The following is a 57,019-nucleotide window of genomic DNA, read 5'->3' as shown; positions in this document are numbered from 1 at the left end:
AGCCCCGACTACCGGCCGGGCTGGATGCACCCGGCCCGCCGGTCGTACCTGTCGGCGTTCCGGGCCGCTCATCCGGGCAAGGGCCCGATTGCGGTGCCGCGGCGGTTGCTCGGCGAGACCGGGGCCCGGGCGTACGACGTGGTGCTCGCGGGCGACTGGACCCCGGCCGGCGGCGCGGGGGTCGCCGGCATCGGCCAGTTGCGGGCCCTGGCCGCGCGCGGCCTGCGGGCGGCCCTGCTGCACCTCGACGTGCTGACCCACCTGCGGGAGGGCCCGCGCGACCTCGACCGCTGCGTGCAGGAGCTGGTCAACACCGGCGAGCTGACCCAGGTCGAGCTCACCGACGACGTGCGGGCCCGGCTCGTGGTGGCCCGGTCGGCCCGGGTCCTGCAGCACGCTCCCGACCTGCCCAGCGGCGTGCGGGCCCAGCGGGTCGTGATCGAGGACGCGGCCGTGACGGAATCGGCCGCGACCGCCGCCGTGCGCCTGTTCGGGCGGCGGCCGTTGTGGGCGCCGGCCGGGGCCGACGGGCGCCGGCTGCTCGCCGACGGGGACGCCGCGCTGGCCCGGCTCGACCTGCCCAGCACCCTCGACGCCGCGCAGTGGCGGCTCGACCGGCGCGGCCCGCGGGCCGACCGGCCGGTGATCGGGCGGCACTGCCGGGGCGGACGGGCCGAGTGGCGGCGCCTGCGCGACGAACTGCCCGACAGCGCCCGCCTCGACGTCCGGCTGCTCGACGCGGCCGGTTCCGCGCCCCGATCGTTCGGCCGGTTCGGCCCGCCGCGCAGCTGGCTGGTCTACGGCCCGGGCGACGTCAGCCTGCGCTCGTTCCTTTATCAGATCGACTTCTACCTGCACCTGCCACCGGACTCCGAGCCGGCCGACCCGGACGCGGACGTGCTGGCCGCGCTCGCCGCCGGGTGCGTGGCCGTGCTGCCCTACCGGTACGCCCCGACGTTCGGCGAGGCGGCGGTCTACTGCTCGCCCGACGAGGTGCCGGAGACCGTGGGCCGGCTGCACGCGAACCGGCGGGCGCTGCGCGACCAGGGCGAGCGCGGGGCCGACTTCGTACGCCGGCACCACGCGCACGAGCTGTACGCCGAGCGGATCGCCTGGCTGGCCTCGCAGGGCTGAGAAATTGGCAACCGTCCGGCAACCGGGCGGATCGTCAACCCGGCCGCCGGGCAACCGATTCGTAAGGGCACAAGACCACAGGAATTCGGAGCGGCCCCCGCCGCTCCGGTGCGGGAACCCCCCTGAATCCCGCGTACCGCTGCCCCGCCGTCCCCCGCGGCGGGGCAGCGGTATTTATACGGCGGCTCCGACGTTCTCGGGATGGGTGAGCACGGTCCACCGGCCCGGCAACCGCCGCCGCACGGTCAGGCCGAAGCCGCCGCCCTGCCGTGGCGCCACCCGCTCCGGCTCGTCGTCGACGACCACCCCGGCCCCGGGCGCCAGCCTGCGCCCGAGCACGTGCAACGCCGGCGCCAGCGGATCCGCCCCGGCCGGCGCGAGCGCCCCGTCCACCAGCAGCAGGTCGATGTCGGCCAGGCCGTCCAGCGCGTCCACGTCGTACCACTCGCCGGTCCGCCCGTCCACGGCGAGCTCGCCCAGCCCCACCAGGCGCACCGACACCGAGGCCAGACCGTGCTCGGCCACCAGGGCCCGCAGAGCCGTGACCCGGGACGTGTCGTGGTCGACCACCTCGAGCCGCCCGCCGGCGCCGGCCAGCGCGTAGCCCAGCCAGACCGCCGACGGCCCACCGCCCAGCGCGACCACCAGAGCGGGCCGGCGTTCCCGGACGACGTGCACCAGCCCGAGCAGGTCGGTCGGGTGCAGCCCGGCGCCCGACGGCATCGGCGCCCGCGGCGTCACCAGCTGGAAGAGCTGCAGCAGGGCCTCGATCTCCAGGCTCTGTTCGCGCAGCAGCAGTTCGGCCCCGCGGCCGGTGAGCCGCTCGGTGCGGGCCATCGCCTCGGTCAGCTCCCGGTGCCGGTCCCCGGCCGCGAGCCGTTCCTTCTCGACCGCGGCGATCACCCGGCGTTGCAGCTGCTCGACGGTGGCGCGCAGGTCACGCACGGTCTCCTGGGTCGCGCGGTGGACGCCGCCGATCCGCCGGGACAGGTGGATCACCCCGGCCAGCACGGCGGTCAGCAGCAACGCGAGCAGGCCGGTGGCGACCGCGGCCTGACCGATCATCGACGCGACCGCGACGCCGAGGGCCACGGGCACGATGACGACCACGCCCACGACCTGCCGCCGGGACAGGCCGCGGAGCCGCCGTACGAGGGCGCGGGCGAGCCGGAGCAGCCGGGTCATGGGGATGCGCACACCGAGGTCAACGCGCACCCGACCCGGCCCGTTACGGGATCGTCAGCAACGCCGGCAACAGCGACATGATCCGCTCGACGAACCGGGCCGGGTCGCCGGTGACCGACACGGTCTGCCGGGCGCGGCGGCTCTGCGCGGCGAACAGGCCGGGGTCGGCCCGGTAGCGGGCGATCAGCGGTTCCACCTCGGAGCGGGTGCAATAGACGGCCGCGTCGCCGTAGAGGCCCCGGTAGCGCGCGGGCGTCGCCACCACACATCCCGCGGCGGCGGCCTCGAACGCCGGACGGGAGAACCACTCGGCCTGCTCGCGGGGCGGGAAGTGCAGATAGAAGTCGAGCTGGTGCAGGAACGGGCGGGGTGCCAGGTCGGCCGCCTGATAGCCGAGCCACGTCGGTTCCAGCGGCACCGAGAGGGAGTCGGCGGGGCGGTCGGGCAGCCGTACGCGGACGTCCGCCTCGGGCAGGCGGCGGCACACGGCGAGGCTGTCGGCGGCGTCGGGCGGCCAGTTCGCCGCGTCGCAGAGGTCGGTTCCGGCGATCGGGGCTCCGGCCGAGGCGCCCGTACGGTCGGCCACCCACCCGGCCGGGGCGAGCGCGACGGGCAGGTCCTCCGGGTCGAGGTTCCCCACTTCCCGCAGGGCGGCCCGCACGCCCGGGTCCTGCGGCACCCAGAGCGGGTCGGCCCCGAAGAGCCGCCGCACCGCGTCCGTGCACGTCGGCGGGTCGTAGCGGTGGTCGCTGCCGTCGGAGCGTACGGGCGCCCGGTCGGCCACGATCAGGGCGCGGGCCGCTCGGCAGCGGGAAGTGTCGCCCGAAGTGAACTGGAGAACCGCCGCCTGGCGCACCACCAGCAGCGCCGCCTCGACCGGGTCGTCCGGCGCGATCCGGTCGGCCACGCCGTCGTTGACCAGGTCCTGCACCGGCGCCGCGAGCGGGACCCGGCGCAGCTGCATCGCCCGGTAGGAGTCGAGCTGCAGCAACGCCACCCGCAGCCCGGCCGTGTGCAGGGCCCGGATCTCGTCCAGGGCCGCCCGCTGCGCGCTCTCCAGGAACCGCCAGTCGGCCACCATCACCACGTCGTACGCCCGCCCCCGCACCTGGCCGAGCAGGTGGTCCGGCGCCGGGAAGGGCCGGTCCGACCCGTCCGCGGGCCGGAACGCGCTGGCCCGCCGGGCCGCGATCAGGTGGTGGTGCCGCTGGTAGGCCGACATGTAGGCGGTCCGGGCCGGGTGCATCCAGTGCGCCCGGATCTCGGACCGCGACAGCGAGCCGGACGAGAGCCGGATCAGGGCGAGCGGCGGCGAGTCCACGTGCCGCACCCGTCCGGCCCCGAACGCGGCCTGGATCCGTCCGATGTATTCGGAGTCGGCCGCCTTGCGCAGCCGGTCGAAGTAACCGACCGTACGCAGCACCGCGCTGCGCCGCAGCAGCAGCGACGACGGGTTGAACCGGCCGCTGCGCACCCCGGGCCGCGTGCACATCAGCTGGTCGGTGACGGCCAGCCCGTCCGAGGTGGTGGCGACCAGCTTGCGGTCGTCGATCAGCGGCCGCACCTGCCGCTCGACGCGCAGCGGGTGCGACCAGTCGTCGGAGTCCTGGAACGTGGCGAACTCACCGCCGGCCGCGTCCAGACCGGCGTTGCGGGCCGCGTACGTCCCCGAGTTCTCCGGCATCCGGATCAGGGTGATCCGCTCGCCCAGCGCCACCGCCTCGCGCAGCACCGGCTCGAACTCCGGCGGCGAGGCGTCGTCCACGATGATCACCTCGATGTTGGCCCAGCTCTGCGCGAGGATCGAACGCACCGCGGTGATCAGCCCGCGGTCGGGGCGGTAGGCGGTCACGATCACCGAGACGCGGTGGGTGCCCTCCACCCGCCCGGGTGCGGCGCAGATGATCCGGTCGAACGGCACGCCGTTGCCGTCGGCCACCACGGGTCCGGGGGCCGGCATCAGCGACTGGAAGGCGGCGGGCCAGGTCCGCTTGCCCGCCTGCAGGTCGGCGTGCAGGCCGGCCCGGGCCGCCTCCCCGATCCGCAGATAGCGCCGCATCAGCTTGCGGGCCCGCTCCGGGCCCTCGTGCGCGAGCGCCAGCTGGGCGTGCAGGGCCTGGTTGGCCGGCGAGAGCGCCCGGGCCCCGCAGGCCCGCCGGATCAGCTCGAACAGCGCGAGCGCGTCGGCCCGGTCGGTCTCGGTCAGCTCCTGCAGCCCGAGGGTGTGCGCGAGCGCGGCCACCAGGCCCGGGTCGATCCGCCGCCGGATCCGGCGCAGCCACCGCCGGTCGCCGCCCCGCGCGGCGGTGAGCAGCTGGTCGAGCGTGCCGTGCTCACCCAGTGCGGCCCGGGCCAGCAGCTCGCGGGCGTCCAGCGAGCGGTTGCGGGAGGCGGTGGCGGTCAGGGCGAGGCGGAACCGGGGCCCGGCCGCCGTCACATGATCATCGAGCAGCCCGGATGGGTTTGACGGCATGCACCGGTCAACGCCCCGACGAACCGGTTGGTTACACCGCGGCCAGCACGGCGGCGGTCACCCGATCGCGCTCGGCCGCCTCGGCCCACGACCCGACCAGGTAGAACGCGTCGACCACGTCACCGCCGAGGGTGGAGATGCGGGCCGCGCGCACCTCGGCGCCGGCCTCGTCGAGCGCGCTCGCCACCCGGTAGAGCAGACCGGGCGAGTCGGCCGCCCGCAGCTCCATCACGGCGGCGTCGGTCGCTACGTCGCGCTGCCAGACGACCCGCGGCGAGGCCGTGCCGCCCCGCGCGCTCATCGCCCGGGCCCGCACCCGCTGGGTCACCGACACGTCCCCCGCGGCCACCCGGCGCAGATCGGCCGCGAGCGCCACCGGGTCGTACGGGCTGCCGTAGCGGGGCTGGGTGAAAAACTCGACGATGGCCCGCCCGTCGACCGTGCTCGCGTTCGCCCCGACCACGTCGAGCCGGTGCATGGCCAGGCAGGCGGCGACCGCGCCGAGCAGCCCGCGCCGGTCGGCGGCGGCCACGGCCAGGCGGTCCCCGTCGAGGTGGACGGCGGGCAGGTCACCCTCGAGCAGCTCGGGGTCGGGGGCCGGGGGCTCGGGCAGCTCACCCGTGTCGAGCGCGGTGTGCACCCGGCTGACCAGCTCGGCCATCAGGCGGCCCTTCCAGTCCGACCAGGCGGCCGGGCCGGTGGCCTGCGAGTCGGCCCGGGCCAGCGCGTGCAGCAGGTCGAGCGTGGCCGGGTCGCCGACCTGCTCGGCCACGGCCGAAATGGTCATCGGGTCGCTCAGGTCGCGGCGGGTCGCCACGTCGGGCAGCAGCAGGTGCAGCCGGACCAGCTTCTCGATCGTCGCCACGTCGGCCGGCGCCAGCCCGATCCGGGTCGCGATCTCGCCCGCGATCGGCGCGCCGACCAGGCTGTGGTCGCCGGGCAGGCCCTTGCCCACGTCGTGCAGGAAGGCGCCGATCAGCAGCAGGTCGGGGCGGTCGACCTCGCGCGCGTGGGCGGTGGCCTCGTACGCGGCCTGCACGAGGTGCCGGTCGAGGGTGAACCGGTGGATCGGGTGGTGCTGGGGCAGGCTGCGCATCCGCGCCCACTCCGGCAGCCAGGCGTCGATCAGCCCGTAGCGGTCGCACGCCTCCCAGGTGGGCAGCAGGCCCGGCCCCGAGCCGAGCAGCGAGACCAGGGCGGCGCGGGCGGCGGGCGGCCACGGGGTGGGCAACGGCGGGCAGAACGCGGCCAGCCACTCGCAGGTGGCCCGGGCGATCGGCAGTTGCACGGTGGCGGCCGCGGCGGCGACGCGCAGCGACAGGCTGGGGTCGGGGACCGGGCCGATCGCGGTGCGGGCGAGGACCAGTTCGCCGTCCTGCTCGACCACGTCACGCGCGACCGGGCGACGCGAAGGTGTTCCGGCCGGCATTCCCCGGCGACGGCCGCTGCGGAGCCGGTCGGTGGCGCGCCAGGCGTCGTCCAGGGCGTGGGCCACCGTACGGGCGTCCCCCGCGACCCGGCGCAGCAGCGCGTCCCCGTCGTCGAGGTCGAGCAGGTCGGCCACCGCCGCACGTTCCTGGGCGACGAGCCGGTCGACCCGGCGCCCGACCGCGAGGTGCAGGGCGTCGCGGGTGTCGAGAAGTCGCAGGTTGGCCGCGCGCACCGCGGGACGCATGGTGTCGGCCACCCCGGCCCGGCCGATCGCGCGCAGCAGGGTGACGTCGCGCAGCCCGCCCGCCGCCTCCTTGAGGTCGCCCTCGAGCAGGAACGCGAGCTCGCCGTGGCTCGCCCACCGGGCCACGGTCAGCTCCTTGAGCGCGGGCAGCAGCCGGACGGCGGTGCGCCGCCACTGGTCGCCCGCGGCGGCCACGAGTTCGGCGGTCAGGGCCGCGTCGCCGGCCACGTGGCGGGCGTCGAGCAGGCCGAGGGAGACCTTGACGTCGTCGTGCGCGACCGACAGCGCCTCCGGCAGCGTGCGCACGGAGTGGTCGAGGCCGAGCCGGGCGTCCCAGATCGGGTACCAGAGCGAGGCGGCGATCCGGTCGATGCCGGCCGCGCCGTTGTGCAGCAGCACGAGGTCGAGGTCGCTGTAGGGCGCGCAGTCGCGCCGCCCCAGCCCGCCGACCGCCACCAGGCTGACGCCGGGCAGATGGCTGGGGAACAACTCCTGCAACCACGCGTCGAGCGCCGCCGCCCGATCCTGCCGGGCCGCGGCGCCGATGTGTTCGCGAAGTTTGTCCAGCGAGCCGCCGGCCGGCACCTGCGGTGGGGTCGGCGGCTCGCTGGGCATGTGTGTCAACGTGGCGATCGATCAGAGCGCGTCGAGGCCGCGCTCGCCGGTGCGGACCCGGATCACGTCGTCGACCGACGTGACCCAGACCTTCCCGTCACCGATCTTGCCGGTCTTGGCGGCCGTGACGACGGCGTCGACGATCTTCTCGACGTCGATCTCGTCGGTCACCACCTCAACCTTGATCTTGGGCAGGAACTCCACCGTGTATTCCGCTCCGCGGTACACCTCGGTGTGGCCCTTCTGCCGGCCGTAGCCCTGTACCTCGCTCACGGTCAGGCCGGTCACGCCGAGCGCGTGCAGAGCCTCCTTCACCGCGTCGAGCTGGTACGGCTTGATGACCGCGGTCACCAGCTTCATGCTCAGTCCTTCCATCGGTGCAGTCATAGGAGAATCTAACCGGCGACCTTCTGGCTGACGTCCGCCTTGCCGTCGGCGTCCACCGCGGTGCCCGGCTTGAGGCCGGCCATGGCGAACGCGCCGCCCCCGCCGGAGCCACCGGCCGGGGTGAGGTCGTAGCCCGACTCACCGTGGGCCGCGATGTCGATGCCGCCGACCTCGTCCTCCTCGCTGACCCGGCCGAGCTTGACGGCCTTGAGGATGTAGGCGAGAACGGCCGCGATCACGAACGAGTAGACCGTGACGGCCAGGCTGCCGACGAACTGGCGGCCGAGCTGGGTCGCGCCGCCGCCGTAGAACAGACCCTCGGAGGCGCCCAGAACGTCGGTGATCGCACCGTTGACCTGGGTGGTGGCGAACAGACCGATGAACAGCGAGCCGATCCAGCCACCGACGAAGTGCACGCCGACGACGTCGAGCGAGTCGTCGTAGCCGAAGCGGTACTTCAGGCCCACGGCCAGGGCGCAGACCGCACCGGCGATGATGCCGAGTAGCACGGCCGGCAGCGGGGCGATGAAGCCACAGGCCGGGGTGATGGCGACCAGACCGGCCACCGCACCCGAGGAGGCGCCGACCAGGGTGGGCTTGCGGTCGCGGAACCACTCGACGACGAGCCAGCCGACAACCGCGGCGGCCGTGGCGAGCTGGGTGTTGACGAAGGCGACGGCGGTGGTGCTGTCGACGGTCAGCTCGGAACCGGCGTTGAAGCCGAACCAGCCGAACCACAGCAGGCCGGCGCCGAGGGCGACGAACGGCACGTTGTGCGGGCGCATGTTCTCGCGCGGCCAGCCGATGCGCTTGCCGAGCACGATCGCGACGGCCAGGGCCGCGGCACCGGCGTTGATGTGAACCGCGGTACCACCCGCGAAGTCGAGCGCCTTGACGCCGGCGCCGATCCAGCCGCCGCCCCAGACCCAGTGGGCCACGGGAACGTAGACCAGGGTGAACCAGCCGAACGCGAACAGGACCCAGCCGGCGAACTTGAACCGGTCGGACAGGGCACCGCTGATCAGGGCGACCGTGATGATGGCGAACATCATCTGGAAGGCCATGAAGACGTACGTGGGAATGCCGGTCTCGCCCCACATCTCGGAGACCCAGCCGGTGCTGGTGCCGGCGTAACCCCAGTTGCCGATGATGTTGTTGACGCCCTCGGAGCCGTTCGCGCTGAACGCGAGCGAGAAGCCGTAGAGAGCCCAGAGAATGGAGATGAGCCCGATACTCGAGAAGCTCATCATCATCATGTTCAGAACGCCCTTGGACCGGTTGAGGCCACCGTAGAACAGCGCCAGACCCGGAGTCATGAGCAAAACGAGCGCAGACGACAGGAGCAACCAGGCGGTATTGCCGGTGTCGATCTCCACGCTGCCTCCTCTCGGAATTTAAGGTGTCCCCTCACACAGCCACGGGCGGCGTCGCCGGTCGGCCGGTTTCGTGACGAGAGACTTCCGGTCGGAGGTTTCACGCACGGTCTACGCGCGATTTCCGGCGCGTGACGGACTGTTTCGTACGTGTGAAGAAAGCCTCACACCCTAGTCAGAAAAAGGGCGTGAACTGGGACAATCAGCGCATCAGTCGGCGCGGCCGATTGTCACCGGCCGATCACCGAAGCGCATATTCGAGGGTGTGACGCTCGTAATCGAGCAGCCGCAGGTCGCGCATCGGGCGTCGGAGATGCCCTTTGTGAACAATGCGAACGAACGCCGGGTCGCCGGCCGCGGCCATGCGGCGGATGCCCTCGACGTGGTCGACGATCCGCTTGCGGATGGTGCGCACCAGGCGGTGCCGGTCACGTGGGATCAGCCCGTAGGCGTCGGCGAACAGCCGCAGGCGGCGTGGCCGGTTGGGCCGCTTCCACCCCAGCGTGTACGAATCCCGGTCGCTGAACAGCGGCACCCAGGTCCAGGCGGCGTAGGCCACGTCATAGATGCGGGCGCCGGGCGAGGCCAGGTCGAAGTCGATCAGGGAGAGCGTGCCGTCGGGGCGCCAGACCACGTTGTGGGGGGCGGCGTCGTGGTGGCAGATCACCTCGGTGTCGGGCGGCGGCGGGCCGAACGAGCGCCACACCGCGCCCGGCGGGGGCACAAATCCGTATTGCGCGTCGTGGAACATCCGGAGCATCGTGGCCACCGTGACCAGCGCCTCCTCGGTCACCCAGTGGGGCGCCAAGGGGTATTCGCCGCACTCGCCGTCGAGGTAGGACAAGACCTCGCGGCCCTTGTCGTCCATGCCCAGCGCGCGGGGCGAGCCGGTGAAGCCCACCCGCTCGAGGTGGTTGAGGAGGCCGTGCACGGCCGGCGTCCACGGGCCGGCGTTGCGCCGCACGGTGTCGCCGACCTTGGAGACGGTGCTGACGTTCCCGCCGTGCAGCGGGATCTCCCGCTCCTGCGTCACCAACACCCTCCCCTGCTCCGCTGCCAACGCTGACCTCCGAGACTACGCGGCGCTGCCAAGCAGAGCCTCGACGAAGGCGGCCGGCTCGAACGGGGCCAGGTCGTCCGGCCCCTCACCCAGGCCCACCAGCTTGACCGGAATGCCCAGCTTGCGCTGGACAGCGATGACAATTCCACCCTTCGCGGTGCCGTCGAGCTTGGTGAGCACCACACCTGTCACGTCCACCACTTCGGTGAACACGCGGGCCTGCTCGAGACCGTTCTGCCCGGTCGTGGCGTCGAGCACGAGCAGGGTCTCGTCGACCGGGCCGTGCTTCTCGACGACCCGCTTGACCTTGCCCAGCTCGTCCATCAGGCCGACCTTGTTCTGCAGCCGGCCCGCGGTGTCGATGACCACGGTGTCCACGCCCGTGTCGATACCCCGCTTCACGGCGTCGAAAGCCACGCTGGCCGGATCTCCCCCTTCCGGGCCCCGGACGGTCTCGGCGCCGACCCGCTCACCCCAGGTCTGGATCTGGTCGGCGGCGGCGGCGCGGAACGTGTCGGCCGCGCCGAACAGCACCGTACGGCCGTCGGCGATCAGCACCCGGCCGATCTTTCCGCAGGTGGTGGTTTTGCCGGCGCCGTTCACGCCGACCACCAGCATCACCGCGGGCCGGCCGTCGTGCGGGGTGGTCCGCAGGCTGCGGTCCATCTCGGGGTCGAGCGCGGCCACCAGTTCCTCGGCCAGCTGCTCGCGGACCTCGGCCACCGTCCGCGTGCCGAGCACCCGGACCCGCTCCCGCAGCCGCTCGACGATCACCTGGGTGGCCTCGACGCCGACGTCGGCGCTGATCAGGCTGTCCTCGATCTCCTCCCAGGCGTCCTCGTCGAGGTGGTCGCGGGAGAGCACGCTGAGCAGGCCGCGACCGAAGACGCTCTGCGAACGCGAAAGGCGGGCCCGCAGGCGCACGAGGCGGCCGGCCGTGGGCTCCGGCCTCTCGATCTCCGGCGCCTTCTCCTCGACCGGCGCCTCGATCAGCGGGGGCAGACCTTCGTCGACCTCGGCCGGAACCACCAGCGGGGGCGTCTCGACCCCCGGCTCGGCGGCGGACGGGCGCTCCAGCGTCGTCGTGTCGCCGCCGGTCTCCGACGGGGGGAGCTCGCGGCGGCGCATGCGGGGCACGACCAGGCCGATCGCGCCCGCCAGCAGGACGACGAGCAGGATGACTGCGGCGACGACGTATTCCATAGCCGAAATCCTGACAGATGTCCGCGGCCTGCGTGGCGTCGCCTGCCCAGTGGCATCCTCCGTCACATGTAGTCGCCCGTCCGGCGGCGTCCCGCATCACATGTGGTCGCCCGCCCGGTGGCAACTTGCATGACATGTGCAGGAGGATGTAGTCCCCTCGACCCCTCGCGACAAGGCTCTCTCACGTGACCGCTCACCTGCTCATAGGCCCGCTGCTGCGCCGCGTCGTCGGCGACCGCGCCACCATCTGGGTCGAGACCACGGAACCCGCGTTCGTGCGTGTCGAGGCCGAGGGCGGCGGCGCCGGGTCCACCCCCACCTTCACCGCGTACGGGCATCACTACGCGATCGTGGTCGTCGACGGGCTCCGCCTCGACGCCGCCAGCGCCTACCGGGTGTTCCTCGACGACCGCCAGGTCTGGCCGTCGCAGGAGTCGACCTACCCGCCGTCGGTGATCCGCACCCGCCCGGCCGACGACGCCGAGGCCCCCGTACGCCTGATCTTCGGCTCCTGCCGTGAGGCGACCCCCAGCTCCAACAGCCGCAAACTGCCGCCCGACGCCCTCGACGCCTACAGCCGGCGCCTGATGGCCGACCCGCAGAACCCGGAACTGCGCCCCGACCTGATCGTCCTGCTCGGCGACCAGGTCTACGCCGACAACACCTCGGCCAAGGTCAAGCGGTTCCTGAAGCGGCGCCGGCCGGCCCACCACGACGGCCCGGACGACCAGGTCATCACGTTCGACGAATACACCAAGCTCTACCTCGAGTCGTGGCGCGACCCCGAGGTGCGCTGGCTGTTCGCGACCGTGCCGAGCGTCATGATCTTCGACGACCACGAGCTGATCGACGACTGGAACACCTCCGAGTCGTGGCACAAGGAGATGCTCGAGAAGCCCTGGTGGCTCGAGCGCATCACCGGTGGCCTGGCGTCCTACTGGGTCTATCAGCACCTGGGCAACATGAGCCCCGACGAGTTGGCCGTCGACCCTCTCTTCCAGAAGGTCACCACGGTCGACGACGCCACCGACCTGCTGCACGACTTCGGCCGGGTGGTCGACAGCGGGGAGCAGCCGTACCAGTGGAGCTACGCCCTCGACGTCGGCCGCACCCGCGTGGTGATGCTCGACAACCGCTGCAGCCGCGTGCTGACCCCCGACCGCCGCGAGATGCTGCCCGCCGGCGAGTGGAACTGGTTCGTCGACCAGGCCCACGGCGAGTACGACCACCTGGTCGTCGGCTCGTCCCTGCCGTGGCTGATGCCGCCCGCGATCCACTACCTGGAGGCGTGGAACGAGAGCACGGCCGCGTCGCACCGCCCCCGGGTGGCGGCCGCCGCCGAGAAGCTGCGCCGCGCGGTCGACCTCGAGCACTGGGCCGCGTTCAGCCGCTCGTTCAACGCCCTGGGCGAGCTGTTCCGCCGGCTGGGCGAGGGCGGCACGGGATCACCCGGCCACCGGGTCGGGGCCGGCGGCGCCTACGCGGCCCCCGCGTCGATCAGCGTGCTGTCCGGTGACGTCCACCACTCGTACGTGGCCGAGGTCGACTTCGGCACCCGCATGGCCACGCCGGTCATGCAGCTGACCTGCTCGCCGGTGCACAACCAGGTGCCCGCGTTCATGCGCCCGCTGATGCGTTTCAGCTGGTCGCGGGCCGCCGCCCACGCCGTCCGCGGTGTCGCCCGCTCGGCCGGTGTGCGCCGCCCCGCCTGGACGTGGAAGCGCCTGGCCGGCCCCTATTTCGGCAACGCCATCAGCACCCTGCTGCTCGACGGCCCGGCCGCCACGGCCAAGGTCGAGGGCACCGACAAGGACGGCAACCTGTTCGAGGTGGCCGAGGTGCCGTACCCCCGCTGACCCGGCTTCTGCGGCAGGATGGCGGTCGATGGATACCTGGATTGCGCCACCCGCGAACCGCGTGCCCGAACCCCGGACCGGCCCCGAGCGGGCCATGCTGCAGGGCTGGCTCGACTGGCACCGCCAGACCCTGCTGACCAAGTGCGCCGGCCTGACCGCCGAGCAGCTCAGGACGGCTTCCGCCCCGCCGTCCGACCTGACCCTGCTCGGCCTGGTCCGCCACATGTCCCAGGTCGAGCGTTCCTGGTTCCGCTTCCGGGCGGCCGGCGACCGCACGGCCTTGATGATCTACACGCTGAACGACAACGAGAACAGCGACTTCGACGACGTCGCCACCGCCGACCCCGCGGCTGACCTGGCCACCTTCACTGACGAGTGCGCGGCGGCCGACGCTGCCGTGGCTTCGCTGGCCCTGGATCACGAGTTCAGCACGGCCCGCGGCACCATCAGTGTCCGCTGGGTCTACCTGCACATGATCGAGGAATACGCCCGCCACAACGGCCACGCCGACCTGCTGCGCGAACGCGTCGACGGCGCCACCGGCGCCTGACGGCTCAGATGTCGAGGGCCTTGCGCAGGTAGTCGAGGTGTTCGGGGCCCGACCAGCGGTAGGCCGACAGACCGGCCGCGCGCGCCCCGCGTACGGCCCGGTCGTCGTCGTCGATGAACAGCACGAACTTGGGGGCCAGGCCGACCAGCTCGCACGCCTTCTCGAAGAACTCGGGCGCCGGCTTGTGGGCCTTGATCTCCCACGAGCTGATCACCACGTCGACCTCGCCGGCCAGGCCCAGGGCGTCGAGGTCGGCGCGCAGGCGGTCGGTGGCGTTGGTGGCCAGCCCGACCGTGCGGCCGGCGGCGCGCACCTCGCGGACGAACGCCAGCACCTCGGGGTCGGGCTCGCCGCGGTAGGTCTGCCACTGCGTGACCACCGCGCGGGCCACCTCGATGTCGAGCGGCAGCCGCTCGGCGACCAGCTCCATCCACTCGGCGTCGGTGATCTCGCCGGCCATCGCGGGGCGGTAGATGTCCCACGACATCGCCGTCTCCAGCAGGGCGGCCGGCTTCAGCCCGTTCTCCACCTCGGCGGCGATCATCGGGGCCGGATCCCAGCGGCGCAGAACGCCGTCCAGGTCGATGAGCAGGGCCTGGGCGCGTTCGCGCGTCATGTGGGTCTAATCCTCCGAGTCGTGCTTGAGCCTTTGGCTGATCACCTGGGTCACACCGGCGCGCATCGTGACGCCGTACAGGGCGTCGGCGACCTCCATCGTGCGCTTCTGGTGCGTGATGATCAGCAGCTGGCTCTTCTCCCGCAGCTGCTCGAAGAGCGTAATCAACCGGCCCAGGTTGACGTCGTCGAGGGCCGCCTCGACCTCGTCCATGATGTAGAAGGGCGAGGGCCGGGCCCGGAAGATCGCGCACAGCATCGCCACCGCGGTCAACGAGCGCTCACCACCCGAGAGCAGCGACAGCCGTTTGATCTTCTTGCCCGGCGGCCGCGCCTCGACCTCGACGCCGGTGGTCAGCATGTCTTCCGGGTCGGTCAGCACCAGCCGGCCCTCACCGCCCGGGAACAGCACCTGGAAGACCACCTGGAACTCGCGGGCGGTGTCTTCGAAAGCCGACGTGAAGACCTCGAGGATGCGGTCGTCGACGTCCTTGACCACGGTCAGCAGGTCCTTGCGGGTGGCCTTGAGGTCTTCGAGCTGGTCGGAGAGGAACTTGAACCGCTCCTCCAGCGCCGCGAACTCCTCCAGCGCCAGCGGGTTGACCTTGCCCAGCAGGGACAGGTCGCGCTCCGCCTTGTTGGCCCGCTTCTCCTGGGTGGGCCGGTGGAACGGCACCGGCTGCGGCTCCGGCTTGCCGTCCTTCTCGGCCTGGGCCACGTCGGCCTGGGTCGGCGGCACCGGCTGCTCGGGGCCGTACTCGGTGATCAGCGTGTCGACGTCGAGCGAGAAGTCCTCGGCCGCCTTGGCCTCGAGCTGCTCGATGCGCAGCCGCTGCTCGGCCCGGGCCACCTCGTCGCGGTGCACCTCGTTGGTGAGCCGCTCCAGCTCGGAGACCAGCCGCTTGGCCCCGGCCCGCACCTCCTGCAGCTCGGCCTCCCGCAGCGTACGGGCCTGGGCCAGCTCGTCGCGGACCTCGATGGCGGCGGCCAGAGACGTCCGTACGCGGGCCAGCGCCGCCCCGGCCCCCAGCGCGACCGCCTTGGCGATCTCGGCACCCCGGGCTCGCGCCTGCCGGCGGGCGGCGGCACGTTCGCGGGCCTGGCGTTCGGCGTTGGCCTGACGCAGCAGCGAGTCGGCGCGACCGGCGATCGAGGCCACGCGCTCCTCGGCCGTACGGACCGCTAGCCGCACCTCCATCTCGTTCTGCCGGGCCTGCGGCACCAGCGCACCCAGCCGGTCGCGCTCCTCGGTCGAGGGTTCCTCGTCGATCGGGGTCGCCTCGGCCAGCGCCAGCCGTTCCTCGAGCTCGGCCACGCGCATCAGGTCGGCCTCACGCGCCGACTCCGCCTTCTGCCGGGCGGCGCCGAGACGCTCGGTCTCGGCCTTGGCCGACCGGGCGGCGGCACCGAGCTCGGCCAACCGGCGGGCCGCCTGATTCCGTACGCCCTCGGCTGCCCGCTTGGCGGCGGCCGCGACGTTCACGGCCTCCTTGTGCCGGGCCACCTCGGCCCGGGCGTCGCCCAGCTGCTGCTTGAGCTCGACGATCGACTCCTCGGCGGTGACCCGCTGGGCTTTGGCCTCGTCGACGGCGGCCTGCACCTCGAGATAACTGGTCGCCTTCCCGGAGCCACCGGCGGCCGCGTACGCCCCCAGAACGTCCCCGTCCGGCGTGACCGCCCGGAGTTCGCTGTTGGCGGTGATCAGCGCGACGGCGGCGCCATGATCCGGCACCAGGACGACATCGCGCAGCGCCCGGTTGAGCGCGGGGCGCAGGTTGTCGGGGCAGCCGATCACGTCGGGCGCCCACACCGACCCCTCGGGCAGGGCCGGGCGCAGCGCGTCGAGCGAACCCTGCATGCCCGGACCGGCCGGCGACGCCACGACCAGCGCGGCCCGCCCGGCGTCGGCGATCTTGAGCGTGCGCATGGCCTCGACGGCCTCGTCCACTCCGGAGAGCGCGACCGCGTCGGCCAGTGAACCCAGCGCGGCGGCGAGGGCGGCCTCGTGTCCGGGCTGGACGGTGAGCACCGACGCCAGGCTGCCGAGCAGTCCGGGCACCTCGCCCGCCTTGGCCAGCAGCGCACCGGCGCCATCCTTGCGCTTGAGTCCGAGCGCCAGCGCCTCCTCGCGGGCCTTCCAGCTGGCGGCGTCCTTCTCGGCGGCCCGCTCGGCGTCGGAGAGCTCCTTGACGACCGCGGCCGCCCGGTCGTGGGCGTCGACCGCCTCGGCGTGCCGCTCGTCGAGTTCGACGTTGCCCCGGTCCGCTTCGGACGACTCGGCCGCGACCGCGTCCACCTCGGACTGGGCGGCTTCGGCACGCATCATCGCGTCGGTGTGGGCGGCGGCCAGGCGTTCGATCTCGTCGGTGGCACCCTCGGTGCGGGCGCGGGCCGCGTTCACGTTGCCGACCAGCTTGGCCAACCCCTCGCGGCGGTCGGCGATGGCTTTCGCGGCCGTACGGAGGGCACCCTCGGCCGCCGCGAGCTGACGCTCCAGGTCCTGGCGGTGTTCGATCGCCTCGGCCAGGCGCATCTGGTCCTCGGTGAGGGCCTCGCGCAGCTCCTCCTCCTGCTCCCGTACCCGCTCGGACTCGGCAACCAGCTGGTCGGGGTCGCGGCCCGGCCGTTCCTCGTCGGGGGTGGCGGCCAGGTGACGCAGCCGTTCCGTGGCGAGCTGCTCGGTCGAGCGGAACCGTTCCTGCAGGGCGGAAAGCTTGTACCAGACGTCCTGCGCGGCCTGCAGCAGCGGAGCGTCCTCGGCGTGGGCGAACTCGAGGTCGGCCAGGTGGCGCTGGACCTCGCGGTTCTCGTCCTCGACCTGGCCGCGGCGCTCCCGCATGGCCGACTCGTCGGCGATCTCCTTGTCGAGGGTGGTGCGCAGCGTGTGCAGGTCGTCGGCGAGCAGCCGGAGCCGGGCGTCGCGCAGGTCGGCCTGGATGCCGGCCGCGCGCCGGGCCACCTCGGCCTGCTTGCCGAGCGGCTTGAGCTGGCGCCGCAGCTCGGCCGTGAGGTCGGTGAGCCGGTTGAGGTTCACCTGCATGGCGTCCAGCTTGCGGATCGCCTTCTCTTTGCGCTTGCGGTGCTTGAGGACACCGGCCGCTTCCTCGATGAAGGAGCGGCGGTCCTCCGGCTTGGCGTGCAGCATCGCGTCGAGCCGGCCCTGACCGACGATGATGTGCATCTCCCGGCCGATGCCGGAGTCGCTCAGCAGTTCCTGGATGTCGAGCAGCCGGCACTGGTTGCCGTTGATCTCGTATTCGCTGGCGCCGTCGCGGAACATCCGCCGGGTGATCGACACCTCGGTGTACTCGATCGGCAGCGCGCCGTCGTTGTTGTCGATCGTGAGCGTCACCTCGGCGCGGCCCAGCGGCGCCCGGCCGGACGTGCCGGCGAAGATGACATCCTCCATCTTGCCGCCGCGCAGTGCCTTGGCGCCCTGCTCGCCGAGAACCCAGGCGATGGCGTCGACGACGTTGGACTTGCCGGAGCCGTTGGGGCCCACCACACAGGTGATGCCCGGCTCCAGCCGCAGCGTCGTAGCGGAGGCGAAGGACTTGAAGCCCTTGACCGTCAGGCTCTTGAGGTGCACGGATCTCCGGGGGTCAGTCGTTTCTGCTTCGGCGCAGAGTACCCCCGGCACGTGTCAACGACCCCACCCGCCGCTCCGCAACCCGCAGAAACCAGACAAAAAGCTACACACCACCACCGCCGGTAACCAACCCACCACCCAGCCAGCCCTGCTCAAAGCCGGGCACGCCCCCGTCAAGCCCCTCCCACACGAACGCAAAGTCCCTCCGCACGGATGCGACCCCTCCGCGCGGGCCCGACTTCCCCTCCACACGAGCGCGACACCTCTGCGCGTGCGACACTCTCCCGCTCCCTTCCGCAGGGCGCAGCTCCCTCCGTGCGGGTGCGACACTTCTCACTCAGCAGCAGCCCTACCGGGTACGGCTGCGCGACGGCCCCCATCAGCGGGCCGCGGCACTTCGCCTGCCAACCGGCCGGCGCTGCCACCGCGCGGGATATGGCGCCGTCAACCACCAGCACCGCGGGAGCCGTCAGCACGAAGCGAGCCATCACGCGAGCTGCCAGCGCGGAGCGAATTGTCGGATGGTGACCGCAATTGGTGGATCGGCAGCAGGCGAAGAGGCGACCAGGAGGCCGAAAAGGGCAAAAAGGTGCGCGCCGCCACGAGGTGGAGGCGCGCGATTTCGGGGTGTGCGTCTTTGGTTCTAAGGGGGATCTATGGCCGCCACGAGTGTCGGGAGCTCGGCTGCGGCGGCCGGGTGGAGCTCAGGTCAGCGCGGGCTCGGTCAGCCGCGCGAAATCGTCTGCCTCCGCGGCGGCTGCCGCCAGACGATCGTTTTCCGCCCGGAGGCGGGTGACCTCGAACTCCAGGGCCTGCACCCTGGAACGCAGACGGGTGACCTCGTCGAGCAGGCGCCGATCGGGCGCCGCACCTACGTGGCCAAAGAGGGCCTTCGCCATGGTGACTCCTTGAGAAGCACTGCTTCTTCTTGTGGATAGCGTTGCCGGAGAGGCCGACCAACGCGCGCACAGCGAGCACCCCACACTGAACCCAAGGGCACGCTTGAGCACAGAATCGTGCACCCTAGGAAAGTTTTCTCAAGGTGCAGATCGCTCATGTCCGACTGGAACCGGGCATGAGTGGGCGCGACTGGCGACACCTCCATAGTCCGCCGTAGCCCAGAATCCGTCAAGCGCTGCGGAGGCGTCCCGCCGTAGCGAAGCAGTGAATCATGCCACCCGATTGGCCGTCATCAGGCCAAACAGCTCCTTGACACTGCCTCGGCCCACTCCTCTCACGCATCACAAGATCCAAAACGGACGCCAAAGTTGGCATGCCCGGATCGGTCAGCCCCCAGATCTTGACTCCGGAACCCTCTCGAGCGCGACCCGCTTCCCCACAACCGCCCCATTCACACGCACCACAACCGACCAATCCCGCGCCGCGGACCCCGGAACCACCGCAAGCCATCACCGCCACAGAAGAAACAAGAACGACCGGCCGTCGCCGTATCAAGATCGCGAAAGCTCGCCGGCCGCGCGGCGCACGGGCTGGCGCAGCTCGGCGGCGCGGCGCGGCACAGCGCGCGGGCGGCTGCGGTGCGGCGCAGGTTCACGACGACGTCGACGAAGTGAGAGTTGCGGCAATGCGGGTGGGGCCGTGAGGGCTGAGCGAGGCATGATCTTGGAAGGCTAGAACGGACTTTTGTTACAAAAAGGGCGGCAAATCGGGTAAAAAGCGCGTAATTGTGTCGCCTAGTTGACACAGTGTCTGGCGAGTGGCGGCCTGTTTCGTTGCCTCCATCGTGAATCCGACCCCGTCGCGCGAGCGCATCTGTCTGCTTACCGGCGGCGGGTACCCGTACCGGAGGGACGCCCTCAGCGGATGGTGCCGCACGCTCGTCGAAGGGCTGCGCCGCTATCGGTTCGAGTTGCTCACCGTCACGGATCGGGAACCGCCGGCCGCGCCCGCCTATCCGCTTCCGCTCAACGTGGGCTCGGCGCGAGCCGTCGCCGTCGGGCGTGACTCCAAGCGACCTGACCAGAGACATGACCAGCGCCACGAACCGCGGCGCTACCCATGCCCCGATCAACGTCATGACCACGGGCACGACCAGTGCCACGACCAGGGACGCGAGAGCCGCCACGACAGTTGTCAGGTCGGCCATTTCGACGATCTTCTCAAGGGCCACCACCGCAGCTGGGTGGGGGAACAGGACCACGACAACGACCAGGCCGGCAACGCCCTCGAAAATCGGGACGACCACGCAAGTGGGAGTGAGGCGCGAGACAGCCGAGCAAACGGAAGCTGGGCCCTGGACGGGAGCGGGTCGCGGGACGGCCACGCGAACGAGAACAAGGCGCGGGACGGCCACGTCGACGGGGGCGGGGCGCCGGACGGCCAGGAGCTGGGTGCGGGCGAAGGCAAGGGGCGGAAGAACGGCCGTACGGGCTGGCGGGAAAACCGTCAGGAGAAGCGCGAAGCCGCCGAACGTGCCCGCTCCGCGGCGGCCATGCTGTGCGGCGGCCTGATCGGCGAGGCCGAGAACGCCGAGCTGATCTTCGCCGACGGGCTGCGCCGGATCGCCGAGAACACCGCTGTTCTGCCGGGTCTTCCGCTGGCCGACGCGCTGCTCGAGTCGTGGCGTACGGGACATGCCCGCGAGGGCGAACTCCCCCTGCCCCGCCTCAGCGTGCGCGACGCCCGGACGGCGGCCACCCTGCTGCGGCACGCGCTCGGCGCGCTCACCGTCGACCTGCCCGAGTCGGACCTAGTGCACTGCATCGGCGGCACCACCCCGCTGCTCACCGCGCTCGCCGGGCGCTGGCGTCAGGGCATCCCGCTGCTGCTCACCGAGGCCCGCGCCCCGGTCGCCCGGCACAAGCCGCACGAGGAGCGACTCTCGCCGGCCGTACGCACCGTGTTGCGCCGGTTCCGGGCGGCGGTCGCGCGCACCGGCTACGCCGAGGCCGAGCTCATCGCCCCGCTCAGCTCCTATCACCACAGTTGGGCCCTGCGGCACGGCGCCCGGGCCACCAAGCTCGTGCAGGTGCCCGCGGGTGTGGACCCGTCGGAGTATCCGGGGGCACCGGAGCCGGAGACCGACCCGGCCGTGGTCTGGGCCGGGTCCGGTGGGCCGGACAGCGGACTCTCCCCGTTGCTGGCCGCGTTCCAGCAGGTCGCCGCGGCTATCCCGGGGACCGTGCTGCACCTGGTCGGCGTCACTGCGGCACATGAGGACTACTGCGCCGAGCAGATCGAACGTACGGGGCTGGGCCGGGCCGTACGGCTGCACCCGTTGCCCGCCGATCCGCGCGACCGCTACACCGCCGGTCATGTCGTGGCCCATGTGCCGGGGCCGGCCGACCCGCCGTACCGGCTGATCGAGGCCATGATGTCGGGCCGCGCGGTGGTCGGGGTGGACGTGGGCCCGGCCGCCGAGACACTCGGTGACGCGGGTGTGCTGGTGCAGCCGGACGACCCGGCCGAGCTCGCGATCGCGGTGGTCGGCCTGCTGCGCGCGCCGGGCCGCCGACGGGCCCTGGGCGAGGCCGCGCGCCGGCGTGCGCTCATGCACTTCACCAACGACCGGGTGGTGCGGGTCTACGGCGCGCTCTACGCCGATCTTGCGGCCCGACCCGCGCCGCCCTCGTTCGAGCTGGCGCTGGCGGTGCCGGCGCCGCGCAACCAGCCCCCGGCCACCCTGCGGTGGCTGGTCAACGAGGCGCGGACCGAGCCCCCAGCGCCCCTGCACCCACTGGCCGGTGAAACACGGACCCAGCCCCCAGCCACCCCGCACCCACTGGCCGGTGAAACACGGACCCAGCCCCCAGCCACCCCGCACCCACCGGCTGGTGAAAAGCGAACCGAGCCACAGGCCGGTGAAAGGCGAACCGAACCGCTGGCCGGGGAAAAGCGGACCGACCCCCCAGCCACCCCGCAGCGCCCGGCCGGCGAAACGCGGCCCCAACCACCGGCCACCCCGCGCCCGCTGGTCAGTGAAAGGCAGGACGAATGACGATCACGCCCGCACGTTCGCGCACGGCCTCCCGGCGTACGCGTCGTCGTGTCGCCGGCATTCCCCGGCACTCGCTGACGCCGATGCCCGAGCGGCCACCGGTCGTCCCGGCCGGCCCGGTCGTTCCGCAGACCCACCGCGCCGCGCCGAGCCGTTCCTACCTGTGGGCCGCGCTGCTGCGTTGCGCCCTCTATCTGGGTCCGCTCAGTGTCGCCGCCGCCGCGGCCGAACCCCTGACCCGCGTCGCCTGGCCGGTCCCGATGGCCACGTTCCTGCTGGGCTGGGCGGCGGCACAGGCCCTCACCTGTACGGGCGTCTCGGTCGCCCGTCGCGCCGGCCCCTCCGCCGCGGCCCGTCACGTCGGGCTCGGCTTCGCCGGCGTGGCCGGTCTGTGGTGCTCGCTCGTCTGGATCGCACCACCGGCGGTGATCGGCCCGGACCGCGGCCTGGCCCTGGTGATCGGGCTCGGCGGGCTGGGCACCCTGGCCACCGTCACCGCCGCCCTGGTGACGCGGGCCGAGGCGGCGATCGTGCTGTGGAGCCTGCCCTGCTGGGCCCTGGCCGGGATCACGCTGGCCGAGATCAAGCCGGTCGGCACGCTCCTGCCGGCCGCGATCGTGATCGTCGTGATCCGGGCGTTCCAGCCGGTCGTCGTTCCGGGCCGCCGCGCCCGCCGCCCCCGGTTGAGCCCGGCCGAGCTGCGGCGCGGCGGCGGCTACCTGGTGATCGGCGCGTCCCAGGCGATCTGTGTGGGGCTGGTCTGGCAGGCCGGTCCGTCTGGGTCGACGGCGCCGTTCTGGCTGCCCCTGCTGCTCGCGGTGCCGATCCTCGAGGCGCTGATCGGGTGGCACACCCGGCAGGTCGAGTCGGGCCTGGACACAGCCGAGAGCGGCGCCGACTACCACCGGCACGTCCGCGGGGTCACCCTGATCACGCTGACCGGGCTGGTGCCGCCGTTCGCGGTAGGGGTGTCGCTCGCGCTCGCCGCCTACCGCCTTCCGGCGGGGCTTCCGGGGTTCGCCGACACGCAGTCGGGGGTGCTCGGGCTGGCCGGGGGCACCCTGCTCGGCGGTGTCTTCGCCATCACCTATCTGCTCGCGGCCCGGTCCCGTACGGGAATAGCCGCCACCCTCGCCGCCGCGCCTCCGGTCGCCACCGCGGCCCTCCCGTTCCTTCCGCTGCCGTCGTCCGGGCCGTTACCCGACGCCGTCGCCGTGCTGGCCGCCACGCACCTCGCCGGCCTGCTCGTCATCGCCCTGACCGCCCAGCCGGCCGACCCCCCGTCCCAATGACCAGGCAGCCAGTGACCAACCACCCGACAAAACACGGCGCGTCCGGCCGGGCCCCCGTCCTCATGACCAGGCAGCTACTGGCCACCCGCCCGACAGAACACGGCGCGTCCGGCCGGGCGTCCGTACCGGTGACCGCACAGCCGGCCAAACAGCGCGCGGCCGGCCGAGCCCCCATCCCAGCGATCACGCCGCAACAAGACGCGCCGCCACCAGAAAACACGCCGCCACCGAAACCCCCGCCGCCGGCGAAGCACCCCACAGCCAGCCGAACCCTCAGACGACCGGAGAACATCGTGAAGACCCTGTTCCCCCCGTACGCCCACCCGTCGCCCGAGCTGCCGCTGGACGGCGACACCTGGATCGTCCGCGAGCTGCCGGGCGACCGCCGCTCACTCCACCAGTCGCTGGGCCGGGTCGACCTGGACTGGGGCAGCCGATCACTGGCCGACGTGCTGGCCGACGTGGACGCCTGGCGGGAGGACGGCGCCGAGGGCCTGTTCCTCGACCGGGCCCCGGCCGGTTCCGGCGGCGTCGGCCCGGTCGCGCTGACCGTGCGGCTGGCGGCCCGCCGCGGCCTGCACCGCGTGGTGCTGAACCCGGGCGTGCCGACCCACCCGCTCTATCGGGACCTGGGCGTGCGCATCTGCACCTTCGAGGGCCCGTGGTCGGCCTACCAGAGCTGGGACGGCGACGGGACCCGCCCGGGCGACGGGCACATCGTGCACGGCGTGCCGACGGCGCTGCTCACCGCCGCCCGCCGCCTGATGGGCCGGCGCGGGGCCGGGTTCGGGCTGGCCACCGACGCCAGTCCGCTGGTCAGCGCCGAATCGTACGTGGGCGGGGCTGGCAGCGCGGACAGCTGAACGAGGAGCGGTTCATGAACTGCTCCCGCCGCATGATCGTGCCGCACCGGTGGCACGGCTGGCCCTCCCGGCCGTAGGCGTTGAGCGACCGGTCGAAGTAGCCGCTCTCGCCGTTCACGTTGACGTAGAGCTCGTCGAAGCTGGTCCCGCCGGCGACGATCGCTTCGGCGAGCACGTCCCGCACATGGGCGAGCAGACGGCGTACGGCGGGCCGGGTCAGTTGATCTGTGAGCCGCGCGCCGTGCAGCTGGGCCCGCCACAGGGCCTCGTCGGCATAGATGTTGCCAACACCCGAGATGAGCGTCTGGTCGAGCAGCGCCCGCTTGACCTCGGTGTGCTTGGCCCGCAGCCTGGCCACGAACAGCTCGTCGTCGAAGAGCGGGTCCATCGGGTCGCGGGCGATGTGGGCGATCTCGTCGGGCAGGTCGGCGCCGCCCTCCGAGACCGACAGCCCGCCGAACGTGCGCTGGTCGACGAAGCGCAGCTCGGGGCCGTCGTCGGTGAACGTGAACCGGATCCGCAGGTGTTTCTCGTCCTCGGCCTCGGCCGGCTGCATGAGCAGCTGACCGCTCATGCCGAGGTGGCCGATCACGGCGTCGCCCGAGTCGAGCGGGAACCAGAGGTATTTGCCGCGGCGGGACACGTCGGTGATCGTGCGGCCGTTCAGCAGGGCGATGAAGTGCGCGTCGCCGGTCAGGTGGCGGCGGATCGCGCGGGGGTGGTGCACCTCGACGGACCTGATCGTGCGGCCCACGACCCATTTGGCCAGGCCCTGCCGCACGGTCTCGACCTCGGGCAGTTCAGGCACTGCGACCCTCCCTGGTCAGAGTGTGTATGGCCAGACGGCGACCAGGTAGGCGCCGTACCAGAGGCCGAACGCGGCCCACGCGCTGATCGCGAGCACGGCGACCCGGGGGCGGGCCCGGCCGGCGGCGATCGCGGCGGGGAGCAGCGTCAACAGTACGGGCACGAGCAGGCGCGGCTTCGAGTGGTAGAACCCGGCCTGGCCGTAGACGAGCACCATGGCGATGATCCCGTAGACGGCGAGCGGCAGCCACGGCCGTTGCGCCAGCGCGACCCCGGCCGCGGCCGGGGCGGCCAGCAGGATGAAGGCCACGCTGATCGGCACCCACCCGTCCCCGGTCGACAGGGTCGTGCCGAGGAACGACAGCGTGCTGGAGCCGAAGTCGAAGGCGGTGCCCCAGCCCGCGGACTGGATGCGGAACCAGGCCGCGGGGTCGCCGACCCGCCAGCCCACCCAGGCCAGGAAGAGCGGCACCCCGGCCAGCGCCAGCATCGCCGCCCCGAGCGGCTGCCAGATCTTCTCGCGGGACTCGCGGACCGCCAGCAGCGCGGCCACCGCCAGCGCCACGGCCGCGGCGGCGCCGGTCGGTCGGGTCAGGGCGGCGGCCAGGCCGAGCAGGCCGGCCGCCCACCACACGCGCCGGTGGGCGGCGGCCAGCATCCCGGCCACCAGGGCGAGGAAGACCCCTTCCGAGTACGCCATCGAGAAGACGACGGCTACGGGCGCGCTGAAGCAGATGGCGACCAGCGCCCACCCGGTGCGCTTGCCGTAGAGCGACGTGCCCAGCAGGTGCAGCGCGACCGCCGCCCCGATCGCGGCCAGCCAGCTGACCACCAGCGCGGCCGTGCTCGCCGGGATGCCGAGGGCGGACACGAACCGGATGAGCATCGGGTAGACGGGGAAGAACGCGAGCTCGTTGCCCTCCATCCGGCCGGCCGCGTCGAACGTGTAGCCGTGGGGGTAGCCGTCGACGGCCACGCGCAGGAACCACCCGCCGTCCCAGACGAGCAGGCGGTCCCGTACGCCGAGAGGTTCGTCATCGGCCGCATCGAGCCAGCCCAGGATGAGCAGCTGAGCGACCCGGGTCAGCGCGAAGATGCCGACCGCGATGCCCGCACCGCGCCAGCCGCCCGCGAGGTCCCACAGCCTTTCCCGCTGGGCGGGCTGTTCCTGCGCTTCGGGACTCACTGGTCCGGTTCGTCCGCAGGCTCGTCCGACGGCTTGTCCAGCACCGCGCCGTCCGGCTCACTCGTGCGCTCGGTGAGGATGCGCCAGGCGGCCGCGGCGGCCCGCTGCTCGGCCTGCTTCTTGCTGCGCCCCTCGGAGCCGCCGTAGCGCTCGCCGGCCACGACCACCCAGGCGGTGAACGTCTTGGCGTGGTCGGGGCCGGAGTCCTCGATCACGTAGTCGGGCACGCCCAGCCCGAGCGCCGCGGTCAGCTCCTGCAGGCTGGTCTTCCAGTCGAGCGCGGCGCCGCGGCCGGCCGACTCGGCCATCAGCGGGTCGAACAGGCGGTGGATGACCTCGCCGGCGACGTCCAGGCCGTGTTCGAGATAGATCGCGCCGAGCAGTGCCTCCAGCGTGTCGGCCAGGATGCTGGCCTTGTCGCGTCCACCGGTCGTCTCCTCGCCCTTGCCGAGCAGCAGGTGCCGGCCGAGTCCCTGTTCGCCCAGGCCACGGGCCACGTCGGCCAGCGCGTGCATGTTGACCACGCTGGCGCGCAGCTTGGCCAGCTGGCCCTCGGGCAGGTCGGGGTGGTTGTGGAACAGCGCCGAGGTGATCACGACGCCCAGCACCGAGTCGCCCAGGAACTCCAGGCGCTCGTTGGTGGGCAGTCCGCCGTTCTCGTACGCGTACGACCGGTGGGTGAGCGCGCGCTCGAGCAGACCGGGCTCGAGGGGGACGCCGAAGGCCTCCTCCAGGGGCAGGGTCGGCGGCCGGCGACGCTTGTCACTCATGAGGCACCTCGTTGTGTTTCGATCATCTCGGCCATCGCCGCGACCGCGGCTTGGCGATGAAGCTGGGCGGCGAAGGCGATGCCGGCGGCGAGATCGGGGCCGCTGGCGGCGCCGTGGCAGACGACCACCGTGCCCTCGACGCCGAGGAGCAGGGCGGCGCGGGCCGGGATCTCGGGGTGGGGACTGCCGATTTCCGCGTACGCGGTCTCGAGTCCCTTGAGCAGCACATTGCCCGTGAACCCGTCGGTCACCACGACGTCGGCGATGGCGCCGGTGACCACGTCGTTGCCCTCGACCAGGCCCACGTAACGACCGCCGCCGGGCAGGTCGAGGCCGGCCAGCCGGGCGGGCAGGGCGCGTCGGAGCCGGTCGCCCTTGCCGCGCTCGGTGCCGATGGTCAGCAGGCCGACGCGGGGCTCATCAACCCCATGGACCACTTTCGCGTACGCGGAACCCAGGCGGGCGTGCATGGCGACGGTCTCCTCGTCGGGGTCGACCGAGGAGCCCACGTCGAGCAGGAGGAGCCGGCCGGCGCGGGTGGGCAGCACGGCGGCGAGAGGCGGCCGGCGCACACCCGGGCGGCGGCCCAGGCCGAGCGCGGCCGAGGTGACGGTGGCGCCGGTGTTGCCGGCGGAGAGAACGGCGTCGGCGGCGCCCTGGGCGACCGCGAGCACAGCCGAGCGCACCCCGGACTCGACCCAGCTGTCGACCGGGTCGCCCGGAGCTATGGGCAGCGTGCTGATCCGGGCCTGATCGCCCGGTGGCAGGGCAGCAAGAACCGCGTCGGCCGCTTCGAGGGGGCCGACGAGCAGCAGGTGAAGGGCCGGGTCGGCCTGGCAGGCGCGCAGAGCGCCGTCAACCACGACGGCGGGAGCATGGTCCCCGCCGAGGAGGTCGACGGCGATCCGCGCGGTGCCCGGCTCCCCGACAGTCACCTGTCCGGAAGCCGTGGCACCGATCGGTCGCCGGTGCGCAGGTGCGACCCGCCCGGTGATCGGGCGCGTCACTTATGCGCGACTCAGACCTCGAGGACCTGACGGCCGTTGTAGGTGCCGCAGACCGAGCAGGCGGTGTGCGGCAGCTTCGGCGACTTGCACTGGGGGCAGGCCACGGTCGAGACCGCGGTCGCCTTCCAGTTCGCCCGGCGGGACCGGGTGTTGCTGCGCGACATCTTGCGCTTGGGGACGGCCACGGTACCTACTCCTTGGTGTTCGTTAGGTTGCGCAAAGCGGCCCAGCGGGGATCGACTTCCTCGTGGCTGTGGTCAGCCGGGAGGTCGTCGAAGTGCACCCCGCACTCGGGGCACAAGCCTGGGCAGTCCGGCCGGCACAGCGGGTTGGTCGGCAGCGTCAGCACCACCGCGTCCCGCACAGCCGGCTCCAGGTCGAGCAGGTCGCCCTGCATCCGGCCCACCTCGTCCTCGTCGGTCGTCTCCTCGGTGGTGCTGTCCTCGTAGGCGAACAGCTCCGCGATCGTGACGTCGAAGGACTCGCTGATCTCGTTGAGGCAGCGACCGCACTCGCCCGTGAGCGAACCGCGGACCCTGCCGCTGACATAGACCCCTTCGGAGACCGACGTGAGCGTCAGATCGAGCTCGACGTCGGACCCCTCGGGGACCGAGATCAGTTCCAGACCGAGGTCGACCGGAGCCGCGATCACCCTGTTCAGGGCACGCGTCGCACCAGGCTGCCGTGGAAGCTTCGTCGTGTCGACGACGAACGGCTGCCTGGGATCCAGGTGACTCTGCGGTGACTTAGGCATAGTGTTTCCTCAGCCATGGGTAGGCCGACAGGAAAGGTTACCTGAGCTGCCGCCCTACCGTCGAATCGCCCTCGGTTGAGGCCGACCCCTCTAGAACGGCAGCGGCCTCTCGGTGTCTTCCCCCTGGAAGGTGCCGATCTCGCGCAGCGCGTGCATCTTGCCGCGGCCACGCTCTATCGACGCCAGCGCCCGGGTCAGGAACTGCTCGAAGTTGGCCAGCGCGGTGTCGACGTAGTCGTCGACCTCCTCGCGCAGCCGCTGGGCCTCGCTGCGGGCCTCGGCGACGATCCGGGCGCCCTCGTGCTCGGCCGAGACGGTGATCTCGTTGACCGAGACCAGGCGGGCGTGTTCGGTCTCACCCTCGCTGATGATCCGGTCGACCTCGCGGCGGCCGGCCTCGATGATCCGGTCGCGCTCCTCGAGCACGGCGGCCGCCTTGCGCAGCTCGGACGGCAGCTCGGAGCGCAGCTCGTCGAGGCGCTCGATCATCTCGCCCCGGTCAAACATGAAGTTCATCCGCGACATGGGCACGGCTCGCGCTTCCTGCACGAGCTCGATGATCTCGTCGATGCGGTCGAGCGGATCCACCGGTGCCTCACTCCTCATCCAACCGCCTGATCCACACAGCGTGGTCCGATCACGTTACTGCGTGACCGTCGGCCCCGTTCCCGGCGCGCCGAAGGTCCCGCGTACGGCTAGGGTCTGTTTCGTAGCTGGGGTGGGAGCGAGGCGCGGTCCAGATTTCGTCTGGTGGTGGCCCGTGGAAGCCCGGCTCCCGGTGTTGGAACCGGGTTTTCGCGGGACGCCGCCAGGCGGAATCTGGACCTCGACGCAGCCCCGCCTCAGCTACGAAACAGACCCTAGTTCTGCTTGAGGCGGGTGACCAGCCGCTCGCCGACGAAGTCGGGGACGTAGGCCGAGGCGTCGCCACCCCACTTCACGACGTCTTTCACGAGGCTGGACGACAGGAAGGAGTAGAGCGGGTTGGTCGGCATGAACAGCGTCTCCACGCCGGACAGCCCGATGTTCATCTGCGCCATCTGCAACTCGTAGTCGAAGTCGCTGACCGCGCGCAGGCCCTTGACGACCACGGCCGCCCCCTGCGACCGGCAGAAGTCGACGAGCAGGCCATGGAAGGACGCGACCCGGACGTTCTCGTACGAGGCGGTCGCCTCGCCGAGCATCTCGATCCGTTCCTCGATCGTGAAGAGGCCCGTCTTCGACTGATTGATCAGAACGCCGATGATCACCTCGTCGAACAGCCGGGAGGCCCGGCCCACGATGTCGAGATGTCCATTGGTGACCGGGTCGAAGGAGCCGGGACACACCGCTCGTCTCATGATCGGCGACCGTACCAAAGCGTCGTCTCCCCATACCTGCGACTGCGGTCCGCAGTGATGCCGTCCACCCAGGTCACCGCGCCGCCACGGCTGGCCCGCTCGAGAATCACGACCGCGCCGGAGGTCAGCCAGCCGAAGTCGATCAACGATTGCTGCACGTCGACCAGTTCGGCGTCGGTCACCGCGTACGGCGGATCGGCGAACACCACGTCGTAGGCGCCCCCGTCCGGCGGGCCCGCGACGGCCTGGGCGACCTTGCCGGTGACCAGCCGCGCGGCGTGACCGACGCGCAGCGCCACGATGTTCTCGCGGATCACCCGCGCCGCCTTGCCGTCCGATTCGACCAGAAGAGCGTGACTTGCCCCGCGAGACAGCGCCTCCAGACCGACCGCCCCCGAACCCGCATAAAGATCAGCGAACCGGACGCCGGCCAGATCGATCATGGAGTCGAGCGCGCTGAAGAACGCCTCCCGGACCCGGTCCGATGTGGGCCGGGTCAGCGCACCGGCCGGAGCGGACAGTCGCCGCCCGCCGTGCGCGCCCGCAATGATCCTGGTCATGGCGCCTCTCGCGGTTCTGCGGTGAACACGACTCGAAGCTACTTCACCACTTACGCACCGCAACCACGGAGTGAACAATTCCGCAGCCGCCGACCACTCTCGGCATCGACACCGATCCGTTCGGTAAATGGAAAATCACGGATCTGCATCAAGACCTTTAAGCGGCTCTGAGGGATTTCCCAGATTCTTATTAGTCGTTATGGTCAGGCGCTGTTGCCGACGTCTCCACCGACTGTCGGCTGACGACGTGGGGAGGCGTCGTCGCAGGCCGTCGCCCCCATACCGCCGGGCGAGAGGCTCGCCGCTTCCTTGCGCCGTACCCCTGATTCCCCAGACAGGAGTAGGCGTGAACCTGCTGAAGTCCAAGCTCCGGCGTCTGACCGCCGTAGCTGCCGGAACGCTCATCGGTCTTTCCGGTGTCGCGTTCTTCGCGTCGCCCGCGAGTGCCCACGACAGTTTCGTGAAGGGCAGCGCGGCGTGTGACACGACCACCGGCGAGTGGGTCGTCACCTGGGAAGTGAACACCGACAACGGCAACGAGCCCGGTGCCGAGAACTACCGCTTCCTCAAGGTCGAGTCGTTCCCGACCCCGGTCGAGGGCATCGTCCACACCCCGGACGACGCCGACCCGGCGTTCCCGCACAAGAGCAACGAGCCGCTCGTCGGCACCCAGCGAGTCGGCGGCGACGCCAAGTTCGCGAAGCTCGAGGTGCAGGTCAAGTGGAGCGACGAGTGGATCCAGTACGACCACAAGAAGGGCTTCGTCAAGTTCCACGGCACCTGCTCCAAGGAGGAGACGCCGAAGCCGGACGCGCAGCTCGCCTCCTCGTGTGAGGGTGTGACCGTCACCCTGGCCAACGGCAAGGACGCGACGGCCGACGCCGTCTTCACGATCAAGGGCTCGAAGGACTTCGAGAAGAAGGTCACCGTCAAGGCCGGCGACGAGCCGGTGGCGGTCGAGATCCCGGCCGAGAACGCCGAGAAGGTCCTGGTCTTCGAGGGCGAGAACCGCAAGCCGATCCTGGTCGGCAAGTGGGAGCAGCCCGCGGACTGCACCCCGGCGCCCAACTTCGAGGCCGGCTACGAGGTCACCTGTGACTCGCTGATCTTCGACATCGACAACAGCAAGGGCAAGACCGAGGTCACCGCGGTCTTCAGCCCGAACAAGGGCGAGAAGCAGACCCTGGTCGTCAAGGCCGGCGAGAAGAAGTCCGTCACCATCAAGGGTGAGAAGGGCCTGGTCGTCAACGCCACGATCAACGGCGAGGAGTTCGAGCCGGTGAAGTGGGACGACGAGGAGAAGCCCGCCGACTGCGACGCGACGCCGACCCCGACTCCCACCGAGTCGACCCCGGGTGAGGGTGGCGGCCTGCCCGTCACCGGCCCGGTCGCCGGCAGCATCGCCGGTGGCGCGGCCCTCCTGCTGGCCGCCGGTGCCGTGCTCTTCATGCTGGCCCGTCGCCGCAAGGTGAAGTTCACCGCCTGATCGCCATGACAGAGAAGCGCGCCGACTTCGGTCGGCGCGCTTTTTTGTGCGGTCGGAGGCCGGTCGGTGGTCCTTCGGGTCTGTGCGGTCGGAGGCCGGTGGGTGGGGCAGAGGAGCCAGCGGGCTGCGCTGTCAGAGGCCGGTCGGTGGGGCGAACGAGCCGTCGGGCTGCGGGTGGTATTCGTGGACCGCGGTTACGGCGTCGAGCGGCAGGGCCGCGTACAGGTGGGGGAACGGACTGCCGTCGGGGAGCGGTGGGTCACCCTGTTCCCAGGTGATGGGGACCGGCAGGCGGGATTCGTCGATCACCAGCAGCAGCAGGTCGTCACGGCCGTGGAACAGGAAATTGGCCGGGCCGTCGACCTGCCGCTCGGTCGAGCAGTGGATGTAGCCCTGGGTGGCCAGGGTGTCGCCCTCGTAGACGCCGGCGGCCTGAGCGGCCTCCCACGCGGCGCGGGGCACGATGTGCAGGATCATCCCTTCTCCAGGTATTCGGCGCGTTCCTCGTCGACCAGGGCGGCCACCGAGGCGGCCAGCGCGGGGTATTTCTTCAGGCCGGGGTCGTCGCCGACCAGTTCGGACGCCTCGGCCCGGGCCTCGGTGATCAGTTTGGCGTCGCGCAGCAGCGACAGCAGGCGCAGATGCGAGTGCTTGCCCGACTGGGAGGCGCCCAGCACGTCACCCTCGCGGCGCTGTTCCAGGTCGATCTCGCTGAGCTTGAAGCCGTCGGTGGTGGACTCGACCGCCGCCAGCCGTTCCCGGGCCGGGGTGCCCTCGACCGACTCGGTGACCAGCAGGCAGATGCCGGGCGCGGAACCCCGGCCGACCCGGCCGCGCAGCTGGTGCAGCTGGGAGACGCCGAAGCGGTCGGCGTCCATGATGACCATGACCGTGGAGTTGGGGACGTCGACCCCGACCTCGATCACCGTGGTCGCCACCAGCACGTCGACGTCGCCGGCGGCGAACCGGCGCATGATCGCGTCTTTCTCGTCGGTCGGCAGCTTGCCGTGCAGCACCTCGATCCGCAGGCCGTGCAGCGGGCCCTCGGCCAGGATCGGCGCCACCTCGGTGACCGCGAGCGGGGGCCGCCGGGCCGGTTCGTTGTCGCTCGGCGGTTCCTCGTCCTCCTCGGTGCCGCCGTCGCCGATGCGCGGGCAGACCACGTACGCCTGATGGCCCTTCTGCACCTCTTCGCGCAGGCGGCGCCAGGCCCGGTCGAGGAACGCGGGTTTCTCGGGCGGCACGACGTGGGACGCGATCGGGGAGCGGCCGCGCGGCAACTGCGACAACACGGACGTCTCGAGATCGCCGTAGACGGTCATGGCCACCGTACGGGGAATGGGGGTGGCCGTCATGACCAGGACGTGGGGCGGGGTCGCGGCCTTGGCGCGCAGGGCGTCCCGCTGCTCGACGCCGAAGCGGTGCTGCTCGTCGACGACCACCAGGCCGAGGTCGTGGAAGTCGACGCCCTCGTAGAGCAGGGCGTGGGTGCCGACGACGATGCCCGCCGTGCCGTCGGCCACCTTGGCCAGCGCGGCCCGGCGAGCGGCGGCCCCGAGCGAACCGGTGACCAGGGTGAGCTGGGTGCCCGCGGGATCGCCGTCGAGTTCACCGGCCCGGCCCAACGCGCCCAGCTGCGCGCTGATCCCGCGGAAGTGCTGGGTGGCCAGCACCTCGGTCGGCGCCAGCAGGGCGGCCTGGCCCCCGGCGTCGACCACCTGGAGCATGGCGCGCACGGAGACCAGCGTCTTGCCCGAGCCGACCTCGCCCTGCAGCAGGCGGTGCATCGGGTGGGGCCGGGCCAGGTCGGCCGCGATCTCCTCACCCACCTGCGCCTGGCCCTCGGTCAACTCGTAGGGGAGACTCGCGTCGAACTTGGCCAGGATGCCGTCGTCGAGCCGCTCCCGCGCCCGGCCGGGAGCCGCGGCGGCCCGGGCCCGGCGTTGCACGAGCGTGAGCTGGACGGCGAAGGCCTCGTCCCACTTGAGGCGCTTCTTCGCGGTCTCGAGGGCGCCCCGGGAGCTGGGCCGGTGGATCTCGCGCAGGGCCATGCCGATGCCGACGAGGTCGCGATTCGCCCGTACGGAGGCCGGCAGTGGATCTTTGGGCGGGGTGAACGTGTCGAGGACCGTGCGGACGCAGCGCGCGATCACCCAGGTCGGCACCGCCTGGGCGGCCGGGTAGACCGGGATCAGCGCACCGGCGAACTCCTCGATCTCCTCCTCGGCCTCGTCCTGCGTGGCGTCGGCGCTGAGCAGCTGATAGGCGGGGCTGTTGAGCTGGCGCTTGCCGCGGAAGTCGGTGACCTTGCCCGCGAACAGCCCCCACCGGCCCCGCCGCAGCTCGCGTTCGCGCCACGCCTGGTTGAAGAACGTGCAGGTCAGCGTGGCGCCGGAACCGTCGCCGATGGTGATCTCGAGCATGTTGCCGCGACGCTGGCGCATCGGCCGGACGGTCATGGACTGCACCTGCGCGAGCACGGTGACCTGCTCGCCGACCTGCAGGCCGTGCAGGTCGACCTTCTCGCCGCGCTCGTCGTAGCGCCGGGGGAAGTGGTAGACGAGGTCGCCCGCGGTGTGCAGGTCGAGGTGGGTGGCGAGGGCCTTCGCCTCGTTCTTCTTGAGCACCGCGGCGAGGGGGGTGTCAGTCGTGGTCACGGTCACGGTCTCGGTCGTGGTCTCGGTCATTCCACTCCAACCAGCAGGTGGTAGCGGGGTTGCCCGCCCGCGTAGCACTGCAGCTCGACGAAGGGCCAGCCGCGCCCGGTGTGCCCGCGCAGGGAATCTTCGAGGCCGGGCGGGGCGTCGGCCCCGAGCACCAGGGTGACCAGCTCGCCCCCGCCGCCGAGCATGCGGTCGAGCAGCTGGGCGCTGACCTCGGCCAGGTCGTCGCCGATCACGTGGACCTCGCCGTCGACCAGCCCGAGCAGGTCACCGGCCCGGCACGGCCCGGCGACGGTCAGGGAGTCGCGCTGGGCCGTGCAGACCTCGCCGTAGCGGCAGGCGCCGGCGGCCTCGGCCATGGCGATGACGTCGTCGGCGAAGGACCTCTGCGGGTCGCGGACGGCCAGGGCGGCCAGCGCCTGCACCGGCGACCGGGTGGGGACGACGCTGACCTGACGGCCGGACGCCTCGGCCTCGCGCGCCGCCTCGACGGCCACGGCGTGGGTGTTCGCGTCGTTGGGGAGCAGCACCACGCAGCGGGCGCCGGACCGCTCGACGGCCTCGAGCATCTCGCCGGTGGACGGGTTGCGGCCGACCACGGTGGCCCCCTCGGCCTCGAAGAGGGAGGTGAGGCCGTCGCCGGCCGCGACCACGACGGCGCCCCGGCCGGTCGGGGCCCGGTGGTGGTCGTGCGGGTCTTCGCGGTCGAGCGGGGTGACGGTGATGCGGTGGGGCCGGCCGGCGACCACGCCCGCCTCGACGGCCGGGCCGATGCCGGTGGCCGGGACGTGGACGTGCACGTTCCAGGTGGCCACGCCGGCGTCGCCCGTGCCGACCACCACGAGCGAGTCGCCGAGCCGGGCCAGTTCGCGCCGCAGACCGTCGACCGCGGCGGCCTCGGCGTCGAGCAGATATTGCACCTCGAACCCGAACTCCCCCACAGCGGCGTCGGCGGGAACCGGCGCCGGCCGCTCCGCGCCAGAGAGACCATCGCCACCCACACCGGGCACGCCATCGCCGCCCACGCCAGACACGCCGCTGCCAGCCACGCCAGGCACGCCGCCGCCACCCGCACCGCGCACGCTGCCCACGCCAGGCACGCCGCCGCGACCCGCTCCGCCACCACTCACGCCGAGCACGCCACCGTCGCCCACGCGGGGCGCGTCACTCTTGGGCGCGCCGGGCGGGTCCGTCCGGTTGGCCGCGTCTCTGCTGCGCGCGTCTTCGGCGCGGGTGTCGGGGGTGTCGTGGCTCAGGGCCTCGACCAGGGCCTCGAGCAGCACCACCAGGCCACGGCCGCCGGCGTCGACCACGCCGGCCCGGGCCAGGGCCGGGAGCTGCTGCGGGGTGCGGGCCAGGGCCTCGGCGGCGGCCCGGGCGGCGGCGCGGGCCACGGCGAGCACGTCGTCGGACTTGAGGCGGCCCGCGGCGTCGGCGGCGGCGGCCACAACGGAGAGGACCGTGCCCTCGACCGGGCGGGCGACCGCGGCATACGCCGCCTCGGAGGCCGACCGCAACGCCCGGGCCAGGTCGGCGCCCCGGACGGCGACCGACGCGGCCAGGCTGTCGGCCATGCCCCGCAGGATCTGGGAGACGATGACCCCGGAGTTGCCCCGGGCCCCGAGCAGGGCGCCCCGGGCCATGCGCCGCAGCGCGCCCGCCGGCGGCTCGACCGGCTCGGCCGCCTCGAGCGCCTGGTGGGCCGAGGTGAGGGTGAGCACCAGGTTGGTGCCGGTGTCGCCGTCGGGGACGGGATAGACGTTCAGCTCGTCGATCTCGCGCTGATGGGCCCGGAGCGCCATGAGCCCCCCGCCGCACCAGCGGCGGACGGCGGCGGCGTCCAGCGTCTCGAGCACGCGAAAATCGTACTGTCGTCCCCCGACAACTTCTCGTGAGCGCACCCGAGCGGGGGCGATTGGCTGTTCGGGGCGGGCATCGGGTAACCTTGCCGGGTTGCCTGCGCGGCCGTGTTCGCCGGGCGCCTTCAAGTTTCGCTTTACGACTCAGGAGTTACCCGTGGCTAGCGTGTGCGACGTCTGTGGCAAGGGACCGGGCTTCGGCCACAACGTGTCCCACTCGCACCGGCGGACCAACCGCCGCTGGAACCCGAACATCCAGTCGGTGCGCACCCCGGCCGGTGGCGGCACGACCAAGAAGCTCAAGGTCTGCACCTCGTGCATCAAGGCCGGCAAGGTCGCCCGCGCCTGATCCAGATTTGTTCTGATAGCCCCCGGCCCTGCGGCCGGGGGCTATCAGTGTCTGGTCCGCCAACGCCTGGCCTGGCGGCTGCACCCGGAAGCCGTCCGCGACGGTTCCGGGCCGGCCGGTCAAAACCTGGTCACAGATCTTTCGCGTACGACAGCACGCTGTCGTGCCCCTTGTAGTAGCCGAAGTCCTCGATCCGCTCGTATCCGGCCGAGAGATAGAGCCCGACCGCCTCGGGCTGCTTGTCGCCGGTCTCGAGGATCACGCGGCGGCAACCGGCCTCGCGGGCCGACGCCTCGATCGCGGCCAGCATGCGCCGTCCCAGCCCCCGGCCGCGGACGGCGGTCGCGGTGAACATGCGCTTCAGCTCGGCGTCGTCACCGTGCCGGCGCCAGCCCGCACAGCCCACGAGGCGTTCACCGTCGTCGGCCACGAAGAACGCCCCGTTCGGCGCCGCGAAGTCGTCCTCGGCGATCGGAGTGTCGTCGCCGGTGCCGCCGTACCGCGCGGAGAGTTCGCCGAGCACGTCGACGAGCAGAGCCCGTACGGCCGGTTCGGCGAAGTCCGCCTGTCTGATCTTGATCTCACCCTGAAGCACGGGGCCGAGCCTAATCAGCGAAAGTGGTCCCATCCCGCCGGGCCGCCCCACGGCCGCCCGTCGACGGTGACTCCCGTGCTCTCGTGCACCTTGCCGATGACCTGCCAGCCCTCGGGCAACGCGGCCCCGGGCGGGAACGTCGCGGCCAGCGCGTGATCGTCGCCACCACCGAGGATCCACTGCAACGGATCGACCCCGAGGGCGGCCGCGGCGTCGCGCATCTGGCCCGAGACCTCGAACGCGTCGGTGTGCACGTCGACGCCGACCACGCTGGCCCGCGCGATGTGGCCCAGGTCCTGCAGCAGGCCGTCGGAGACGTCGATCATCGCCGTCGCGCCGGCCTGGGACGCGGCCGGACCCGCCCCGTACGGGACCTCGGGTCGTCGATAGGCCTCGACCAGCGCCTTGGGGGTGCGGAAGCCGCGGGACAGCACGGTGTAGCCCGCGGCGGCGTGCCCGATCCGGCCCGCCAGCGCGATCACGTCACCGGGCTGGGCACCGCTGCGCAGCACGGGAGCACGGCCGCCCAGATCGCCCAGCGCGGTGACCGCGATCGTCAGGGTGGGGCTGGCCGACGTGTCCCCGCCGACGACCGAGGCGCCGGTCAGCGCGGCCTCGTCGGACAGGCCACCGGCCAGTTCCTCGGCCCACGAGAGCTCGAGGTCGACCGGGGCGCACAGACCGACGAGCAGTGCCGTCGGAACGGCTCCCATGGCCGCTATGTCGGCCAGGTTGGCAGCGGCCGCGCGGTGGCCCACGTCGGCGCCGGACGACCAGTCCCGCCGGAAGTGCCGGCCCTCGACCAGCACGTCGGTGGAGGCCACCACCCGGCCGTCGGGAGCAGCGACGACAGCGCTGTCGTCACCGGGCCCCAGCAGGGTCGCGGGGCCGTTCTCGAGCCTGGCGACGACCCGGGCGATGAGCCCGAACTCTCCGGCCTCGGCAATGCTCACAGTGTGCGGCCTTTCTTCGGCGGTGGTGGCGTCCCGCTGTCGGGCGGATCCTTACGGTAGTTTCACGTTCGGGTTACGGCGGAGGCGGAATGGAGTCGGAGCGTGGTACAGGCATACATCCTGATCCAGACTGAGGTCGGAAGGGCCCATGACGTGGCCGCCGCGATAGGCAAAATCCCCGGTGTAGTGCGTGTCGACGCGGTCACCGGGCCCTACGATGTGGTGGTTCTCGCCGAATCCCACACGGTCGACGATCTGGGCGGACTCATTGTGAGCAAAGTCCAGTACGTACCGGGCATCATGCGGACGCTCACCTGCTCCGTGGTAAACCTCTGACATGGTCGACCTCGACGAGAAGCCACCGGCGAAGGCCCCCGATCCGGCAACCCGCGGCGCGGCCGTGTGGGCCACCCTGATCGCGGTTCCGGTCGCCGTCATCGTGGGTCTCGTCGTCTTCTTCCAGATCGTGCCGCAGGGCGACGACGAGGCCGGTCCCGCGGCTTCGGCCTCCGCCCCGGTCGCCGTGCCCACCACGCCCGTGAGGATGGCCGCCCCGAAGCTCGACGCGCGCACCACCCAGGTGTGTCTCGCGGTCACGTCGCAGCTGCCGACCACCCTGCGCGACCTGCCCGGCCGCACGGTGACGGCCGGCCCCGAGCAGAATGCGGCCTGGGGCGAGCCGCCGGTCACCCTCGCCTGCGGCGTGCCTCAGCCGACGATGTGCGAGCGGGTCGACGGCGGTCACGAGGGTTGTGTGCCGCTCAGCGACACGATGCTCGTGATGGACGGCGTCTGCTGGTGGGCCGCGGACGGCCCGGCCACCGACGTCTTCACCACCATGGACCGTGAGGTCGCCGTGCAGGTGAGCGTGCCCGGCAGCTATCAGCAGACCGGGCAGTGGGCCAACGAGTTCTCCGAACCGGTCGTCAAGACCGTGAAGTCCACCACGGTCGGGGTCCCCAGCGGCTGCAAGGGTTAGTGCAGGCCGGTTCCGCGGTGCAGGGCGGTCCGGATCAGACGGTCGACCACCTTGGGATATTCCAGCCCGGTGGCGGCCCACATCAGCGGGAACATCGAGGTCGGCGTCATGCCCGGCATCGTGTTGATCTCGTTGAGCAGCACCTGGTGGTCGGCGGTGACGAAGAAGTCGACCCGGGCCAGTCCGGCGCAGTCGAGCGCGGTGAACGTGCGCCGGGCGTACTCCTGCACCTGACGGGTCACCTCGGCCGGCAGGTCGGCCGGAATGTCGTAGCGGCCGCCCTCGATGTATTTGGTCTCGAAGTCGTACCAGTCGTTGGCGTCCACGTGGATCTCGGCCAGCAGCGACGCCTCGGGCGCTCCCCCGGCCTCACCCTCGAGCACGCCGCATTCGATCTCACGGCCCACGATCGCGGCCTCGACCAGCACCTTGGGGTCGATCTCGCGCGCGGTGGCGACGGCGGCGTCGAGGTCGGCCCAGTCGGTGACCTTCGTGATGCCGTACGAGGAACCGGCCCTTGAGGGTTTGACGAAGACGGGCAGCCCTAGGCGCTCCTTGTCCGGCTCGCTCAGCTCGGCCCCGGCGCGCAGGACGGCGTACGGACCCACGGGGATGCCCTCGGCGACCGCGAGCTTCTTGGTGAATTCCTTGTCCATGGCCGCGGCCGAGGCGAAGACGTTGGCGCCCACGTAGGGCAGGCCGGCCATCTCGAGCATGCCCTGGATGGTGCCGTCCTCCCCGTACGCGCCGTGCAGCACCGGGAACACGACGTCGACCCCGGCCAGCGAGGACATGCCCGCGGCGGGGTCGTGCACGATCAGCTCGGTGGCCGTCGGGTCGGCCGCCAGCACGACGGCGTTGCCGCTGGCCGCCGTGATCTCGGGCAGCTTCTTGTCCATGATCGCGAGCGTCGAGGGGTCGTCCCCGGCGAGCACCCATTTACCCTCGCGGGTGATGCCGACCGGAAGCACCTCGTACTGGTCCGGGTCGAGCGCGCGCAGGATGCTGCCGGCGCTCACACACGAGATCGCGTGTTCGGAACTGCGACCGCCGAAGACGATCGCGACGCGGGTTTTCCGAGGGGTCGTCACTTTCTTTGGGCCTCTCGCTAGCGGGCGTGCCGGGGGTGACCCTACTCTGCGTTAGCCACTCGCGGGATCACCCGGCCTCGGGGCCGGGACAGGGGAACGGGCAGTTCATGAGAGCAGCACTCCATGTGATCGCCGGGCCGGGGCCCGGGCAGTTGGCGACGATCGCGCACCCGCGCGGCGACGCCTGGCCGGTCGAGCATTTCGGCGCGCTGAGCCGCGCCGGGGTGAACATTCTCGTCTCGGCCCTGACCACCGTCGAACAGCAGCGGCTCGGCTTCGGCGACACGGCAGCGGCCGCCGCGGCGTACGGGCTGCAGTTCGTCTCCTTCCCGGTGCCGGACGGCGGCGTACCCCGGGACGAGGCCCTTCAGGTCGTGAAACTGGCCGGCCAGCTCGCCGGTCAGGTGCGGGCCGGACGGTTCGTGGTGACCCAGTGCTTCGGCGGGATAGGGCGCTCGACGCTGCTGGCCTGCACGACGCTGGTGCTGCTGGGGATCGCCCCCGGGGAGGCGCTCTCGCGGGTCACCGGGGGCTCCGACATGCCGGTGACGCGCGACTGGCTCTACGACTTCGCCGCATCGCACCCGTCGCGCCTCGCCGACACCGCATAGATGCCCTTTCAGCCCGCCGTACGTTTCACCGCCACGTCCCGCATCACCCGGTGGACCGCGATTCCGGCCGCCAGGGTCGCGGCCACCGAGAGCGTGAACGCGAGCGCGAACGGCAGGTTCTGGGTCAGCGCGCCGTGCTCGTCGATCCGGATCAGCCCGTCGGCGACGAGACCGGGCAGCGCGCCCGGGGCGATGAGCGGCACGGCGATCCACGGCCGGAACCGGTAGAACCCGGCCGAGATCAGGATGCCCGACGCGAGGTAGCCGGCCGTGGCCGGAAGCACGTGCAGGTATTCGGCCGCGGCGTCACCGAAACGGAACAGCGGGTAGCCGTCGCCGCGCTGGTCGAGCAGGCCGAGAACGGTGCTTTCGACGCCGTGCCCGAGCACGACCACGGCCGGGAACGCGAGGACGACGGCGAGGCCGAAGACGGCGACGCCGCGGAGGTATTCGTGCCGGGTGAAGCCGTTGGCCAGGAACAGCCGGAAATGCATGCTGATCAGCAGGATCCCGGCGACCAGGGGCCAGTATTTGGCCATGGCGCCGACCACGACCAGCCAGAAGCTGAACGGCATCGGGTTGACCGACAGGATCGCGACCACCGCGGTCACCTCGACCGCGATCATGATGGCCGCGATCCAGAGGACGAGCGGGCGGAAGATCCGGAACAGTTCGGCGTTGACGCTCATCGGGTTCGCCTCGCTGGGGTTCGTCCCGCTCGTCCGTCTCGCCTCGCTCGGGTTCGGCTCGCTCATCGGGTTCACGTCGCTCGTCCGGTTCGCCTCGCTCATCGGGTTGCCTCCAGCGGCCGGGGTTGCGACGTCAGGTGGACAAAGAGGTCCTGGATGCCGAGCGGTCCGAACGCCAGGCCGTCACGCTCACCGCGGGCCACGTCGTCCGGGTCGAGGGGGCCGTCGAGGGTCAGGGCCCGTACGCCACCCAGGCTCTGCTCGCCCAGCACGGTGTGCCCCGCCGCGAACGCGGTGACCAGCGCCGCCGGCCCGGTGACGGTGACGCCCCGCCCGCGCAGGGCATCGGTCTCGTCGTGCAGCAGGACCCGCCCCCGGTCCATGATGATCACCCGCTCGAACAGGTCGGCCACCTCCTCGATGAGGTGGGTCGAGAGCACGATCGTGCGCGGGTGCGACAGATAGTCGTCGAGCAGCTCCCGGTAGAAAAGCGTGCGGGCCACCGCGTCCATACCCAGGTAGGACTCGTCGAGAATGGTCAGCGGCGCCCGCGAGGCCAGCCCGAGCACCACACCCAGCATCGAACGCTGCCCGCGCGACAGGGCGGAGACGCGCTTCCGGGTGTCGAGCTCGAACATGTCGGACAGCTTGGCGGCATAGTCGGCGTCCCAGGTGGCGCGCAACCTTCCCGCCGTACGCAGGACACACCGCACCCGCTCGGAATCGCTGACGTCGAGCGTGTCGCGGATGAAGCTGACCCGCCGGGCCACGCGCGGATTCTCGAACGCCTCTTCCCCGTCCACGAGCACAGTCCCCGCGGACGGACGGCGATAGGAGGCCAGCGCGCTGAGCAAACTGGTCTTACCCGACCCGTTGCGGCCGAGAAGACCGTAGATGGTGTTTACGGGCAGCGTCAGATCCACGCCGTCAACGGCGACGGTCCGCCCGTACGCGATGGTGACGCCCCGCATTTCGATCATCGCCGGCTCCCCAGATAGTCGGTGATCTCGTCAACCCCGATGCCGACCCGTTTCGCCTCATCCAGCATGGGCTCAACCACTTCGGCAAAGAACCGTTGCCGCCGCTCGGAGCGAAGCTTGCCCGGGGCGTCCGGGCTGACGAACATCCCGATACCGCGGCGCTTGTAAAGCACACCCTCGTCGACAAGCTGAGCAAACCCCTTGGCGGCGGTGGCCGGGTTGATTCGGTAGAAGGCCGCGTATTGGTTGGTGGACATGACCTGGTCGTCCTCCCTGAGGGATCCGGTCAGGATGTCGTTTTTGATGCCGTCGGCTATTTGCAGGTAGATGGGGCTGCGGTCGTGGAACACCGGGCGCCTCCTCTACTGCATTGGTTCATTACTCATGTAACGAACCGTAGAGTCTGGGTGGGGGTGATCGCAAGGGCGTGCGGTGTTGTGGTCGGGCTTGGTGCCGCCGCCTGCAGAGCGGCCGCTGGATTCTTAGCTCGTCAGGCGCGCTGCCGGACGTGGTCACGGTCGCTGCCGCCGTTTGCGTGGTCGCTGGTTGCGCGGCTTGCCAGGCGCGCGGCGTCGTGGTCACGGTGACTGCCGCCCCTCGCGGTGCGTCGCTGGTTACGCGGCTTGCCAGGCGCGCGGCGTCGTGGTCACGGTGACTGCCGCCCCTCGCGGTGCGTCGCTGGTTACGCGGCTTGCCAGGCGCGCGGCGTCGTGGTCACGGTGACTGCCGCCCCGTCAGCTTTGCGCCTGTTGCGCTGCCGACTGGTTGCGTTTGCGGTCATTATTTCACGGGTCTGGAACATTTTTCGAAATGTCGTAACCGATGATCAGGCTCCTCTATTTTGGCATGATCGAATTACCGTTCGGCGGGTTTGGTGCGGGATAATTAGGCATGCGGCAGCTTCAATTGTTCACCTCTTCCGAACTCGCCAAGATGCGCGACCGAACCAAGCGTCGCAACTATTCCGCGGCGGGCGAGGAGTTTCGCCGAGAGCACGCGCGGCACCGAGCGTGGGGGCTCACCCAGCGCCACGCGTTGCGCCTGCTTCAGCTGCGGCGCGAACGCGAGCGCAAACAGTTCGACCAAGACGAGCGCGGCCGCCGACAGTCCGGTGGCCCACAGTCCGCAACGCCAACAAAGAGCTCTTGTGCTGGCAAAACGCTGACCACAGACTCGCCGAAGCGCCGAGCGGAGCCAGAGCAGAAGGTCGCAGCATCGCCCGAAAAACTGTCGCCCCCGACTCGCGCAGCCACCCCGCCGAAAGCCACCCCAGAACCGAAACCGGCACCACGCTCCGCGCCCACCTCTTCCCCGGCTCCCGCTACTGCACCTGCGCCCGTCTCTTCGCCCGCGTCCACTCCTTTGCCCGCGCCCCGAAAATCCATCACCTTTCACCGAGACGCAAGAAAAGCCACCGCAACAATTCACGCCAAGCAAACATCGACCGAGAATCACGAGCCACCAAATCAGCACCGATTGTCAGCAACAAAGCTCACGCCTCCAAAGGAAAGCGCCCGTCCGACCACCACCCGACGTGGCGGCACTCTGCAAGCCACAGAATTGCTCGCCCAGACGCCCAGCCATGCTCAAAGCTCGCGCGGCGGCACCCACCGCAACCACGACGCCCCGCGCCTGGCCAGCCGCGCAACCACCCACCCAGCAGCCAGGGCGGCACCCACCGCAACTACGACGCCGCGGGCCTGGCCAGCCGCGCAACCAAACACGCACCGCAAGAGGCCGCACCCACCCCGACCACGACGCCCCGCGCCTGGCCAGCCGCGCAACCAAACACGCACCGCAAGAGGCCGCACCCACCCCGACCACGACGCCGCCCGCCTGGCCAGCCGCGTTACCAGCAACGCAGTCCAAGCAGCCACACCCGCAAAGGCGACGCGGCCCGCCCAGCGAAAACCAGCCAAGACCTCAAGCAGCAAACGTCTGCGGCAAAACCCCGTCATCCCAGAGCTGATCCAAATGCTCAAGGAACCCGACCAACGACCGCTCCAACTCCCGCCGCTCCCCAGCCGGCAGCGCCTCCAACGGGTCGCTGAAAACCAACCCTTCGGGATGCTTGGCCCGCGTCCCCACAAAACGACGGCACGACGAGCACCACACGTAGCTCACCAACGTAGGCCGACGGGCCTGGGACGGGGCGTTCACATACGCGCGCAACGTCATGGCCCCACAAGCAGGACACTCACGCTCCCCCGGCGCGGCGAAAAAGCTTTCGCCCTGGGTCATCGCCGCCACCTGATCGCCTGTGAAGCTGTCCCAACTCATGAAGGGCAACCTATCCCGCGATGCGGTCACGCCTCGTCCAACGCCGCCGCAAGGGCGGCCGTTGAAGCAATCAGGCCTCCGCAAGGGCGACCGATGAAGCAGCCACGCCTCCGCAAGGGCGACCGATGAAGCAGTCACGCCTCCGCAAGGGCGGCCGATGAAGCAGTCACGCCTCCGCAAGGGCGGCCGTTCAAGCAGTCACGCCTCCGCAAGGGCGGCCGATGAAGGGATCAGGCCTCGTCCAGCGCCGCCGTCAGGTCGGCCAGCAGGTCTGCTGTGTCTTCGATGCCGCAGGAGAAGCGTACGAAACCGGGGCTTGTGTCGTCGCCCCACTGGGCTCGGCGGTCGGCTGTGGTGTGGACGCCGCCGAACGATGTGGCTGCGAAGACCAGCGACGCCGCGGTCAGGAAACGGGCTACCCGCGAGGCTGAGCCCAGGTCGAAGGAGACGATGCCGGGGATGCGGCGCATCTGGGTGCTGGCCACCGCGTAGGACGGGTCGGAATGCAGGCCGGGCCACCGTACGCCGGTGACGTCCTCGCGGCCGACCAGCAGGGCGGCTACCGCAGCCGCGTTTTGGCTCTGGCGGGCCAGGCGCAGGTCGAGTGTGGCGATCGAGCGGTGGGCCAGCCACGCGTCGAAGGCTCCGGGGATCGCGCCGGTGTGTTTGCGCCAGGTCTCGACCTTGGTGAACAGCTCGGTGTTGTTGGTGGCGACGTAGCCCAGCAGCACGTCCGAGTGGCCGGTCAGGGCCTTGGTGCCGGAGGCCACGACCAGGTCGGCGCCGAGTGCCAGCGGGTTCTGGCCGAGTGGGGTCGCTGTGGTGTTGTCGACGGCGACCAGGGCGCCGGCCGCGTGGGCGGCGGCCGACACCTCGCGGATGTCGCAGACGTCGAGGCCGGGGTTGGCCGGCGTTTCGAGCAGCACCAGGCGGACGCCGGTGAAGTCGGGGTACGGGCCGGCGGTCGGCACCGCGACCGTCGTCACGCCAAGGTCGCGAAGGGTGCTCTCGGCGAAGCTGCGGACCGTGAAATAGCCGTCGGAGGGCAGGACCACCGTGTCGCCCGAACGCAGCACCGAGAGGAGCAGGGCGGTGATCGCGGCCTGGCCGCTGGCGAACGTCAGCGTGCGGCCGCCCTCGAGCTCGCCGATGGCCGACTCGAGCAGGCGGCGGGTGGGGTTGTCGGGGCGGCCGTAACCGTTGTCGCCGACCTGGCCCTCGGCCGGGTCGAGGTGGTAGGGCGCGGCGAAGACGGGGCCGGGCAGGAACGGGTCACCGGCCTCGGCCTCGGGCAGACCCGCGTGCACGACCCTGGTGCCATCCGAATAGCTCACTCTGGTTTCATCTCCCGGCCCATCAGCAGTTTCACCGCCACCCGCGGGTCCACTCCCTCGTGGCAGACCCGCTCGACCTGCTCGGTGATGGGCACCTCGACCGAGTGGGCGCGAGCCAGGTCGCGGATGGCCAGGCAGCTCTTGACGCCCTCGGCGGTCTGCCGGGCCGCGACCTGCGCCTGCTCCAGAGTCTTACCGAGGCCCAGCTGCTCACCGAACGTGCGGTTGCGCGACAGTGGCGACGAACACGTCGCGACCAGGTCGCCCAGGCCGGCCAGACCGGCGAACGTCAGCGGGTCGGCGCCCAGTGCCACGCCCAGGCGGGCCGTCTCGGCCAGGCCGCGGGTGATCAGCGACGCCTTGGTGTTGTCGCCCAGGCCCATCGCGGCCGCCATGCCGTAGGCGAGGGCGATCACATTTTTCACGGCCCCGCCGAGCTCGCAGCCGATCACGTCTTCGCTCGTGTAGGGGCGCATGTAGGGCAGCGCGATCGCGTGCTGGACGGCCCGGCAACGGTCGTGGTCGGTGCCGGCCACGACCGTTGCGGCGGGCTGCTCGGCGGCGATCTCGGGGGCCAGGTTGGGGCCGGAGACCACCACCACGCGGGACGGGTCGACGTGGGCGGTCTCGACGATCACCTGGCTCATCCGCTTGGTGGTGCCGAGCTCGATGCCCTTCATCAGCGAGACCAGCGTGGAGTCGGGCTCGAACGCGCCGGCCCACTCGGCCAGGTTGCCGCGCAGGGTCTGCGACGGCACCGCGATCGCCACCACCTCGGCGCCGGAGACCGCCTCGGCGACGTCGTTGGTGGCGGTGATCCGCTCGGGCAGCTTGAGCCCGGGCAGCGCGCTCTCGTTGAGGTGGTGCTCGCGGATCGAGGTGACGACGGATTCGCGCCGCGCCCAGATCGTGACGTCGGCGCCGGCCTCGGCCAGCATCTTGGCGAAGGCCGTGCCCCAGGCGCCGGCCCCGATCACGGCCGCGCGGGCCATCAGGCGTCCTCGGCGTTGGTGGCCTGGCGGCGTGGGCGGTCGTAGCGGACGGCGGGCGGTGTCTCGCCCCGCAGGTCGCCGACGAGGGCGCTGATGTCGTGCATGATCGCCTCGGTCATCTCGTCGAGCACGGCGCGCGTCGGGGTGGCGCCCTGCCACTTGCTCAGGTCGACCGGCTTTCCGGCGGTGGCGACCACGGGCGTACGGAGCCGGAAGCGCAGTTTGCTGGTGCGCGGGTCGAAGATCTCCTGCGCGCCCCAGTTCGCCACCGGCACCACGGGCGCGCCGGTGACCAGGGCCAGCCGGGCCGCCCCGGTCTTGCCGCGCATCGGCCACAGGTCGGGCTCGCGGGTGGTCGTGCCCTCGGGATAGATGATCACGACGCCGCCCTGCTGGAGGGCGTCGACCAGCACGTCGAGAGACTTCACCGCCTCCACACTGCCGCGTTCCACCGGGATCTGCTGGACCTTGCGGAGGAAGCCGCCGAGCACCGGGACCTTCCACAGGCTGGCCTTGCCCAGGAAACGCGGCCACCGGCCGGTGCTGAAGATGTAGTAGCCGACGATGAGCGGATCGAAGTGCGACACGTGGTTGGCGGCGATGATCACGCCGCCCGAACCCGGGATGTTCTCCCGGCTGAGCCAGGTCCGTTTGGTCCAGACCTTCAGCACGGGGATCACCAGTATCGCCGCGAAACGCCGCCAGAACCCGAGCCTGCGGTGCGCCACGGCCCCTCCTGCCTGCTGTGCGACGTGTCCCCGCCGCCCCGTCTTCGTACCTGCGACGAAATCATGCCTGCTCGAAGCCTGCGGTACCAGGTAGGGGTCCTTACCGGTGTCGCTGGCAGACTTGGCCCAATGGTGCGCGACTGGACTGCGGTGATGCCGGTCAAGCGGCTGACCGCCGCGAAGAGCCGGCTGCGGGGCGCTGTGCCGCCGGCCCGGCACGCCGATCTCGCGCTGGCGATGGTGCGCGACACGGCGTCAGCTGTGCTGGCCGCCTCGGCCGTGGCCGAGCTGCTGGTGGTGACCGACGACCCGGTGGCCGCGGCCGCCGTGGCCGCCCTGGGTGCCCGGGTGGTGCCCGACCGGCCGGGCGCGGGGCTCAACGAGGCGATGCGCTTCGGCGCCGACGAGGTGGCCGGGCCGGGCCGGCACCGCGCCGTGCTCGCCGGGGATCTGCCCGCGCTGCGCCCCGACCAGCTGGACGCCGCGTTGACCGCGGCCCGGGCCGGGCGGGCCTTCGTGGCCGACGCCGAGGGCAGCGGCACGGTGCTGCTGGCCGTGCCGCCCGGCGAACCGCTCGACCCGCGCTTCGGCCCCGGCTCGGCCGCGGCGCACGCGGCCTCCGGAGCCCGGCCGCTGGCGGGCGACTGGCCGGGCCTGCGGCAGGACGTCGACACCCCGGCCGATCTGGCCACGGTGCTGGGCCTGGGGGCCGGCCGGCACACCTGCGAGCTGCTGCGTGACCTGGGACTCGAGGTGGCCTGCGTCTCGGCCGCATGAGCGGTAGCTTCTAGGCATGCAAGGCACGATTGCGACATTCGACCCCGCTTCCCGCAGCGGCACCCTGCTGCTCGACGACGGCACTGAGCTGGCCTTCGGCGCCGCCGCCTTCGACGCTTCGGGGCTGCGCAAACTCCGTCTCGGCCAGCGGGTCGACATCGAGGGGGATCAGGACGGAAGCGTCCGCCAGGTGAGAATTCCCGGGATTGCCTGAAGCCTTCGCATGTTTGTTCGTTTCACGTTCCGCAGAAACCGGCAATGATGGTGCGATGCACACCTCGCCCCGGACCCCCGAACCCCGCCGGCGTGGCCCGAACGGCCGCTTTCTCACCCGTACGACCCCGACCGATCCGGCACCCGTGGGCGAGACCGTGGTAGCCGCACCCGACGATCCGACACCGACGGAGCCTGTGGTGACCGCCAGCACCGACATCCCCGACCCGACCGCGCCGGACGAGCGTCCCGAGCTCCCGGAGGACCGGTTCCTCAACCGCGAGCTCTCCTGGCTCGACTTCAACGCGCGGGTGCTGACCCTCGCCGAAGACCCGGAGACCCCGCTGCTGGAACGGGCCAAGTTCCTGGCCATCTTCGCCAGCAACCTCGACGAGTTCTACATGGTCCGGGTGGCGGGCCTGAAGCGGCGGCTGAACGCAGGGCTGCCGATGCGCGGCGGCGACCGCTCGTCGCTGCGCAACCAGCTCGAAATGATCTCGCAGCGCACGGCCGACCTGGTGACCCGGCACTCGGCCTGCTTCTCCGACGAGGTGCGGCCCAAGCTGTCGGCCGAGGGCATCGAGGTGGTGACGTGGGCCGACCTCGACGCGCCGGAGCGGGAACGCCAGCGCACCTACTTCCGCGAGCAGGTCTTCCCCGTGCTGACCCCGCTCGCCGTCGACCCGGCGCACCCGTTCCCGTACATCTCGAACCGCTCGTTGAACCTCGCGGTCGTGCTGCGTGACCCCGATGACGCCGGGGGCGAGCTGTTCGCGCGCATCAAGGTGCCGAACAACGTGCCCCGGTTCGTGACGGTGCAGAACGACAGCCGGGCGGCGCGGTTCCTGCCCGTCGAGGAGCTCATCGCGGTCCACCTCGACCAGCTCTTCCCGGGCATGCAGCTGCAGGAGTGGCACCTGTTCCGGGTCACCCGCAACGCCGAGCTCGAGGTCGACGAGGACCGCGACGAAGACCTGCTGCAGGCGCTCGAACGCGAACTGGCCCAGCGCCGTTTCGGCCCGCCGGTGCGCCTCGAGGTGGCCGCCTCGATCAGCGACCACGTGCTCGACCTGCTGGTGCGCGAGCTCGACGTGGTCAGCTCGGACGTGCAGCGGGTGCCCGGCCTGCTCGACCTGTCGGCGCTGTGGCAGGTCTTCGGCGAGTGCGACCGCGACGACCTCAAGGACCGCCCGTTCGTGCCGGCCACGCACCCGCAGCTGGCCGACGGCGAGGTGCCGCGCAGCGTCTTCAACCGGCTGCGCGAGAGCGACATCCTGGTCCACCACCCCTACCACTCGTTCTCGACGAGCGTGCAGCGCTTCATCGAGCAGGCCGCGGCCGACCCCAACGTGCTGGCCATCAAGCAGACGCTCTACCGCACCTCGGGCGACTCCCCGATCGTCGACGCGCTGGTCGACGCGGCCGCCGCCGGCAAGCAGGTGGTGGTGCTGGTCGAGGTGAAGGCGCGCTTCGACGAGGTGGCCAACATCGCGTGGGCCCGCACGCTGGAGCGGGCCGGCTGCCACGTCGTCTATGGCCTGGTGGGCCTCAAGACGCACTGCAAGACGGCGCTGGTGGTGCGGCAGGAGGGCAACCAGATCCGCCGCTACTGCCACATCGGCACGGGCAACTACCACCCCAAGACCGCCCGCCTGTACGAGGATTTCGGCATGCTCACGGCCGATCCCGAGGTCGGCGCCGACGTCACCGACCTGTTCAACGTGCTCACCGGCTACAGCCGCCAGAGGTCGTACCGCCGGCTGCTGGTGGCCCCGCACGGCGTACGGTCCGGCCTGATCGAGCGCATCGAGGAGCAGGCCCGCATCGCCCGCGAGGGCGGCGAGGCGCTGGTGCAGATCAAGGTGAACTCGCTCGTCGACGAGGAGACGATCGACGCGCTCTACCGGGCCTCGCAGGACGGTGTGAAGGTCGACCTCATCATCCGGGGCATGTGCGCGCTGCGGCCCGGCGTGCCCGGCCTGTCGGACAACATCCGCGTCCGCTCGATCGTCGGCCGGTTCCTGGAGCACTCGCGGGTGTTCCGGTTCGGGGTGGGCGACGACGCCGAATACTGGATCGGCTCGGCCGACATGATGCACCGCAACCTCGACCGCCGCGTCGAGGCGCTGGTGCGGGTCACGCTGCCGACCGCCAAGGAGTCGCTGCGCTATGTGCTGGATCTGTCGATGAGCGACGGCACCGAGGGCTTCGACCTGGCCGGCGACGGCACCTGGCACCGCCACCCGGCCAACCTCACCGAGCCGCACATCCACCTCCAGGAGGCCCTGCTGCGCCGGACGATCGGCAAGGCGTCCTGAGATGAGCGACACGGTTCGCGCCGCCGGTGGAGTGCTCGTGCGGGGCGGCGAGGTGTGTCTCGTGCACCGCCCGCGCTACGACGACTGGGCGCTGCCCAAGGGCAAGCTCGACGACGACGAGCACCCGCTGGTCGGCGCCGCACGTGAGGTACTGGAAGAGACGGGCTGGGAGGGCCGCGTCCGGCTGGGGCTGCCCCAGGTGGCTTACACGCTGCCCGACGGCACACCCAAGACGGTCGACTACTGGCTCATGGAGGTCGTCGGCGACGGCGGCCCGGTGCAGGACACCGACGAGGTCGACCGGGTCGAGTGGCTGCCGTTCGCCGAGGCCGCCGAGCGCGTCAGCTACGCCGACGAACGGGCCCTGATCGAGCACGTGGCCGCGCTGCCCCCGGTGACCGATGTGCTGGTGCTGGTGCGGCACGCGCACGCCGGGGAACGCAAGAAGTGGTCGGGCAACGACGCGCTGCGGCCGATCGACGAGACCGGCCAGGCCCAGGCCGAACGGTTCGCGCTCATCTGCGGGCCGATCGGGGCGCAGCGGCTGTTCACCGCGACGCCGTTGCGCTGCAAGCAGACCCTGGAACCGCTCGCGGCGGCGCTGGACGGCATGCCGATCGTGGTGGACGGCGCGTTCTCCGAGCCGCCCGAGGCCGAGGAGGCGCCGGCCAAGGCGAAACTGGCCGCGCAGCGCCTGCTCGAGCTGCGCTCCGCGACGAGCCTGCCGGTGGTCTGCAGCCAGGGCAAGATAATCCCGCACCTGCTGGCCGCGCTGCGCGACGAGGCCGACCCCGAGCCCTACAAGACGCCCAAGGGCGACGCGTGGTTGCTCACCTGGAGCGACGGCTCCCTGCTGGAACCGAAGCGGCTCTAGGGGCCACGGCGACCGGATCGGCCCGCCAGTAACCGATCAGGTCGCCGGTGAGCCACCGCGCCCGCCACAGCTCGTCGTCGCGGGGCTCCCAGTCGCGGAACGGCAGCAGTGCCACCCGCCAGCCCAGCACGCAGACGAGATACCAGTTGTAGACCGGGATCAGGCCCAGCCACGCGTCCCGGGGCCGGTACGACGCCCGGGGCGCCAGCACACGCACGGCCGCGGCGGCCCAGGCGCACGTGACGACCCAGTCCAGCAGGGCCGAACCGGTGTACCGCTCGGCCAGCGTGCCCAGCGTCCAGCCCGGCACGACGGCCGCCGCGAACACCAGCGTGGCGATCAGCGACCTGCCGACCGGCCCTCGCGGTGATGCTCTGCGCTCCATGTCCCGGACGGTAGGCCCAGCAACGCTTTCCGCGCCCGCACACGCGAAAGGCGTCCACCGTTAGGGTGGACGCCTTATCGGCCCAACATGATGCGATCCGCGAAACTAGCGGGACTTGCGCGCCGTGCTCGTGGCGCGAGCCCGGGCCGGAGTCGCGGCGGCCGCCGCCGTGGTGGTCTTGCGTGCGGTCGTCTTCTTGGCCGCCGCCGTCTTGGTGGCGGCGGTCTTGGCCGGGGCGGCCTTGGTGGCAGCGGTCTTCTTGGCCGCTGTCGCCTTGGTAGCGGTCGCCTTGGCAGCGGTGGCCTTCGTCGCCGTCGACTTGGCCGGGGCCGCCTTGGTGGCCGTGGTCTTCTTGGCCGCCGTCGCCTTGGTGGCGGCGGTGGTCTTGGCCGGGGCGGCCTTGGTCGCGGCGGTCTTCTTGGCCGCCGTGGCCTTGGTGGCGGTCGACTTGGCCGGGGCCGCCTTGGTGGCGGTGGCCTTGGTCGCGGCCGTCTTCTTGGCGGCCGTCGCCTTCGTCGCGGTCGTGGCCTTCGTCGCCGTCGACTTGGCCGGCGCCGCCTTGGTCGCGGTCGTCTTCCGAGCCGCCGTCGCCTTGGTGGCGGCGGGGGTGGCCTTGGTGGCGGTCGCCTTGGTGGCAGTCGCCTTCTTCGCCGGGGCAGCGGCCTTGGCGACCTTTCCGCTCGCGACCATCTCGCGGAAAGCAGTGCCCGGCTTGAACGCAGGCACGGAGGTTTTCTTCACTTTCACCGGCTCGCCAGTCCGCGGATTACGAGCGGTCCGCGCATTGCGTGCCCGCTTCTCGAAGACGCCGAAGCCGGTGATGGCAACCCGATCGCCCTTGGTGACAGCTCCCTGCACCTCGGCGATGACCGCGTCGAGTGCCGCCGTGGCGGACTTGCGGTCTCCCAATCGGGCTGCGAGCGCCTCGATGAGCTCGGCCTTGTTCACGATTTTCCTCCCAAACGTGAGAACTGAGCCTCACTGGCCCAATGCGAGCCATTCTGCGCGCACCGTATGCCCTCTGACCAGCGGACACAAACATTCGTGTCAAAAAAACCCTTGTGTTACAACGAATTCGCCCCTGCCGGGGATGCGGCAGGGGCGAAAAACGGTGCTCTGACTAGGGTTTTCGCCCTCAGGCGGTAACCGGCTTGAAGGACGGACGATTTTTCTCGAACGTGGTGATGGTTTCGGCGTGGCGCAGGGTCAGTCCGATGTCGTCGAGGCCCTCCATGAGGCGCCAACGACTGAAATCGTCGATCGGGAACGACCACGAGGCGTCGTCCGCGGTGACCCGGCGGCCTTCCAGGTCCACGGTGATCTGCTTTTCCGGCTCGCTCTCGCCGAGGTCCCACAGCGCCTCGACGGCTTTCTGGTCGAGCTGGACCGGCAGAAGCCCTTCCTTGAGCGCGTTTCCGCGGAAGATGTCGCCGAAGCGGGCCGCGATGACCACCTTGAAACCCCAGTCGCGCAGCGCCCAGACGGCGTGCTGACGCGAGGATCCCGTACCGAAATTGGGGCCGGCGACCAGAATGGTGGCGCCCGCGTGGGCCGGGTTGTGGAGCACGAATCCCGGATCCTCGCGCCAGGCGCTGAACAGACCGTCCTCGAATCCGGTGCGGGTGACCCGCTTCAAATAGACCGCCGGGATGATCTGGTCGGTATCCACATCAGAGCGGCGCAGCGGCATGACTTTGCCGCTGTGGGTGACGAACTTGTCCATCAGGAGTCTCTCCCGGCTCTCTACAGATCAGCGGGGGCGGCCAGCTTGCCGACCACGGCGGTGGCGGCGGCGACCTGCGGCGAGACCAGGTGCGTACGCCCGCCCTTGCCCTGCCGGCCCTCGAAGTTGCGGTTGGAGGTCGAAGCGGCGCGCTGGCCCGGGCTGAGCGTGTCGGGGTTCATGCCCAGACACATGGAGCAGCCCGCGAAACGCCACTCGGCGCCCGCCTCGGTGAAGATCTTGTCGAGCCCCTCGGCCTCGGCCGCCTCGCGCACCTTGTACGACCCGGGGACGATCATCATGCGGACGTCGTCGTGCACCTTGTGGCCGCGGATCACGTCGGCCGCGGCCCGCAGGTCCTCGAGGCGGCCGTTGGTGCAGGAGCCCACGAAGACCACGTCGACCGGAACCTCGCGGAACGGGGTGCCGGGCGCCAGATCCATGTATTCCAGGGCGCGGCGGGCGGCGCTGCGGTCGGTCTCCTCGATGAACTCGTCGGGGTCGGGCACCACGCTGTCGAGCGGCGCGCCCTGACCCGGGTTGGTGCCCCAGGTGATGAACGGGCTGATCGCCTCGGCGTCCAGGATGATCTCGGTGTCGAACTCGGCGTCCTCGTCGGTCACGAGCGTCTTCCAGTACGCCACCGCGGCGTCCCACGCCTCGCCCTTGGGCGCGTTCTCGCGGCCCTCCAGGTAGGCGAACGTGGTCTCGTCGGGCGCGATCATGCCGGCCTTGGCGCCCCACTCGATGCTCATGTTGCAGATGGTCATCCGGCCCTCCATGGAGAGCTTGCGGATGGCCTCGCCGCGGTATTCCACGATGTGGCCGTTGCCGCCGCCGGTGCCGGTCTGCGTGATGAGCGCGAGGATCAGGTCTTTGGCGCTGACGCCGGGGCGCAGCTCGCCGACCACGGTGACCGCCATCGTCTTCGGCTTCGCCTGCGGCAGCGTCTGGGTCGCCAGCACGTGCTCGACCTCGCTGGTGCCGATGCCGAACGCCAGGGCGCCGAAAGCGCCGTGGGTGGCGGTGTGCGAGTCGCCGCAGACGATCGTCATGCCGGGCTGGGTCAGGCCCAGCTGCGGCCCGATCACGTGGACGATGCCCTGATTGACGTCGCCCAGCGGGCGGATCTGAACACCGAACTCGGCACAGTTCTTGCGCAGCGTCTCGATCTGCGTCCGCGAGGTCGTGTCGGCGATCGTGAAGAGCTCGCCGCGCTGGGTGTTGAAGGCCGGGTCGGCATAACCGGTCGGCGTGTTGTGATCCTCGGTCGCGAGCGTGAGATCGGTGCGTCGAACCGGGCGGCCGGCCATGCGCAGGCCGTCGAAGGCCTGCGGGCTGGTCACCTCGTGCAACAGGTGCAGGTCGATGTAGAGCAGATCAGGCTCACCCTCGGCAGCACGCACGACATGGTCGTCCCAGACCTTTTCGGCCAGGGTCCTCGGAGTGACTCCCACCATCTGGACATCCTAAATTCTGGGAGGTATGTTTCGGCTTGTGGGACACAGTATGAGCGGTGTCGGCGTTCTCGACAAGGCGGTAGTCATCCTGGCGGCGTGTGTCGACGGCGCCAGCCTGGCCGAACTCGTCGACCGTACGAAGCTGCCGCGAGCAACCGCACATCGCCTGGCCCAGGCCCTGGAGATCCACCGGATGCTGGTGCGCGACACCCAGGGCCGCTGGCGCCCGGGCCCCCGCCTGGGCGAGCTCGCCAACGCGGCGCCCGATGTGCTGCTGACCGCCGCCGAGCCCCTGCTTTCCGCATTGCGGGACGCGACCGGGGAGAGCGCACAGCTCTACCTGCGCCGTGCCGACGAGCGTATCTGTGTGGCCGCGGCCGAGCGCGCGAGTGGTCTGCGCGACACCGTGCCGGTCGGTTCGGTGCTGCCCATGGTGGCCGGTTCGGCAGCGCAGATCCTGCTCGCCTGGGAGCCGCCCGAGGCGGTCATGCCGCTGCTGCCCCGCTGCAAGTTCACCGGCCGCACCCTGGCCGAGGTGCGCCGGCGCGGCTGGGCCCAGAGTGTGGCCGAGCGCGAGCCCGGTGTGGCCAGTGTCTCGGCGCCGATCCGCGACCGTACGGGCCGGGTCATCGCCTCCATCTCGATAAGCGGTCCGATCGAGCGTCTGGGCCGCCGTCCCGGGGAGCGGCACGCGATGGCCGTCGTCCGGGCCGGGCAACGACTTTCGGGGCTGTAGTCACGACTTCCCGATCGATAGAGTCCCGGCGTGCGGCTCTTCGGTCGGGAAACGGAATGCGCCGCGCTCGATTCCCTCCTCGGTGAGGCGCGATCCGGGCGCAGCGCGAGCCTGGTGCTGCGCGGCGAAGCCGGCGTCGGCAAGACCGCCCTGCTGCGATACGCCGGGAGCCGCGCGACGGAATGCCTCTGGATCAGTGGTGTCGAGCCCGAGACCGATTTCCCGTACGGGGGTTTGCATCGTCTCCTGATTCCCCTGCTCGGTGACCGTGACCGGCTGCCCGCCACCCAGCTGGCGGCGCTCGAGGTGGCGTGCGGCATCGCCGACGGCCCGCCGCCCGACCTCTATCTGGTCAGCCTGGCCGCGCTCACCCTGCTGGCCGGCACCCCGGCCGCCGACCGCCCGGCCGGGCCGCGGCTCTGTGTGGCCGACGACGCCCAGTGGCTCGACCGGGAATCGTTGCGGGCCCTCGCCTTCGTGGCCCGCCGCCTGCACGCCGAGGGCGTGGTGCTGCTGTTCGGGCTGCGATCCGAGGGCGACGAACTGGGGCTGCTGGCCGGCATCGAGGCGCGCGAGATCGGCGGCCTGCCCCACGACGCGGCGGTGGCGCTGCTCACCGATGTGGTGAACACGACGGTCGACCGGGTGACGGCCGAACGCGTCGTGCACTCCACCGGAGGCAACCCGCTCGC

General features: G+C 71.4%; 53 protein-coding genes (2 of these 53 cut by a window edge). 17 read left to right on the top strand and 36 right to left on the bottom strand.

Annotated elements, in window-relative coordinates:
- Positions 1 to 1,134 carry the 3' portion of a glycosyltransferase family 2 protein gene (locus JIG36_RS18660; protein WP_307872787.1) on the top strand. Its footprint begins 1,089 nt before the window's first position, so 1,134 of the gene's 2,223 nt are visible here — the last part of the coding sequence; its start codon lies off the left edge, out of view; its stop codon occupies positions 1,132 to 1,134.
- Between the two features lie 174 nt (positions 1,135 to 1,308).
- Here JIG36_RS18660 and JIG36_RS18655 read toward each other — a convergent pair whose 3' ends face one another.
- From JIG36_RS18655 to ftsY, 7 genes are all read right to left on the bottom strand, one after another.
- The gene (locus tag JIG36_RS18655) at positions 1,309 to 2,349 is read right to left on the bottom strand and encodes a class I SAM-dependent methyltransferase (RefSeq protein WP_307872786.1); all 1,041 of its coding nucleotides are present in this window, start codon (positions 2,347 to 2,349) and stop codon (positions 1,309 to 1,311) included.
- Between the two features lie 13 nt (positions 2,350 to 2,362).
- Positions 2,363 to 4,792 (bottom strand): glycosyltransferase family A protein, encoded by a 2,430-nt coding sequence (locus tag JIG36_RS18650; protein WP_203377601.1) that lies wholly within the window; start codon positions 4,790 to 4,792, stop codon positions 2,363 to 2,365.
- A gap of 31 nt (positions 4,793 to 4,823) precedes the next feature.
- On the bottom strand, positions 4,824 to 7,082 hold the full coding sequence (locus JIG36_RS18645) for a [protein-PII] uridylyltransferase (RefSeq protein ID WP_203377600.1): 2,259 nt from the start codon (positions 7,080 to 7,082) through the stop codon (positions 4,824 to 4,826).
- A gap of 21 nt (positions 7,083 to 7,103) precedes the next feature.
- Positions 7,104 to 7,442, bottom strand: coding sequence for a P-II family nitrogen regulator (locus tag JIG36_RS18640; RefSeq protein ID WP_166661209.1), 339 nt, complete (start codon positions 7,440 to 7,442; stop codon positions 7,104 to 7,106).
- A 35-nt stretch (positions 7,443 to 7,477) separates the two neighbouring features.
- Positions 7,478 to 8,845 carry an ammonium transporter gene (locus tag JIG36_RS18635; protein ID WP_307872785.1) on the bottom strand — a complete coding sequence of 456 codons (1,368 nt, stop codon included), beginning with the start codon at positions 8,843 to 8,845 and terminating at the stop codon, positions 7,478 to 7,480.
- Positions 8,846 to 9,083: 238 nt separating this feature from the next.
- Positions 9,084 to 9,875: an aminoglycoside phosphotransferase family protein gene (locus JIG36_RS18630; RefSeq protein ID WP_203377599.1), complete on the bottom strand. Its 792-nt coding sequence runs from the start codon at positions 9,873 to 9,875 to the stop codon at positions 9,084 to 9,086.
- Between the two features lie 42 nt (positions 9,876 to 9,917).
- Positions 9,918 to 11,105 (bottom strand): signal recognition particle-docking protein FtsY, encoded by a 1,188-nt coding sequence (gene ftsY / locus JIG36_RS18625; RefSeq protein ID WP_203377598.1) that lies wholly within the window; start codon positions 11,103 to 11,105, stop codon positions 9,918 to 9,920.
- 185 nt (positions 11,106 to 11,290) lie between these two features.
- Between ftsY and JIG36_RS18620 the strand changes: the two genes are divergently transcribed.
- Positions 11,291 to 12,961, top strand: a complete 1,671-nt coding sequence (locus tag JIG36_RS18620) for an alkaline phosphatase D family protein (protein ID WP_203377597.1) — start codon at positions 11,291 to 11,293, stop codon at positions 12,959 to 12,961.
- A 28-nt stretch (positions 12,962 to 12,989) separates the two neighbouring features.
- On the top strand, positions 12,990 to 13,511 hold the full coding sequence (locus JIG36_RS18615) for a DinB family protein (protein ID WP_203377596.1): 522 nt from the start codon (positions 12,990 to 12,992) through the stop codon (positions 13,509 to 13,511).
- A gap of 4 nt (positions 13,512 to 13,515) precedes the next feature.
- Here the strand turns inward: JIG36_RS18615 and JIG36_RS18610 are convergent, their stop codons facing one another.
- From JIG36_RS18610 to JIG36_RS18600, 3 genes are all read right to left on the bottom strand, one after another.
- Complete coding sequence (locus JIG36_RS18610) at positions 13,516 to 14,127, bottom strand: HAD family hydrolase (protein WP_203377595.1); 612 nt, start codon at positions 14,125 to 14,127, stop codon at positions 13,516 to 13,518.
- Positions 14,128 to 14,133: 6 nt separating this feature from the next.
- Positions 14,134 to 17,715, bottom strand: a complete 3,582-nt coding sequence (gene smc, locus JIG36_RS18605; protein ID WP_203377594.1) for a chromosome segregation protein SMC — start codon at positions 17,713 to 17,715, stop codon at positions 14,134 to 14,136.
- Positions 17,716 to 18,419: 704 nt separating this feature from the next.
- A complete protein-coding gene (locus JIG36_RS18600; RefSeq protein WP_127497323.1) occupies positions 18,420 to 18,614 on the bottom strand; it encodes a hypothetical protein in 195 nt (64 codons plus the stop codon).
- 845 nt (positions 18,615 to 19,459) lie between these two features.
- Here JIG36_RS18600 and JIG36_RS51960 point away from each other — a divergent pair.
- The 3 genes from JIG36_RS51960 (at position 19,460) to JIG36_RS18580 (ending at position 23,828) form a co-directional block, all read left to right on the top strand.
- Positions 19,460 to 21,673 carry a DUF3492 domain-containing protein gene (locus tag JIG36_RS51960; protein ID WP_307872784.1) on the top strand — a complete coding sequence of 738 codons (2,214 nt, stop codon included), beginning with the start codon at positions 19,460 to 19,462 and terminating at the stop codon, positions 21,671 to 21,673.
- Entirely contained in the window at positions 21,670 to 22,965 is a 1,296-nt protein-coding gene (locus JIG36_RS18585) for a hypothetical protein (protein ID WP_236047563.1), read from the top strand. The genes JIG36_RS51960 and JIG36_RS18585 overlap by 4 nt, the downstream gene beginning before the upstream one ends.
- 293 nt (positions 22,966 to 23,258) lie before the next feature.
- Positions 23,259 to 23,828 carry a spherulation-specific family 4 protein gene (locus JIG36_RS18580; protein ID WP_203377593.1) on the top strand — a complete coding sequence of 190 codons (570 nt, stop codon included), beginning with the start codon at positions 23,259 to 23,261 and terminating at the stop codon, positions 23,826 to 23,828.
- Here JIG36_RS18580 and mutM read toward each other — a convergent pair.
- The 9 genes from mutM to rsmD form a co-directional block, all read right to left on the bottom strand.
- On the bottom strand, positions 23,782 to 24,636 hold the full coding sequence (gene mutM / locus JIG36_RS18575; protein WP_203377592.1) for a bifunctional DNA-formamidopyrimidine glycosylase/DNA-(apurinic or apyrimidinic site) lyase: 855 nt from the start codon (positions 24,634 to 24,636) through the stop codon (positions 23,782 to 23,784). The two genes, JIG36_RS18580 and mutM, sit on opposite strands and share 47 nt — an antisense overlap.
- A gap of 15 nt (positions 24,637 to 24,651) precedes the next feature.
- The gene (locus JIG36_RS18570; protein WP_203377591.1) at positions 24,652 to 25,821 is read right to left on the bottom strand and encodes a hypothetical protein; all 1,170 of its coding nucleotides are present in this window, start codon (positions 25,819 to 25,821) and stop codon (positions 24,652 to 24,654) included.
- Positions 25,818 to 26,591, bottom strand: coding sequence for a ribonuclease III (gene rnc / locus JIG36_RS18565; RefSeq protein ID WP_203377590.1), 774 nt, complete (start codon positions 26,589 to 26,591; stop codon positions 25,818 to 25,820). Before rnc ends, JIG36_RS18570 begins: the two co-directional genes overlap by 4 nt.
- Positions 26,588 to 27,550: a phosphate acyltransferase PlsX gene (locus JIG36_RS18560; RefSeq protein ID WP_438870741.1), complete on the bottom strand. Its 963-nt coding sequence runs from the start codon at positions 27,548 to 27,550 to the stop codon at positions 26,588 to 26,590. The genes rnc and JIG36_RS18560 overlap by 4 nt, the downstream gene beginning before the upstream one ends.
- A 59-nt stretch (positions 27,551 to 27,609) precedes the next feature.
- Positions 27,610 to 27,783: a 50S ribosomal protein L32 gene (gene rpmF / locus JIG36_RS18555; protein WP_014694262.1), complete on the bottom strand. Its 174-nt coding sequence runs from the start codon at positions 27,781 to 27,783 to the stop codon at positions 27,610 to 27,612.
- A 5-nt stretch (positions 27,784 to 27,788) separates the two neighbouring features.
- Positions 27,789 to 28,352 carry a YceD family protein gene (locus tag JIG36_RS18550; RefSeq protein ID WP_203377588.1) on the bottom strand — a complete coding sequence of 188 codons (564 nt, stop codon included), beginning with the start codon at positions 28,350 to 28,352 and terminating at the stop codon, positions 27,789 to 27,791.
- A gap of 90 nt (positions 28,353 to 28,442) precedes the next feature.
- Positions 28,443 to 28,940 (bottom strand): ATP synthase subunit B family protein, encoded by a 498-nt coding sequence (locus JIG36_RS18545; protein WP_203377854.1) that lies wholly within the window; start codon positions 28,938 to 28,940, stop codon positions 28,443 to 28,445.
- Positions 28,941 to 29,212: 272 nt separating this feature from the next.
- The gene (gene coaD, locus JIG36_RS18540) at positions 29,213 to 29,692 is read right to left on the bottom strand and encodes a pantetheine-phosphate adenylyltransferase (RefSeq protein ID WP_203377587.1); all 480 of its coding nucleotides are present in this window, start codon (positions 29,690 to 29,692) and stop codon (positions 29,213 to 29,215) included.
- Entirely contained in the window at positions 29,689 to 30,252 is a 564-nt protein-coding gene (rsmD, locus tag JIG36_RS18535; protein WP_203377586.1) for a 16S rRNA (guanine(966)-N(2))-methyltransferase RsmD, read from the bottom strand. The genes coaD and rsmD overlap by 4 nt, the downstream gene beginning before the upstream one ends.
- A 346-nt stretch (positions 30,253 to 30,598) precedes the next feature.
- Here rsmD and JIG36_RS18530 point away from each other — a divergent pair, with 346 nt between their 5' ends.
- Positions 30,599 to 31,738, top strand: a complete 1,140-nt coding sequence (locus tag JIG36_RS18530; RefSeq protein ID WP_203377585.1) for a cell wall anchor protein — start codon at positions 30,599 to 30,601, stop codon at positions 31,736 to 31,738.
- A gap of 132 nt (positions 31,739 to 31,870) precedes the next feature.
- Here the strand turns inward: JIG36_RS18530 and JIG36_RS18525 are convergent, their stop codons facing one another.
- From JIG36_RS18525 to JIG36_RS18515, 3 genes are read right to left on the bottom strand one after another with little or no spacing between them, the layout of a single operon-like run.
- Positions 31,871 to 32,215: a DUF952 domain-containing protein gene (locus JIG36_RS18525; protein ID WP_203377584.1), complete on the bottom strand. Its 345-nt coding sequence runs from the start codon at positions 32,213 to 32,215 to the stop codon at positions 31,871 to 31,873.
- Complete coding sequence (recG, locus tag JIG36_RS18520; RefSeq protein ID WP_203377583.1) at positions 32,212 to 34,425, bottom strand: ATP-dependent DNA helicase RecG; 2,214 nt, start codon at positions 34,423 to 34,425, stop codon at positions 32,212 to 32,214. Before recG ends, JIG36_RS18525 begins: the two co-directional genes overlap by 4 nt.
- On the bottom strand, positions 34,422 to 36,257 hold the full coding sequence (locus JIG36_RS18515) for a DAK2 domain-containing protein (RefSeq protein ID WP_307872782.1): 1,836 nt from the start codon (positions 36,255 to 36,257) through the stop codon (positions 34,422 to 34,424). The genes recG and JIG36_RS18515 overlap by 4 nt, the downstream gene beginning before the upstream one ends.
- Positions 36,258 to 36,417: 160 nt before the next feature.
- On the opposite strand from JIG36_RS18515, the gene rpmB reads away from it, so the two are divergent.
- Positions 36,418 to 36,609 (top strand): 50S ribosomal protein L28, encoded by a 192-nt coding sequence (rpmB, locus tag JIG36_RS18510; RefSeq protein ID WP_093401721.1) that lies wholly within the window; start codon positions 36,418 to 36,420, stop codon positions 36,607 to 36,609.
- Positions 36,610 to 36,739: 130 nt separating this feature from the next.
- On the opposite strand, the gene JIG36_RS18505 is transcribed toward rpmB, so the two are convergent.
- A complete protein-coding gene (locus tag JIG36_RS18505) occupies positions 36,740 to 37,204 on the bottom strand; it encodes a GNAT family N-acetyltransferase (protein ID WP_498370772.1) in 465 nt (154 codons plus the stop codon).
- Positions 37,205 to 37,218: 14 nt separating this feature from the next.
- Positions 37,219 to 38,157, bottom strand: a complete 939-nt coding sequence (locus JIG36_RS18500; protein ID WP_203377581.1) for a thiamine-phosphate kinase — start codon at positions 38,155 to 38,157, stop codon at positions 37,219 to 37,221.
- A gap of 102 nt (positions 38,158 to 38,259) precedes the next feature.
- Between JIG36_RS18500 and JIG36_RS18495 the strand changes: the two genes are divergently transcribed.
- Positions 38,260 to 38,493 carry an Lrp/AsnC ligand binding domain-containing protein gene (locus JIG36_RS18495; RefSeq protein WP_203377580.1) on the top strand — a complete coding sequence of 78 codons (234 nt, stop codon included), beginning with the start codon at positions 38,260 to 38,262 and terminating at the stop codon, positions 38,491 to 38,493.
- Position 38,494: 1 nt separating this feature from the next.
- Complete coding sequence (locus tag JIG36_RS18490; protein WP_203377579.1) at positions 38,495 to 39,136, top strand: DUF3515 family protein; 642 nt, start codon at positions 38,495 to 38,497, stop codon at positions 39,134 to 39,136.
- On the opposite strand, the gene JIG36_RS18485 is transcribed toward JIG36_RS18490, so the two are convergent.
- The gene (locus JIG36_RS18485; protein WP_203377578.1) at positions 39,133 to 40,227 is read right to left on the bottom strand and encodes a D-alanine--D-alanine ligase family protein; all 1,095 of its coding nucleotides are present in this window, start codon (positions 40,225 to 40,227) and stop codon (positions 39,133 to 39,135) included. The genes JIG36_RS18490 and JIG36_RS18485 overlap by 4 nt on opposite strands.
- Positions 40,228 to 40,334: 107 nt before the next feature.
- On the opposite strand from JIG36_RS18485, the gene JIG36_RS18480 reads away from it, so the two are divergent.
- Entirely contained in the window at positions 40,335 to 40,838 is a 504-nt protein-coding gene (locus tag JIG36_RS18480) for a protein-tyrosine phosphatase family protein (RefSeq protein WP_203377577.1), read from the top strand.
- 8 nt (positions 40,839 to 40,846) lie between these two features.
- Here JIG36_RS18480 and JIG36_RS18475 read toward each other — a convergent pair whose 3' ends face one another.
- From JIG36_RS18475 to JIG36_RS18445, 7 genes are all read right to left on the bottom strand, one after another.
- A complete protein-coding gene (locus JIG36_RS18475; RefSeq protein ID WP_203377576.1) occupies positions 40,847 to 41,629 on the bottom strand; it encodes a hypothetical protein in 783 nt (260 codons plus the stop codon).
- Positions 41,626 to 42,507, bottom strand: a complete 882-nt coding sequence (locus JIG36_RS18470; protein ID WP_203377575.1) for an ATP-binding cassette domain-containing protein — start codon at positions 42,505 to 42,507, stop codon at positions 41,626 to 41,628. The genes JIG36_RS18475 and JIG36_RS18470 overlap by 4 nt, the downstream gene beginning before the upstream one ends.
- On the bottom strand, positions 42,504 to 42,857 hold the full coding sequence (locus JIG36_RS18465; RefSeq protein WP_203377574.1) for a GntR family transcriptional regulator: 354 nt from the start codon (positions 42,855 to 42,857) through the stop codon (positions 42,504 to 42,506). Before JIG36_RS18465 ends, JIG36_RS18470 begins: the two co-directional genes overlap by 4 nt.
- 1,573 nt (positions 42,858 to 44,430) lie before the next feature.
- Positions 44,431 to 44,787, bottom strand: coding sequence for a hypothetical protein (locus tag JIG36_RS18460; RefSeq protein WP_203377573.1), 357 nt, complete (start codon positions 44,785 to 44,787; stop codon positions 44,431 to 44,433).
- A gap of 230 nt (positions 44,788 to 45,017) precedes the next feature.
- A complete protein-coding gene (locus JIG36_RS18455) occupies positions 45,018 to 46,121 on the bottom strand; it encodes a cystathionine gamma-lyase (protein ID WP_203377572.1) in 1,104 nt (367 codons plus the stop codon).
- A complete protein-coding gene (locus JIG36_RS18450; protein WP_203377571.1) occupies positions 46,118 to 47,113 on the bottom strand; it encodes an NAD(P)H-dependent glycerol-3-phosphate dehydrogenase in 996 nt (331 codons plus the stop codon). Before JIG36_RS18450 ends, JIG36_RS18455 begins: the two co-directional genes overlap by 4 nt.
- Positions 47,113 to 47,841: a lysophospholipid acyltransferase family protein gene (locus JIG36_RS18445; protein ID WP_203377570.1), complete on the bottom strand. Its 729-nt coding sequence runs from the start codon at positions 47,839 to 47,841 to the stop codon at positions 47,113 to 47,115. The genes JIG36_RS18450 and JIG36_RS18445 overlap by 1 nt, the downstream gene beginning before the upstream one ends.
- Before the next feature lie 129 nt (positions 47,842 to 47,970).
- On the opposite strand from JIG36_RS18445, the gene cofC reads away from it, so the two are divergent.
- The 4 genes from cofC to JIG36_RS18425 are packed head-to-tail and all read left to right on the top strand — an operon-like array spanning position 47,971 to position 52,023.
- Complete coding sequence (gene cofC / locus JIG36_RS18440; protein WP_203377569.1) at positions 47,971 to 48,618, top strand: 2-phospho-L-lactate guanylyltransferase; 648 nt, start codon at positions 47,971 to 47,973, stop codon at positions 48,616 to 48,618.
- A gap of 16 nt (positions 48,619 to 48,634) precedes the next feature.
- On the top strand, positions 48,635 to 48,832 hold the full coding sequence (locus JIG36_RS18435) for a cold-shock protein (RefSeq protein WP_203377568.1): 198 nt from the start codon (positions 48,635 to 48,637) through the stop codon (positions 48,830 to 48,832).
- A gap of 55 nt (positions 48,833 to 48,887) precedes the next feature.
- Complete coding sequence (locus JIG36_RS18430) at positions 48,888 to 51,149, top strand: RNA degradosome polyphosphate kinase (protein WP_203377567.1); 2,262 nt, start codon at positions 48,888 to 48,890, stop codon at positions 51,147 to 51,149.
- A 1-nt stretch (position 51,150) separates the two neighbouring features.
- Positions 51,151 to 52,023 carry an NUDIX hydrolase gene (locus JIG36_RS18425; RefSeq protein ID WP_203377566.1) on the top strand — a complete coding sequence of 291 codons (873 nt, stop codon included), beginning with the start codon at positions 51,151 to 51,153 and terminating at the stop codon, positions 52,021 to 52,023.
- On the opposite strand, the gene JIG36_RS18420 is transcribed toward JIG36_RS18425, so the two are convergent.
- The 4 genes from JIG36_RS18420 to leuC all read right to left on the bottom strand — a co-directional run bounded on the left by JIG36_RS18420 (position 51,980) and on the right by leuC (position 55,591).
- Positions 51,980 to 52,408 (bottom strand): hypothetical protein, encoded by a 429-nt coding sequence (locus JIG36_RS18420; RefSeq protein WP_203377565.1) that lies wholly within the window; start codon positions 52,406 to 52,408, stop codon positions 51,980 to 51,982. The genes JIG36_RS18425 and JIG36_RS18420 overlap by 44 nt on opposite strands.
- 105 nt (positions 52,409 to 52,513) lie before the next feature.
- Positions 52,514 to 53,356 (bottom strand): HU family DNA-binding protein, encoded by an 843-nt coding sequence (locus JIG36_RS18415; protein WP_203377564.1) that lies wholly within the window; start codon positions 53,354 to 53,356, stop codon positions 52,514 to 52,516.
- A gap of 187 nt (positions 53,357 to 53,543) precedes the next feature.
- A complete protein-coding gene (gene leuD / locus JIG36_RS18410; RefSeq protein ID WP_203377563.1) occupies positions 53,544 to 54,131 on the bottom strand; it encodes a 3-isopropylmalate dehydratase small subunit in 588 nt (195 codons plus the stop codon).
- A 20-nt stretch (positions 54,132 to 54,151) separates the two neighbouring features.
- Positions 54,152 to 55,591, bottom strand: coding sequence for a 3-isopropylmalate dehydratase large subunit (leuC, locus tag JIG36_RS18405; protein WP_203377562.1), 1,440 nt, complete (start codon positions 55,589 to 55,591; stop codon positions 54,152 to 54,154).
- 49 nt (positions 55,592 to 55,640) lie between these two features.
- Here leuC and JIG36_RS18400 point away from each other — a divergent pair, with 49 nt between their 5' ends.
- Positions 55,641 to 56,327: an IclR family transcriptional regulator gene (locus JIG36_RS18400; protein WP_023561932.1), complete on the top strand. Its 687-nt coding sequence runs from the start codon at positions 55,641 to 55,643 to the stop codon at positions 56,325 to 56,327.
- Between the two features lie 30 nt (positions 56,328 to 56,357).
- On the top strand, positions 56,358 to 57,019 hold the 5' end (the start) of the coding sequence (locus JIG36_RS54070) for a helix-turn-helix transcriptional regulator (protein WP_203377561.1). 2,080 nt of this gene lie beyond the right edge of the window; 662 of the gene's 2,742 nt are visible here — the first part of the coding sequence; the start codon lies at positions 56,358 to 56,360; its stop codon lies beyond the right edge, outside the window.

This window comes from Paractinoplanes ovalisporus (genome assembly GCF_016834655.1).
GTDB lineage: Bacteria > Actinomycetota > Actinomycetes > Mycobacteriales > Micromonosporaceae > Actinoplanes > Actinoplanes ovalisporus.
This window is presented reverse-complemented; position numbering and strand designations above follow the sequence as displayed.

Bases quoted from the DNA above. Each gene is read 5' to 3' on its own strand.
- rnc (WP_203377590.1), bottom strand. From the start codon at position 26,591: ATGAGTGACAAGCGTCGCCGGCCGCCGACCCTGCCCCTGGAGGAGGCC.
- JIG36_RS18550 (WP_203377588.1), bottom strand. From the start codon at position 28,352: ATGCCTAAGTCACCGCAGAGTCACCTGGATCCCAGGCAGCCGTTCGTC.
- coaD (WP_203377587.1), bottom strand. From the start codon at position 29,692: ATGAGACGAGCGGTGTGTCCCGGCTCCTTCGACCCGGTCACCAATGGA.
- leuC (WP_203377562.1), bottom strand. From the start codon at position 55,591: ATGGTGGGAGTCACTCCGAGGACCCTGGCCGAAAAGGTCTGGGACGAC.
- JIG36_RS18650 (WP_203377601.1), bottom strand. From the start codon at position 4,792: ATGCCGTCAAACCCATCCGGGCTGCTCGATGATCATGTGACGGCGGCC.
- JIG36_RS18480 (WP_203377577.1), top strand. From the start codon at position 40,335: ATGAGAGCAGCACTCCATGTGATCGCCGGGCCGGGGCCCGGGCAGTTG.
- JIG36_RS18610 (WP_203377595.1), bottom strand. From the start codon at position 14,127: ATGACGCGCGAACGCGCCCAGGCCCTGCTCATCGACCTGGACGGCGTT.
- JIG36_RS18645 (WP_203377600.1), bottom strand. From the start codon at position 7,082: ATGCCCAGCGAGCCGCCGACCCCACCGCAGGTGCCGGCCGGCGGCTCG.
- leuD (WP_203377563.1), bottom strand. From the start codon at position 54,131: ATGGACAAGTTCGTCACCCACAGCGGCAAAGTCATGCCGCTGCGCCGC.
- JIG36_RS18460 (WP_203377573.1), bottom strand. From the start codon at position 44,787: ATGAGTTGGGACAGCTTCACAGGCGATCAGGTGGCGGCGATGACCCAG.
- JIG36_RS18615 (WP_203377596.1), top strand. From the start codon at position 12,990: ATGGATACCTGGATTGCGCCACCCGCGAACCGCGTGCCCGAACCCCGG.
- JIG36_RS18475 (WP_203377576.1), bottom strand. From the start codon at position 41,629: ATGAGCGAGGCGAACCGGACGAGCGACGTGAACCCGATGAGCGAGCCG.
- cofC (WP_203377569.1), top strand. From the start codon at position 47,971: ATGGTGCGCGACTGGACTGCGGTGATGCCGGTCAAGCGGCTGACCGCC.
- ftsY (WP_203377598.1), bottom strand. From the start codon at position 11,105: ATGGAATACGTCGTCGCCGCAGTCATCCTGCTCGTCGTCCTGCTGGCG.
- JIG36_RS18420 (WP_203377565.1), bottom strand. From the start codon at position 52,408: ATGGAGCGCAGAGCATCACCGCGAGGGCCGGTCGGCAGGTCGCTGATC.
- JIG36_RS18490 (WP_203377579.1), top strand. From the start codon at position 38,495: ATGGTCGACCTCGACGAGAAGCCACCGGCGAAGGCCCCCGATCCGGCA.
- JIG36_RS18450 (WP_203377571.1), bottom strand. From the start codon at position 47,113: ATGGCCCGCGCGGCCGTGATCGGGGCCGGCGCCTGGGGCACGGCCTTC.
- JIG36_RS18470 (WP_203377575.1), bottom strand. From the start codon at position 42,507: ATGATCGAAATGCGGGGCGTCACCATCGCGTACGGGCGGACCGTCGCC.
- JIG36_RS18425 (WP_203377566.1), top strand. From the start codon at position 51,151: ATGAGCGACACGGTTCGCGCCGCCGGTGGAGTGCTCGTGCGGGGCGGC.
- recG (WP_203377583.1), bottom strand. From the start codon at position 34,425: ATGACCGAGACCACGACCGAGACCGTGACCGTGACCACGACTGACACC.
- JIG36_RS18600 (WP_127497323.1), bottom strand. From the start codon at position 18,614: ATGGCGAAGGCCCTCTTTGGCCACGTAGGTGCGGCGCCCGATCGGCGC.
- JIG36_RS18525 (WP_203377584.1), bottom strand. From the start codon at position 32,215: ATGATCCTGCACATCGTGCCCCGCGCCGCGTGGGAGGCCGCTCAGGCC.
- JIG36_RS18640 (WP_166661209.1), bottom strand. From the start codon at position 7,442: ATGAAGCTGGTGACCGCGGTCATCAAGCCGTACCAGCTCGACGCGGTG.
- JIG36_RS18585 (WP_236047563.1), top strand. From the start codon at position 21,670: ATGACGATCACGCCCGCACGTTCGCGCACGGCCTCCCGGCGTACGCGT.
- JIG36_RS18430 (WP_203377567.1), top strand. From the start codon at position 48,888: ATGCACACCTCGCCCCGGACCCCCGAACCCCGCCGGCGTGGCCCGAAC.
- JIG36_RS18400 (WP_023561932.1), top strand. From the start codon at position 55,641: ATGAGCGGTGTCGGCGTTCTCGACAAGGCGGTAGTCATCCTGGCGGCG.
- rsmD (WP_203377586.1), bottom strand. From the start codon at position 30,252: ATGACCAGGATCATTGCGGGCGCGCACGGCGGGCGGCGACTGTCCGCT.
- JIG36_RS18435 (WP_203377568.1), top strand. From the start codon at position 48,635: ATGCAAGGCACGATTGCGACATTCGACCCCGCTTCCCGCAGCGGCACC.